This is a genomic window from Bacillus sp. ISO11, from assembly GCF_003458115.1.
Lineage (GTDB): Bacteria > Bacillota > Bacilli > Bacillales > Bacillaceae_G > Bacillus_A > Bacillus_A cereus.
In genome coordinates this window covers 57,672-115,342 of sequence record NZ_QXCO01000018.1, presented here as the reverse complement: position 1 = coordinate 115,342, position 57,671 = coordinate 57,672, and the positions used below count along the sequence as shown (strand labels likewise).

The window sequence follows — 57,671 nt, the reverse complement described above, 5'->3', positions numbered from 1 at the left end:
CAACGACTTGAAAGTTTAATTGATGAGTTATTTGAAATTACACGAATGAACTATGGTGTACAACAAATAGATAAAAAAAACATTAATATAAGTGAATTGCTCGTGCAATTAGATTTGGAATTATATCCATTATTAGAGAAAAATCAATTAGAGGCTAGATTACATGTTGCACCAAATTTAACTATCAACGGTGACGGGAATTTGTTAGCACGAGTATTTGAAAATCTTCTAACAAATGCGGTTCGATATGGAAATAATGGGAAGTTTGTTGATATGAATGGATACATTGAAGATGGAGACGTTGTTGTACAGATTATTAATTATGGAGAAAGTATACCAGAAGAAGAGTTACCTTATCTTTTTGATATGTTTTATACAGGTGATAAAGCAAGAACAGTACAGAAAAATAGTACGGGTCTTGGATTATTTATTGCTAAAAATATTGTTGAGAAACATAATGGGAAGATTTCTGCAGAAAGTAATGTAGTGAGAACAATTTTTGAAGTGAGATTACCAAAAGAAGAGAATTGAAAAATTTAATAAATATTTAATTATTACCCCACTTTTTATTTAATTAATTTCTTCTATCCTATTTATAGGTTAGGCCAAAGAGAAATTACTAATAAAAGGTGGGGCTTTTTATATTGCGAAAAGTATACGCCTAGATTTTTATCACAATTTGATTTTAAAAGAGATATGTTAATACTTTGAAATCTAATTTATATATAATTTCTAAAAATGTTAACTAATTATACAAACGGAAATAATGGTCTCCAAAAATAAAGTACAAGAAATAGTGAGGATAATATGAAGACAGTAAATAAGGTAGTCATTGTTGGTGTATTAACAGTTGGTATAGGAGCTGGGGCTTATATGAATTTTGCCGGAAGTTCTGAACCAGTTATGTCCTATAAAACATCTGAAGTACTAGAAAAACAAATCGAAAATCAGCAAAAGTTTGCTGGTGAAGTGATTCCAAATGGAATGGAGATCATTTCATTTGATCCAACAAAAGGTACGAATGAACTAGCTGTTAAAAAAGGCGATGAAGTAAAGAAAGGACAGCTTCTGTTTAAATACAATGATCCAACTGTTAAACAAGGTGTAACAGAAGTGGAAATGCAAAAGAAAATTGCACAAAAAGAAGTAACATTACAACAAAAACAAATTGATGCAGCAAAACAAAAGCTACAAAAAGATAAAAATGCTGGTCTTCCTGCAGAAGCAGTAAAAGCGTCAGAGATTGAAATTCAACAATTAGAATCACAGCTTGAAATGAAGAAGTTTGAAGTAGAAAAAGCGGATGAAATGATTAAAGTAGCAAAAGAGAAAGTAAACACACTTTCTGTTATGAGTCCTGCTGACGGTGTAATTGATGATATTATTACAGCTTCTAATGAAAGAAACGGTATGAGCGGAATTACACTTCGCCATGCAGGTCCATTTAAAGTAGCAGGTCAAATGTCTGAATTTGAACTTGCTAATGTAAAAATTGGACAAGAAATAACAGTTTCATCAAAAACTGTAGCGGGTAAAACATGGACAGGAAAAGTAACAGAAATTGGTTCTACACCATTAAAAAGTATGGATGAAAACAAAACAGTTTCTAGTTATCCATTTACTGTGACGTTAGACAATAGTGAAGGCTTACAAAATGGTTTCCACGTATACGTAGAAACTAAATCAGGCGAAGCAAAGGGTACAGTCATTCCAAAGACCAGTATTTTAAAAAAAGGTGATAAAAACGTTGTCTTTGTTGTAAAAGACGGAAAAGCAAAAGAACAAGTTGTTACGGTTGAATTTGAAACAAGTAATGAAGCAAAAATTTCCGGAGTGAAAAAAGGAGAAAAAATTATCTCTAGACCTACTGTAAATCTAAAAGATGGTATGGAGGTTGCCACGCAATGATTAATTTACAAGGCATTACAAAATCTTTTCAAAATGGTGAAGAATCCATTCAAATATTGCACGGAATTGATGTAACGCTAAATCAGGGAGATTTCACTTCTATCATGGGGCCTTCTGGTTCTGGTAAATCAACATTAATGAATATTATTGGGTGTTTAGATAAGCCTACGACAGGTTCCTATGAATTAGCTGGACAAAATATTTCAAACATGTCTGAAACCGAGCTTGCGCATGTTCGTAATAAAGAGATTGGATTCGTATTTCAAAACTTCATGTTACTGCCACGACTTACAGCGTTGCAAAACATTGAATTACCACTTATTTATGCGGGAGTCGATAAAAAGGAAAGACAAGAGCGTTCATTAGCAGCCTTAACAAAAGTTGGTTTAGCTGATCGCGCTACCCACTTTCCAAATGAATTGTCAGGTGGACAAAAACAACGCGTTGCAGTTGCACGCGCAATTGTAAATAACCCGAAATTTATTTTGGCAGATGAACCAACAGGTGCACTAGATACGAAAACAAGTGAACAAATTGTAAATCTATTTTATGAATTAAACAAGCAAGGTTCAACGATTATTATGATTACTCACGATCGTGAAATCGGGGAAGCCGCAGCACGTCAAATCGTTATTCGTGACGGAAACATTGTTCAGGATTGGAGAGAATAAAATTGAATATACATGAAAATATACGTATGGCTATCTCTTCTATCTTTGCCCATAAAATGAGATCTATTTTAACGATGCTGGGAATTATTATTGGAATCAGTGCGATTATTACAATTCTCGCAACGGGGGATGGAAATACTGCAAAGATGCAAAAAGAGATTGAAGAGAGCCGCCATATGGATGAAATTAATATAGAGTATATCAACCCAGATTTTCCGCTGGAAATAGCGAAGATTACACCAGATATGGTAAAGCAATTAGAAGTAATACCAGGTGTAAAGGATGTGTACCCACATGTGAATATGGACGTAAAAGCATATGTAGGTTCAAAAGAAGCTTCTCTTAATTTAAATGTGGGAACAGGTAATTTTATGCAGGATCACAAACTACGAATGATACATGGGCGTGAGTTAACAGAGACTGAGCTGGAAAAACCAATTCCTGTTTTGATTATCAGTGAAGCTCTATTTAAAAAACTATATGATACATGGGAAAATGATTTATATATAGATATAAAAGGAAAACCATATAATATTGTCGGGGTGTACAAATATGATAATATATGGCAATCAAATGTGTATGCAGGATATACCTCGGTTGACAATGCACCGTTGATCTCAGGTGTTGAGGAATATAATGCAGTGACCATTAAGTTATCTTCTTCTAGCGAGCGAGAAATTGTAGGGAAACAAGCTGTATCTGTATTAAATGGATTGAAACCACCAGAATTTGAGCATCTATTTACAGTAGAGGATGAGACAAAAAACGATTTGGTCGTAGAAGAATCATTAGATACGATGAAAATGGTATTCACTGGTGTTGCTGGAATCTCTTTAATCGTAGGTGGTATTGGTGTGATGAATATCATGCTTGTATCTGTTACAGAGCGTACACGTGAAATAGGTGTTCGAAAAGCACTTGGTGCAACGAGAAGGGAAATATTAATGCAATTTCTTATTGAAGCTTGTATTTTAACAGCATTAGGTGGAGCAATTGGTTTTGTGTTAGGTATTTTCTTTGCTTGGGTATCGGCAATCGTAGGTGGATGGCCACTTGTTATTTCAGTAAATCTAGGTCTACTATCTGTTGGAATATCTATATTGATTGGCATTGTCTCTGGTATACTTCCAGCAAATAAAGCAGCTAAACTAGACCCAATTGATTGTCTACGATATGAATAATAGTTGTAGGTGAAAGATAAGATATTTTAGAAAAGAGTAAATACCCCTATGAGTATTTACTCTTTTTAAAAATAAGGATTTTCATGATATAAGCAAAAATTTAAACAATCTTAATTCTAATTTTATATAGATTTCTTGGCTGTAAATACTAAGAGGAGAGAGGAATATAAAATGAAAACAGTGCTAGAAGCAAAAAATATTAAAAAAGTATATGACACGGGTGGAAATACATTTGAAGCGTTGAAAGGGATTAACTTACAAGTAAAAGAAGGAGAATTTGTTGGAATTATGGGCCCTTCTGGTTCAGGTAAGACAACCCTTTTAAATGTTCTTTCGACAATTGATTATGTGACGAGTGGTGAGATTTTAATAGATGGAAAAGATATTGTAAAAATGAGTGATGATACGTTGGCATTATTTCGGCGCAATCATTTAGGCTTTATTTTTCAAGATTATAACTTATTAGATACGTTAACGGTCAAAGAAAATATCGCATTGCCTCTCGCTTTATCAAAGGTGAAGGTTAGTGAAATTGATCGGCTTGTTCTTGAAATCTCTAAGAAGTTTGGCATGGATCATATCTTAAGTCAATACCCATATCAAGTATCTGGGGGACAGAAACAACGCTGCGCAGCATCACGTGCCATGGTTACGAATCCGAGTATGATTTTTGGGGATGAGCCAACTGGGGCGCTTGACTCTAAATCAGCAACGGATTTATTAGAAAGTATGAAGTCATTAAATGAATATGATAACTCAACCATATTAATGGTAACGCATGATGCGTTTGCGGCAAGTTATTGTAAACGAGTGATTATGATTAAAGATGGTGAATTATATAAAGAATTACACCGTGGAGAATTAACACGTAAGCAATTCTTCCAACAAGTCATTGATGTAATGTCTTTCATTTCTGAAGATAAGGCTGATGATCTTATCTAATATGGCCATTTATAACATAATGTGCGATTAAAACAATGTATATTTTGTAGAAATAGTTTTTAGGAGGTTAAAATAAATGACTTTAATTGAAATCGTTCAACGAAATATAAGGCGAAATTTTAAGGAGTATATACTTTATTTTGTATCTTTAGCTTCGAGTATGCTGATTTATTTTATATTTGCGTCACTTCGATATAGTACGCAAATAAAAAAAGAAATGCTTAATAATGTAATGATTAATAGTGTTCTTCAGTCTTCAAAAGTGATAATCATTATTTTTATAGCCATATTTATTATTTACTCTACTAATTTTTTTATAAGAAAACGTAAAAAAGAGATAGGGTTATATTCTTTACTAGGTATTACTAAAAAACAAATTGGTACGATGTTATTTTGTGAAACATTAATAATGGGGGGTGTAGCTTTAATAGTTGGGATATTGATTGGCAGTATAAGTTTTAAGTTATTTTTAGAACTTCTAATGAGTTTGATGAAATTAAATGTGCCAATTACGTTCGAGTTATCTATAAAGGCCATAATAGACACAATTATTGTTTTTTTATCGATTCTATTATATACAGCTTGGAAAAACTCGCGCTTAATTTATCAATTTCCATTAATTGAAATGTTCCAAGCGAATCATAAAGGAGAGAGTATGCCAAAAGGATCTAAATATTTGGCATATATAGGTCTTATTTTAATTGGCTTTGGTTATGTTTTAGCATTCTTTTTTCGCGAAGTCGTAAAATTTGTGCAGAACCCTGAGGACCCTATGCGTCCGCTAATGGATCCTAAAATAATCCCGTTATGTATTTTGATTGCGATTGTTCTTGCAACCTACTGTCTATTCACGTCTTATACAGTTATTGTATTAAAGAAAATTAAAAGTAAGAGCAATATCTATTTTAACGGTATGAATATACTAAATATTTCACAGTTGTTATATCGAGTAAAAGGAAATGCCAAATTACTTGCGACTATTGCTATCTTAAGTGCCACAGCTTTAACGGCAGTTAGTACAGTTGTATCAGGATATTATGTAGGGCAATCTGAAACAAATGAAGATTTTATGCAACTGTATGGAGTTACATTATTTATTGGAAGCTTTTTAGGAATTATATTTGTACTAGCAACTGGTTCTATTATTTATTATAAACAACTATCTGAAGCACATGCTAATCAGAAATACTATGAGGTTCTTCGTAAGATAGGTGTTACGAAAAAAGAAGTAAGAAAGTCAATTTCTAACCAAGTTAGCTTTAGTTTTATTTCACCTATAATAGTCGGACTTACTCATAGCTTATTTGCTTTACCAATAATAAACAACATGCCTATATACAGTATTATGATTCCTATTTCCATTAGTTCTATTGCATATTGCATAATCTATTTTGGATATTATATATTAACTGTTAATTCGTATTTTAGAATTGTGTATAAATAATAAATTCTTTTGATATTGCGTAATAAAATTAGGAAATACAACCTATCAAGTTCTAAAGAATAATGAAATGAACAAAAGCCGATACCCTTAACGTGTAGGGAATCGGTTTTTTCTATATGGGGTACCGCCACATCGCTATCAAGCTAAGAAAACAAAATTCCTCCTAAAATGAAAAAATAAGCTATTCTTTCTGTAGAATCGTAGGAAAGGATGGCGTTTTTTAATTTTTATAGATACTTTGTGGTAACCTCAAGTAGGAGGATTTAGCACAGTCAAATAATAATATCTTTTGTCTAGAAAGGAGAATGTTTTTTGAAATATAAATTAAGAAAAAAATTAAGCGTATTTTTTATAGGATTACTAGTACTAATCGCTTCTATTTTCGTTTATTATAAGTTTTTAACACCTTCAGCAGATATTCAACAATACAAGGCATATTATGCTCCAAAAACAACACAAAAAGTATTGAATCACGGTGAGGTAAAGGTCACATTCTTAGGAACATCATCTTTACTATTTGATGATGGAAATACGCAATTAATGATTGATGGTTTTATTTCTAGGCCATCCTTACCAAAAATATTGTTCAGCAATATAAAAACAGATGAAGATACTGTGGATAAAATTTTTAATCAAATAGGGGCTGATAATAATAAACTTAAGGGATTATTTATTGCACATACACATTATGATCATGCGTTTGATTTAGCTTATATAGCTAAACGAACTGGAACACATGTATATGGTTCAGAGTCAGCAATTAACATAGGTATTGGTGGTGATATAAATAAGAACCAGATGTCTGTATATGAAGTAAATAGGGCTATGAAGTTTGGTGATTTTACTGTTACTGTCCTTCCATCGAAACATTCACCAACCTTTGATGAAGGAGAAAAAATAAAAAAGCCACTTAAACAACCAGCTAAAGCACTAGACTATCATGAAGACTCTTCATATGATTACTTGATTACGTATAATAATAATACTTTCCTTGTTAAACCAAGTGCTAACTATATAGAAGGTGTATTAGATGATATTCGAGCTGATGTCCTGTTTTTAGGAATAGGGGGATTAGGAAAGCAGGAAAGTGCTTTCCTAAATATGTATTACGAGCAAACTGTACGAAAAGTACAACCGAAGCTTGTTATTCCAATACATTGGGACGATTTCACCAAACCATTGACAGATACTCTTGAAGCAATGCCTAAATATGCGGACAATACTAAAAATGGATTAGATTTTATAATTCAAAGGACAAAAGCAGATAAAATTGATTTTCAAATACTACAAGGTGTTAGAAGTATTTACTTCTAAAAAAGGATCCACCACACCTCTATCAAGTTAAGAAACATAAAAAAACGATAATAATGAAATTCCGTGCTAAAAAAGCTACAAAATTTTCGTTTAGGGGCAATCTGTTCTGTTAGCTTGATGGCGATGTGTCTGTACCCCTATATCATCTTTCAGATCTTCCGTTCGTTGTAATGAGCGATAAAATATGGAACGGGGTAATTCTAATACGTTACGCAATTCTTTTACTGTTATTTTTGTTTGTACATTTTTCCATAAAGTAACTACAGTTTCTGATTTCAGCCCCTTTCGATTTCCAGATACTTTCCCCATACAAGTAATTTTGTTTTAGGTGTTTATTTTCTATACGTAGCTATTCTAATTCACTGAGCTCTTTTGGTCTTTTTCCATAAGAATATTGTTTTCCTACAGGTTGTGGAAACCGATACGTTTGATCTGTACGATACCATTTCATTTCATCTATGTCTTAATTTGGGAAACATTTTTAATTCCGAGTTTCTCCATAATGGTCCGATTGGAATACCCATCCTTTTTCATTTCAATCACTTTCCACTTTACTTCTTCTGGGTAATGAACTCTTATTTTTTTCATGTACCACTATTCGGGTTCACTTCAACGGTAAGTTTTTTTTGTTTTATAAGCTTAACCCAAACCGTTTTAATTCAATAAAAATCCCCTCTAATTGCTTTCCTTTATCCGTTAATGTGTACTCCACACGAGGCGGAACTTCTGGATATACTTTTCTCGTTATAATGCCTTGAGACTCTAATTCTTTTAGTCGAAGTGATAATGTTTTTGGACTAATACCATCCATTGATTTTTGTAAATCACTAAAGCGTAATGTTCCTTCGATAAGAAGATCACGAATGATTAAAAACGTCCATTTTGTACTAATTACATCAAGCGTTTTAGCGATAGGACAAGGTATGCCCGGTAAACCTTTCGTTAATTCAACTGGATTTATATCGTTCATGGAACTAGCCTCCATAAAATTTTTTTGGATGAATTTGCTTTATAGTATCACAAAACTATACTTTTGGTAACTATATGAAAAAAATATCACTACTTCCATAAAGGAAGTTAGTGCATATACAATAGCAATACGAAACAAAAAGGATTTATATAAGGAAGTGGTGATTTCCATGGGGATAAAAAAGTTATTTGGATTTCTTAGTTTGTTTGTTATTTGTATTGTGCTTGTAGCATGTGGTGTGGAACAAAAAGCTGAAGTTCAGTTATTAAAAGAAATGCCAAAGCCAAAAGCAATGACAATTGATCCCTCACTAAGTAAAAAAGAAGCGACAGAAATGGTTCATGCGGCGCAGCGTTTTTATGCATTTTGGGATACAGGTAAGGAGGAACTTATTCCGCAGACTGTTACTAAAGATTTCTTCGATAATACATTGCCGAAAGGGCGACCACAAGGCATTGAAGGATTAAAGTTTGCAGCGCAAAATTTTCGTAAAGTTGTGCCTGATATACATTGCGAGATTGAAGACTTATTAGTTGTTGGTGATAAAGTAACAGCCCGTCTTTCTTTTACAGGAACAAATAATGGTAAGAAAATTAATTTTTTTGCAATTGATATTTTACATGTGAAAGACGGAAAGATAACGGAAGATTGGCATTTAGAAGATAATCTTACACTACAGCAGCAACTCGGCTTAATAGCTGAAGAGTAGATCATATAGGGGAGAGAAAAACGATGAAAAATATATTTATTATAAATGGACATGAAAAATACGGTACAAAGGAAGGACGATTAAATAAAACGTTAGTAGATTATATGGTTACTGTATTAGGCGAGAATCATCATGTGAAAACAACAACGATTCAAGATGGTTACAATATGAAAGAAGAACAAGATAAGTTTTTATGGGCCGATGTTGTGATTTATCAAACACCAATTTACTGGTTTAGTGTTCCAGGCTTATTTAAAACGTATATGGATGAAGTATATGAATACGGTTTGTTCTTTAAAGGTGCAGATGAATATGGAACAGGTGGTTTATTAAAAGAGAAAGAGTATATGTTCTCTACAACTTGGAATGCACCTGAAAAAGCATTTGGAGATAAGACAAAGTTCTTTGAAGGAGAAAGTTTAGAATCAGTGCTTAGTCATTTACATCGCGTGCAAAAGTTTCTCGGTATGAGTCCGTTAAAGAGTTTTGCTTGTTATGATGTGGTGAAGAATCCGGATATAGAGAAGTATTTATTGAACTTGAAAGATCACTTAGATGGAGTAATTAAATAATAGTTTATATTTGTATGTGAAGAAGGTACTACTAAGGATGTAGTACCTTCTCTTTCATGAAATACGTTGAAAATCTTTACTTATACAGGACTGTTTTAGTTTTTTTGATTGGATTAAATGTTTCATATCAGAGATGTTATCGTATGAAAGCTGAGTATGATAATAGTTAATGTACTCAAGTAATGCAAACATATAAATAAATAGAGTAAATGATAGCCCGCCTAAAGGTAAGTAGGGATACCAAATTACAAAATCAATAGTAAACGTAATAAATCCCGTGATAATGAATGCTATATTTATCTTTTTAAGTATTTTTAAATATTGAATCATCCTAATGGGCGTAACAGATGTTTTCTCTTTTTTTAGTCGTTTCCACTTTACGTACCAGTAAATTACTCCTTGTAATAAGATAAACTCTAAAAGAAGAAATGAGATCCAAAAAGAATATAGGGAATATAAATGTAAAGTAGGATAAACATAATTAAGTAAGTAACTTGTGAAAATAAAAGTAATGACTGAAAATAATTCACCTGTGTATAGATAGGAAAGTCTTTTTTCTAGGGTGCGTTTCATGGTTTCTCTCCTTTTATAATGACTCACATTTTAAGACATGGATGGCTGTATCCATAACTTTGCAAAATTTGCCCAACCAAATGAATCAATTGTTACATTTTTTAAAGAAGAAGGGTATGTTTTTCTTTTTAGAACGTGATAGTTAAATAAAATGATGTGTTCTGCTTGTAAAAACTCTTCAATCTCATACATGAGTTCATAACGCTTTTCTTTATTTTCTTCTAGTAAAAATGTATCTAGTAAACAGTTAATTTGTTTTTCGTAGTGCGGGTCCATGAACCGATTTACGAAGCAACTTTTATTTTTAAATACATTTAAGAATGCAATTTCATGATTGGCAGCAAAGACTTCTCCCATGAAAATAATATCAGCATGTTTATCAATAGAGCGATTCATATAATCTGAAACGGGAAATGGGTGAAGCTCTACTTGTATACCTAAACTTTCACATCGTTCTTTTAAGAAATATGCATCATTTGCACTATCTTTAAATGCGAAGAAGTAAATATGTATCGTTTCTCCATTATATGTACTCTTTTTCAAATACTCTTTTGCCTTTTCTAAAGAGTAGGATCTTCTTGTTGCAAGGTGGCTTCTATCAGGGAAAAAGCTTGATGCAGCAATTGTCCGTCTACCCTCTATGTTACGAAGTATCATTTCAACATCATATAGTTCTCTCCAAGCTTTTCGAAAGTAAATGTCGTGATGAGGACCAGGTTTTTTAAAGTTGAAGCTAGCATAAATACAACCTATTTCTTCTATTTGTATATCATGCCTTTCATTTTCCTCTTCGTTTGGTATTTCATAATCAGCATCTATTTGCACATGGTCAGGAATAGCCCAAAATTCAATACGGTCTAATAACGCGCGCTCTTTAAAATAATGGGTGAACGCTTCGAGTATGATATTATCTTCAGAGTAATGAGCAAGTTTGAAAGGTCCAGTACCTATATAATGATGATTTTGAATACTCGTATCACGCGGTAAAATTGCGAGCTGCATTGAACTTACATAGTGTAAGAAAAATAAATTTGGTTTCGCTAAATGGAATCGAATTTGTAGTGGTGATGGCGTTTCAATTTGAACGATTTCTTCTGTTAACCATTCGAAAGGAGAGTGAACTTCTTTTAGTCTTTCAAATGAAAATTGTACATCTTTAGAAGTTAAAACTGTCTCGTTATGAAAATATACATCCTTTCGTAAATAAAAAGTCCACGTAAGCCCGTCTTCACTTAATTCCCACGTATGCGCAATGTGAGGCTCCATTTTTTCAGTAACATCGTTATAGACGACTAATGTATCAAAAATTTGACTCGTAAGATGGCTCTCTGTAGTTACAGCCACAAAAGCCGGATCTAATGGGAATATCTTTCTCGATATAGGAATCTTTAATACGTCGTACATATCATTTGAAGGTTCGTATCCAAAATGATGATGTAGTTTATTTTCTATCTTTTTTTGAAGTGCGAGGGGGAGGGGTTCTTTTAAAAGAAGAAAGATATCTTTTAATTTTTCTTGCGCTAACAGTTCATCTGTATAGGACTCAATCGCTTCTACGAAATTATGTATAAATAGAATTTCCGTTTTATTTCCGCGGCCTCGCCCTGGAGTCCAGCTAATTAATTGCTCCTCGCTCATTTTCTTTAATAAAATCTTTACGTTTTTCGTACTGCAATATAAAACATCCGCTAATTCTTGTAAGCTATTTCGCATATGTTGTTGATCTTGTGCATGTAGTCTTAGTCTAATGTAATAGTCCATAATTTTCATATATACACTTCCTTCTATCATAAAAGGGGAAACTCTTTAGAATATTCTAACCTTTTTCTTCCTTTTTTTCAAAGTAAAATAAGTAAGCATAAGGAGGGGAAACAATGGGATTTTGGAGTATGCATCGAAATATAAAAATTAGAATTATAACATCGTTTTTAACACGTACTGTGTCCACGATGATTTTTCCATTTATGGCGATTTATTTTTCCATAAAGTTAGGTAGTGCGATTGCTGGTGCGTTACTACTTATTAATGTCATAGCTTCATTAGTAATTGGTTTATACGGTGGATATGTTGGAGACCGGCTTGGGCGTAAAAAGGTTATGATTATCGGTCAAAGTATACAAGTCATTTCCATTGTTTGTATGGGAGTTGCGAATTCGGATTACGTTGACTCACCGTGGTTAACATTTATCTTTATGCTAGTGAATAGTTTAGGATCGGGACTTATGAATCCTGCGACAGAAGCGATGTTAATTGATGTGAGTACACCTGAAAATCGAAAAGTGATGTACAGCATTAATTACTGGGCTATTAATTTATCGATTGCGATTGGAGCGATATTTGGAGGATTACTATTTGAAAACTATAGACTACAATTGTTTATCGTATTAACGCTTGTTGCCATTATGACTTTATATGTGATGGCTGTGTATATGGAAGAAGTGTATGTAGCACGAAAAACGATGGAGAAGAAAAATGTATTAAAAGATATGGCGGATAGTTATAAAGTTGTAATGAAAGATAGAGCTTTTTTAATTTTTTGTGCAGCGAGTATATGTACATTATCGTTAGAGTTTCAAATTAATAATTATTTAGGTGTTCGCTTGCAGAAGGAATTTGAAACGGTGCACTTTTTATTCGGGAATGGTTTTACGTTTGATTTAACAGGGATTCGCATGTTGAGCTGGATTTCTGCAGAGAATACAATTTTAGTTGTGTTATGTTCAGCACTTCTTATTAAAATGCTGAAAAGCTTCAACGATTTGGAAATCTTATATGTAGGCTTATTTATTTACACGATTGGATTTGCAATACTCGGAACGAGCAATACCTTATGGATTTTATTAATTGCAGGGCTTTTCCAAACGGTAGGCGAGATGATGTATGTGCCAGTGCGTCAATCTATTATGGCAGATATGGTGCCAAATGAGGCGAGAGGTTCATATATGGCGATTAACGGAATGGTCTTTCAAGTTGCAAAAATGAACGGGGCATTAGGTGTTATGCTAGGTTCATTTATTGCATCTTGGGGCATGAGTGCTCTGTACTTTATCGTTGGTATGAGCAGTATTTTACTATTTATGAAGGCGATAGGGAGAGAGAAGTATGAGGGGGAGGTTTCTCAGATTGGATAAAACGATATGAAAAGCGATGCTAGAAATCGCTTTTCATATGGCTTTTAAAACGGATCAACTTCAGCTAAATCAGGATTGCTATTTGGGTTTGTTAATAAGACTTTCAGCTCACCTACTTCAGAGAGCGCAACGAGGATATAACCACTAATAAGGACGACGAGTCCGATGACCCTTAATGTTTGCAGCGTAATATCACGGCTATTGTTTTCGGAGTTGTCTTGGGGCGTTGAAGGTGGATTGTTATTCATAAATAGGGCTCCCATCTTTTGTATTTATATATGTGCGAAATCATTATTTAACTTATGGATAGGAATTATATAGTCATTTTCACTATATGAGAAATGCCTATGAAAAGTGATAAGGAATTTTTGGGCGAGAAAAGGGGGGAATCCAAAAGATTATTAAAACTGAACTTTTGGATTCCCCTCTTTTTATTTATCTTGCTATTTGTGGTGGTCGGATTTCCTGTAAACGACCAGTTGATGAGGGCTAATGAATCAGTGGGGGATGAATAAAACCCCACTGATTCATTATTTTCATGTAAATACAAGGTTAGTTATCCTAATATACGCAACGATTCTTCAATAAACGCTGGGATGTCCTCAGGCTGTCTACTTGTTACTAGCTGATTTTGACATACGACAACCTCTTTGTCATGAAAGTTCCCGCCGGCATTTTTCAAATCGACTTCAATAGATTTATATCCAGTTACATCGCGTCCTTCAAGTGTTTGTGCAGTGATGAGTAGCTGAGGTCCGTGACAAATAGCGAAAACAGGTTTTTCCGCATCCATAAATGCTTTACTAAAGCGAACAAAACGTTCATCGGCACGAAGTATATCTGGAGAAAATCCACCCGGTATGAAGAGGGCATCAAAGTTCTCTGGAGAAACATCATCAATACTTTTATCAATCACGACTTCACTTTTTCCTTGCTTACCGTGTACCGTTTTCCCTTTTTCCATTTCAATAGTTGTGAATTCATATCCCTTTTGTTTAAAAGCTTCTACTGGCTCTGTGTATTCTGTATCCTCGAAATAATCCGTTATTAAAATAGCAATTTTTTTACTCATTCTAATCCGCTCCTTATATTATATTATCGGCTCCAGAATCTTCCTTGGGCAATGCCTTCTATAAATGATTCAATTGAAGTATTTGTTAAGTTGTAAACTCCTGCTCCATCCAGTTTAATCTTACTATGGTCCAAAGCATGAGGATTACTAAGGACATGAGCTATCGGTTTAAAATGTTTAAAAGTAGTTTCTGCAAATTCTAAAACAGGGGGTTGAATGACAGACTCACTACTAAACACTAATACTGCATCAAAAAGGGAGGAGTCTGTTGTTGTATAAGTATCAGTTACTTTAATGGAATCATTGAACTGATAAATTTTATTATCTATGATGCTATAGTTAATTCGGTGTTGTACAAAAGCTTGAATCCATTCGGACAGAAGTGAGACGCTTGGGTCACCATTTAATAGAATTGCAACATTTTTGGAATCAGATTTAAAAATAGTATTGGACATACTTAGTGCAGGTGATTTTGCATCTGAATTTACTTCGTGATTTTCCTTAGGTAAAGGAGCTCCAATAATGTTAGCGACTTCTTGTGCTAATTGACGATCGACGTGGTTTAGAAGAGCAATTACATTTGCCTTCACCATGTCTGATTTACACTTCCCAACTTCAAAGCAAAAAGCTTCTTTTATGTGCTGCTTTTCAATAGGGCTCATACTATTGTAGAAAAGTTTAGCCTGAGAATAGAAGTTAAGAAAGCTTTTACTGCGACCTCTAATTTTATGCCCATCAATCTTTTCTTGATAATGTTCATATCCTCCTTGTTCGGCTTGGACGGTTGCAGGTTGATTGTTATTTAATCCATTAGGATGATAGCTTGTTTGACCGCGATGAATCTGCATTTGATGCATACCATCACGTTGATTATTATGAAAAGGACATACGGGCTGATTGATAGGGATTTGATGGAAATTAGGGCCCCCTAAACGAGATAATTGTGTATCTGTATAGGAGAATAATCTTCCTTGCAGAAGAGGGTCATTTGAAAAATCAATACCTGGTACGACATGACCAGGGTGAAAAGCTACCTGCTCTGTTTCAGCAAAGAAGTTATCAACATTTTTGTTCAGTGTCATTTTACCGACTAATTTTACGGGAACTTCTTCTTCTGGCCATAATTTCGTTGGGTCTAAAATATCAAAATCAAATTTATGTTCATCTTCTTCTGGAATTAATTGTAATCCAAGCTCCCATTCAGGATAATCCCTTTTTTCAATTGCTTCGTATAAATCTTGACGATGAAAATCGGGATTTTTCCCAGCAATCTTTTGAGCTTCATCCCATACTAATGAATGAACTCCGAGGGTAGGTTTCCAGTGAAACTTTACGAAGTAGGCTTTTCCTTCTTTATTAATGAGTCGAAATGTATGGACTCCAAAACCTTCCATCATCCGTAAACTACGCGGAATTGCGCGATCACTCATCTGCCACATCACCATATGAGTAGACTCGGGATTATGCGCAACAAAATCCCAAAATGTATCATGAGCACTAGCTCCCTGAGGAATATCATTATGTGGTTCTGGTTTAACTGCATGGACAAAATCAGGAAATTTAATAGCATCTTGGATAAAGAATACTGGCATATTATTACCTACTAAATCATAGTTTCCTTCATCTGTATAAAATTTTGTGGCGAATCCGCGTACATCTCTTACTGTGTCGTTGGATCCTTTAGAACCTTGAACGGTTGAGAACCGTACAAATACAGGTGTTTTCTTTGAAGGATTAGTAAGAAAATCTGCTTTCGTATATGTTTCTAAAGATTCATAAAGCTGAAAATAACCATGAGCGCCAACCCCGCGTGCATGAACAATCCTTTCGGGAATTCGTTCGTGATCAAAATGGGTCATTTTCTCACGAAAGTGAAAATCCTCCATTAAGGTTGGGCCTCTTAAGCCCATCTTTAAAGAAAATTCATCTTCAGCTATTTTTACCCCTTGATTTGTTGTTAAAGCATGTTTGCATTGATTGTCAGTAACGTGATGCTTCAATTGTTCCGTTTTTTTATTCACAATATAGGCCCCTCCTTTACTCTGTTAATTAATAGATACCCTTTTTATTAGGTCGTAAACATGTATTATCGTTTTTGTATGTAAAAATCATAAATATCGGTTGTTTCAGTGATTCTTGTTTGAGGAAGCAAAATAAAAAAGCCAAGGATAATTTATTTTCTCCTTGGCGTTTAAGATATTTCTTTTCGTTAAAACGAAGAAACGCGTTGCTTCGTTTTTGGTACAATAATAAATTTGATCCAGAGTAACCCGACAATCATAATGATAAGGCTATGTAAAAATTGACCTGTAGCAATGAGTATAACACTCGAAAATACAATGAGTTGAATACTTAGCAATATAAAGATTAAGCTAAGAAATTGTTTCATTCTTTCTTCAGTATGGATTGGATATAATGCTGCAATAATATTTCCCGAAAAATATTTCCATAGTGAACGAAGCTGCATAGAGATCATATATAGAACGATGTAAGTGATAGCACCTTTTACGTATATATTTGGTATGAAATATAAGGCGAAAGCACCGATCAATCCTAAGCGAATATATATACCGAAATAATCATTTCCACGTAAAAATGCTAGTGTATGTAAGTAGAAGAAAGTTGCTCGTTTTTTATGTAATAAAGGTTCAATCCAATTTGTAAGCCATTTTCTTTTATTTACTTTTTTATTCAGTTGCGGAACATCGGTGAAAATGCTAGCAAATTGATAAAAACGAACGTTCATTTTTTCTTCTTGCTCGATTATGTAATCCCACGGTATTCGTTTTGTAGGCTGTTTTTTCGTATATAGAAGTAGGAAAGCAAGTAGTAAGAGTAGTCCGCCCAATATGAGAACATTTGCGGAATAAAACAGCATGTAAATGATTAGGGCGTTACAAGTAATACGAATGATCAGCCATATATTTTTTTCGTGACTATCACGCCACATCCAATGTATGTACATGTTCCAGGCTTTCATAATCATTAACACGATAAAGATTGTACATAAGAAAGGTACCGTTAATTGCAATGATTGCATAGCAAGTGGTACGAGAATAAGGAACGTAAATAATAATGGGAAAAGCTGAATGATGTAATTGTATAGAAGAGATTTTTTGAAATAAGAAGTTAATTTCTCTTCTAGTGCTAGTAAATAGACAGCGTCAGGTTTCTGAATAAATGTACGGATAGGGCATCTCGTTATAATGAACGTAAGTACAATCGTTATAATCATTAAAGATATTCCTTTAGAAGGAGATGCTTTTAGAAACTGAGCATAATAATATGCACCAACGCATGAAATAAAGATAAAGCTATATAGTAAACCGTTAATCATACGTGCAAAGTATGTAATGATATTTTGAATATGTTGTTGGAAGCGACTGCTCCATAGCGATTCGATTGACATGTTTTTCACCTCTTTGTTCTATTATATATGTTTTACAAAAGAAAAAACGAGCAAATTGCGTTATGCAACTTGCCCGTTTTTCTTTTCGTTATTTTTTTTCTGATCACGATTCATTAATGGATAGAAAGCAAATCCAATTACAAATAAACCAATTCCGAGAAGGAACGTTTTTATATCGGATGCGCCGGTTTTAATAACCCACAGTGCGTAGCAAAGTGCGATAACTGCGACTATGCCATCTGTAATTCTTGCCCGCATTTCATTTTTATATGTTTCACCAGTAGCGACTAGTTTTAACTGGAAGATTGGTGAAACGAGATATGGAATGAGGTAGGCCAGTGTCGATACGGTAATAACGAATGTATAAGCTTCCGCAATGGTTCCTGATAATGTTGAGAATAGGAATACTTGCGACATAATGTTTGTTAATCGTAATGAGTAAATTGGACTTCCTTTTTTATTTGTTTTCGTGAAGAAGGAAGGGAAGAAACCTTCTTTTGCTGCTTGATAAGGTACTTCTGAGCTTAATAAAATCCAGCCTAAGATAGAACCGAACAGGGAAGTAAGAGCAAGTAATGCCATCAGTTTCCCGCCGCCATGACCCATTGCAGCGTTTAGTGCATCTGCTAATGGACGTTCAGAAGCTTGTAATTTATCAACGTGAAGTACACCCATTGTTAAAATTGTAATTCCTAAGTAAATCGCAACTGTAATAAGTAATCCCGCAACTGTTGCACGTTTTACCGTTTTTGGAGAAACAGCACGGTTTGATAAAAGAACGGCTGATTCAATTCCGATAAACGCCCAAAGCGTTGTAAGAGCAGCTAAATTTACTTGTGAAAGAAGACCATGTGATGCACCTGATTTATCAATCATCGGTGTGTACCATTGTCCAAACTTAGAAGCTTCGAATGCAAATAACGTAACGACGATGAATAAAAGGAATCCAGTTACTTTCGTTGTTGTTGCTAAGAAGTTTAGCTTTCCAGCTCCGCTTACACCGTTTGTTAATATAATATGAGTTCCCCAAAGTAAGATGGAACAAATCGTAAATGTAATTAGTTTTCCGACTTCTACGTTAAACGAGCCGATTGAAAATAGTAGTCGCGTATCTTTCATAATTGGGAAGAAGAGTGATAAATATCCCGCAAATGATGTAATGATGGCAACGTTACTTGCCCAGTTTGCAACCCAATATCCCCATACCATACTGAAGCCAGCCATTTTTTTCTTTTTTGGTGTTGAGAATAAAGCATATGCATGACTTTGTGGCCCTGTCGTTAAATCAGGACGACGAATTGCTAAATTACCGAAAACAAGAGCTAGCATTAAAACACCAAACCCTGTAGTTAACCAAGCTAAAGTGACACCGAGTGGGCTTGCTGTTTGTGCCAACGTACTTGGTACCATGAAAATACCAGCGCCAACCATGTTACCGACAACGAAAGCTGTTAGTACCCAAAAGCCCCATTTTTTTTGTTGCATAGAAAAATACCTCCAAAGTTAGTATAACCAAGTCAAGCGAGGAGATATGTATGTCTTCCTGAGTCAGGAAGAGAAGTCCCAAACAAAACAAAAAAAGCACGTAATCTGCCGCTACATGCTTTCTATCTTATAAGAAACCCACGACATACCTCTCGATAGCTCTCCACAAACGAAACGTTTGTGACAGTTCTGCACTTATTAAATGCAGACCCAGCAAGCGTGCATGGTGGACACGACTTACTTCGGCAACCATTCCTTTCTCATTCCTTCATCAATGCCACTACATCTCCTGAAATGATACTCTTAATGATTGCAACCTCTACCTCACCGAGATACGAATGAGGATTTAAATATTAAATTAACGTCTTTAAGAGTAACAAATGAATTTTTATACGTCAATGGATATAGTAATAATCAGATTATAGAGAAGAGTTTGTGATTAAAAGTGAGTTAGGAGAGGCTGTAACGATTATTAGTTCTGCAGAAGAAACAGCGATAGAGTTAAGTACCATTTTACAGCACAAAGGAATTTTGTCTGACAATCTGAATCCGAAGCATCGCTTTTTTACAACGGGATCTGTTTTATCATTTGAACATATTGCTGAGCGATGGCTAGGGTATCAAATTTCTGTAGAATGTGTACATTTGCCTATGAAAAATGCGTGTATACATAATTAAGATTTAGTAAATTACTTTTTTAAATAAATGAGGTTCGTTTCATAAGAAGGAAAGAATAAGCTTTTAATTGAAGTGTTTAAGGGCAGTTCAATTAAAGGGGAGATTGGATTATGGAATTATTAAGATCTCAATTATTTGCTTTAGAGTATATTTCAAAATATGCAGAGAACGAAAAACGTGGGGCTAAAGCAACGATTAATCATATACTTAAAATGTCTAATATTACAGATGAAATATTTGAAGAAGCTGTCGCTAATTTAAAATCTCATGCAAGGATTGCTTTACACTTTCATCCAGACAGACTAGATTCGAATATGAAAAGTGTTGCTGAAGCACTGTTTGAGCAAGGAGTATATAAAAGTCAGTTTGAAACATTGCTATCTAATGGAAGCGTATCTGCTTACCCTGGTGGTGAACGTGACCTTTGGGAAAAGAGAATATTTGGAGGAGCATATCAATTAGAAGGCGTAACAAATGATCAACGGCCAAAATATGGAGCGCTAAATTTAATGTTACATCCAGATGGGCCGGCTCCGCGTTTTGGTTCATGTTATTTTCTCTTATCTCCAAAAGTTTCTTCGCGCTCTACATATACGTATTTAGATTCGCATCAAGATCCGAAAGAAAAGGGGACTTATGAGGAGTTTGATATGATTTTAGCTGCTCTTTTGGAAGAGACATTTGTAAGAGATTTTGCAATTGGTGAAGGAAATTTGACTCCAACAATATTAATTAATCATTTACTGGCTAACCTGAAAAGGCCGTTTATAGATTTAGTAAGCAAAGAGCCAGCCCGTAATCTTAATCATTATATCGAAGCGCAAATTCATGGAGAGATTTCTCTTAAAGAAGACGTAGAGGTGCTTGTTGCAGATCCTTCATTTAAGGGTACGGATGTAGGAAGAGTTTTAGAAGAAATTTGCCTGAAGTATGCGATTGATTTGTATTGGCACATCGGTTTTGTACTTATGGTAGACGAAGTTCCGATGGATTTTAGAGGTTCAAAAATGCCATCTTTAGCAAGACGCATTGCACGGAATCATTGCATCGATGCAAATATAATTGGCTCTGCTGTAGTGGATTTGAAACGCAATCCATTATCTTGGAGTGATCGTGGAACTTATGAAGAAGTGCTTCAGGAATTAAAATTATTATGGCATGTTTTAGTTCGATTTGGAAAACCAAATCGGAAGTAGAACGAAATACTCCGTTTTTCGGAAGTATTTATATAGAAAAGAAGCTGATCTAAAAATAGATCAGCTTCTTTTTATAAGATTAAACTAAGTTTAATACAGTTACTTTTTCACGTGTCATAGACTCAAGGCTCTTACGAATACCTTGTGCGCCCATACCTGAACCTTTTACACCGATGAATGGGAAGTGGTCAGGGCCGCGCTCTGTGCGTCCGTTAATTTGTACAGAACCAGTTTCGATTTTGTTAGCAATTGCAAATGCTTTGTTAATGTCTTTAGTGAAGACACTTGCTTGCAGACCGAACTCTGATTTGTTAGCAATTTCAATTGCTTGTTCATCTGAAGAAACACGGATGATTGGAAGGATTGGGCCGAATGGCTCTTCCCAAGCAACTTTCATCTCTTCTGTTACGTGATCGATTAATGTTGGGTAAATTAAGTTACGCTCACGTTTGTTACCGATAACGATTGTAGCACCTTTTTCTACAGCGTCGTCAACTAAACCTTGAACGAAGTCAGCAGACTTGTCGTCAATTAATGGAACGATTGTGCTGTCTTGTTCTGGAGATCCAACTGATAGTTCAGCTACTTGCGCTTTTAATAAGCTAACAAGCTCGTCCGCTACGTTTTCGTGTACAAGTACACGTTTAATAGCTGTACAACGTTGACCAGAGTAAGAGAATGCACCGCTTACGATATGGTTTGCAGCATCTTGTAAGTCAGCATCTTCACGAACGATACCAGGATCTTTACCACCAAGTTCTAATACAAGTGGAATCATTGAAGCTTTTTTCGCTAAATGTTTACCTGTGTTTGTACCACCTGTGAACGATACCATATTGATGCCTTCGTGCTCTACTAAGTAGTCACCAATTACAGAACCGCGTCCTGTAGCTACGTTTACAAGACCTTTTGGAAGGCCAGCTTTGTGAAGTGCTTCAACCATTTTAATACCACTAATTGCACCTTGAGTTGCTGGTTTGAAAATAACAGCGTTACCCATAATTAATGCTGGTGCAAGTTTTGCAGCAGATAAGTTTACTGGGTAGTTAAATGGTGCGATTGCTAATACAACACCAAGTGGTGCGCGTTGGATAATCGCAAGTTTAGATTTTGTACCGCCCGGGAAGCTATCGCCCATCATGCTTTCTCCGTGCATATGTAAAGCTTCTTCGATCGTGTAACGAATGAAGTCAGCTGTACGAACAACTTCTTTCTTCGCATCTTTATATCCTTTACCGACTTCTTTCATAATGATATCGGCAATTTCATCCTGCATATTTACGAGCTCATCAGCCCATTTATATAAGTATTTTGCGCGATCTTGTAGGGAAGCTTCAGCCCATGATTTTTGAGCTTCTTTTGCAGATGCAATTGCTTCATCCACTTCTCCGCGAGTAATTGCTTGTACTTGTCCAATTACTTCGTGTAAGTATGGAGATGGAATTTCGATTGTTTCTCCTGAAGAGCTTTCTCTCCATTCTCCGTTTAAATAAAATTTGTACGTATTGCTAGTTGTCATGATTAGTCCTCCTAAAATAGCAACTTGTAAGAGTGAGTATAAGGTGATTGTAGGGGGTTTGATAACATTTTTCAAATGAAATGTTTGTGAAAACGATTTCTTATTCTTTTTTTATTTTGTATGCCCTTTCTTACAGAACATTCCCTTATTTCAAAATGGTGTATCATATATTTTTATTTGAAGTGTGAAAAAATAATTGACGGAATACTCAATAAAGTTGTAAGATTATAAATGGAAAATAAATGAAGGGGGTGTGCGTAATGATTGTAATCGTAAATGTAATGGGCTTAGCTCTGTTAAATGGCAGAAAACATTCATATCATTACGCAACCCGTACGGATATATAGGGCATCTTTGTCTTATAAAAAGCGTACGTTGCGTATATCGTAACGTACGCTTTTTATGCATTCCTGTGCATATCGTCAAGCGGCGGTATGCTTTTTTTTGTTTATTTTCCCTTGTTTGGTTTCGATAAAAAACTTTGGAAGGTGGAAAAATGTGATGAGATTGTATGGGTTACGAAATGTAAATGTGATGGGTCTGGATAGTGGATAAAGAAATGAGAGGTAAACGAGAACGAGAAGGGAGAGGTTACATTGTTATCAGTATTACTAAAGTTAAAATGGTTTTTTAGGGAGCACTGGAAGAGATATAGTATTGCCATTGGAGCTCTTTTAATTGTGAATATAGTTGAAGTTATTCCCCCGAAAGTGTTAGGGGTTACGATAGATAATATAAAAACAGGAACGTTATCGAACGAAGCAATTATGCAATCTATTCTTATTTTAATAGGGGTTACAATCGTTGGGTATGGTCTTACTTTCGTATGGCAACATCAATTGTTTGGAGGTGCATTTGTACTTGAGAAAACGATGCGCTCTAAATTTATGGGGCATTTACTTAAGATGACGCCGACTTTTTATCAAAAAAATCGTACTGGCGACTTAATGGCGAGGGCAACGAATGATTTAAAAGCAATCGCTATGACAGCTGGTTTTGGTATATTAACGCTTGTGGATTCTAGTTTATACATGCTTACGATCGTTTTTATGATGGGATTTACAATTAGTTGGGAGCTTACATTTGCAGCGCTTATTCCGCTTCCAATTATGGCGTATGCGATGAATATATATGGAAAGAAATTGCATGAAAGATTTACCGTTGCGCAAGATGCGTTTGGTGATATGAACGATAAAGTGCTTGAATCAATCGCTGGTGTGCGCGTTATTCGTGCATACGTACAAGAGAATGCAGACGAGGAAAGATTTCATAACTTAGGAGATGACGTCTACGAAAAAAATATGAAAGTAGCGAGAATTGACGCATTATTCCAACCAACTGTGAAAATGCTTGTTGGCCTTAGTTATTTAATCGGTTTAGTGTACGGGGCATATCTTGTATTTCAATCAAAGGTAACACTTGGTGAACTTGTTTCATTTAACGTGTATTTAGGGATGATGATTTGGCCGATGTTTGCAATTGGTGAATTAATTAATGTTATGCAAAGAGGAAATGCTTCGCTTGACCGTGTGAATGAAACGTTAGCGTATGAACCAGATGTAAAGGATCCGAAACATCCAAAGCTTGTGCAAGAGCCGGATTATATTCAGTTTGATGACGTTACCTTTTCATATCCTTCATCAACTGAAACAAATTTAAAAAAGGTTTCGTTTACCTTAAAACAAGGGGAGACGCTTGGGGTTGTCGGAAAAACAGGAAGCGGGAAAACGACGCTTGTACGTCAGCTTCTTCGTCAATATCCACTTGGAGATGGAGATATTGCAGTTTCTGATGTGACATTAGATAAAATGACGAATGAAAATGTACTCGGCTGGATTGGTTATGTACCGCAGGAGCATATTTTATTCTCAAAAACAGCGCGAGAAAATATTTTATTCGGAAATAGGGAAGCGACTGAAGAAGAACTAGAGAAAGCAATTGAAATTGCTGCGTTTAAAAAGGATTTAGAGTTTTTGCCAGAAGGGTTAGAAACGCTCGTTGGAGAGAAAGGTGTTTCTTTATCAGGAGGGCAAAAACAAAGGATCTCGATTGCACGAGCTGTTATTCAAAATCCAGAAATTTTAATTTTGGATGATTCTTTATCAGCTGTAGATGCTCGTACGGAAGCAGCGATCATTGAAAATATAAGAACGGAAAGAAGCGGAAAGACGACGATTATTACGACGCATCGTTTATCTGCAGTGCAACATGCGGATTGGATTCTCGTTATGGATGAAGGCGCAGTTATAGAAGAAGGTACGCATGCTCAGCTTATCCAAAAGGGAGGATGGTATGCTGAACAGTTTGAAAGACAACAAGGTGAAAGTGAAAGTGCAGATAGAGGGGTGAAAATATGAGCGTTTCAAAACGATTGTTTCAATACGCGATGAAAGTGAAAGGGACGATTTTTGCTGCGATGTTAATGTTATTTATTTTCGTCATCGCAGAGCTTGCTGGTCCTTTCGTCGCTAAAACGATGATTGACGATCATATCGTCGGGATAGAGAAACCTTGGTATGAAACAGTACAGAGTGAAGATGCTGTTTCGTATAATGGGGCTTTTTATAAGCGAAGTGATCGCTTTGCACAAGGCGAGACAAAAGGTAAAGAAGTACGCGTGATGCAAGTCGGTTTTCAATATTATTTTGTACCGAATAAAGTAAATGCGGAAGGGTCACGGACTGTAAAAGGTGATATGATTACCGTTCAAAATGGTAAGGCGGTGCAAGTGTATAAAGCGAAAGCATTGACGAAAGAAGAAGTGTTTGCGTTTTATAAACCAGAAATAAACCGTTTACTCCTACTTGGTGGTGGCTATTTTGCTTTATTAGTAGTCGTTTCATTATTTGCATACGGAAAGCAATTTTTCTTACAGAAGGCAGCGAACAAAATTATTCAAATTATGAGGGAAGATGTCTTTTCTCATATTCAAACGTTGCCAATTCGTTATTTCGATCATTTACCAGCAGGGAAAATTGTGTCGCGTGTAACGAATGATACGGAAGCCATTCGTGATCTATACGTAACGGTACTTGCGACATTCGTTTCAAGTATCATCTATATTATTGGGATATTCGCTGCGCTATTTTTACTTGATGTAAAATTGGCGACGTTATGTTTACTCATTATCCCGATTTTAATCGTTTGGGCAATTCTTTATAGAAAGTACGCGTCTGTATACAATCATAAAATGCGTTCGCGTTTATCTGATATTAACGGAACAGTAAATGAATCCATTCAAGGGATGCCAATTATTCAAGCGTTCCGTCAAGAGCGTGAAACGAAAAAAGAGTTTGAAGAATTAAATGGCGATTATTTTAAGTATCAAAATAAAATTTTGAATTTAAATGCAGCAACTTCTCATAATTTAGTATCCGTATTAAGAAATATCGCTTTCACAGGTGTGATTTGGTATTTCGGTGGAGCTTCATTAAGTGCTACAGGCGTCATTTCTCTAGGGATACTGTATGCGTTCGTTGATTATTTAACACGATTGTTCTCACCGATTACAAATATGGTGAATCAGCTTGCTAACTTAGAACAATCGCGTGTTGCATCAGAGCGTGTTTTTGAATTGTTAGAGGAAAAAGGAGAAGCAGTAGAAGAAGAGCGTATGCCTCGCTTACAAGGAAATGTGAAGTTTGATAATGTATCGTTTTCTTATAATGGGAAAGATGAAGTGCTAAAAAATATTTCTTTTGAAGCGAAACAAGGCGAGACCGTGGCACTTGTCGGTCATACTGGATCAGGAAAAAGTTCTATTATGAACGTACTCTTTCAGTTTTACGAGTTTGAAAAAGGAAAGCTTACGATTGATGGTCATGATGTAAAAGAGATGCCGAAACAAGCAACTCGTGAACATATGGGAATTGTACTGCAAGATCCGTTTTTATTTAGCGGAACAGTAGCATCTAATGTAAGTTTAGAAAATGAAAAAATTTCAAAAGAGCGCATCGTAAAAGCATTGCGTGATGTTGGTGCTGAAAGATTTGCGAACAATATAAATGAAGAAATTACGGAGAAAGGAAGTACTCTTTCAACCGGAGAACGTCAGCTTATATCGTTTGCTAGGGCGCTCGCTTTTGACCCAGCCATTTTAATTTTAGATGAAGCGACATCTAGTATCGATACAGAAACAGAGGCGATGATTCAACAAGCGCTAGAAGTTGTGAAAAAAGGAAGAACGACATTTATTATCGCTCACCGACTTTCAACAATTAAAAGCGCAGATCAAATTATTGTGCTTGATAGAGGAACCATTTTAGAAAAAGGGTCTCATGATGAGCTAATGAAAAAGCGCGGGCGTTATTATGATATGTACAAAACGCAAATGGAAGGGAACCAGAGCGCTTAATAGGTATGGGAGAGAACTTGTGATTTTCACAAGTTCTTTTTTTAGTGAATCAGGGCAGTTAAATAAGAAGTATTATTTTACCTTTCGTACAATAAATGCTATATTAAAAAATGTTACTTATTTTTTGTATGTAGCATTATTTTTCCCTTTTGTTTGATTATGAAGAAAAAGGATAAACTAAATAAGAACATTTTCATTGAAAAATTGTTCAAGATTGCATACAATCAATATAGTTTTTAAATTCCTATCAGAATACTTGGAGGATTACTATCATGAAGAAATTATTTTCAGTGCTTGCAGTAACTACATTAGCGATCGGGATTGTAGCCGGCTGCGGTAAAGAAGAGAAAAAAGATACAGCTAGTCAAGACGCGTTACAAAAGATAAAACAAAGCGGTGAACTTGTAATTGGAACAGAAGGTACATACGCACCGTTCACATTCCATGATTCAAGCAATAAATTAACTGGATTTGACGTTGAACTATCAGAAGAAGTTGCAAAACGTTTAGGTGTAAAACCTGTATTTAAAGAAACACAATGGGATAGCTTACTTGCTGGTTTAGATGCAAAACGTTTCGATATGGTTGCAAACGAAGTTGGTATTCGTGAAGATCGTCAAAAGAAATACGATTTCTCTAAACCATACATTTCATCTTCAGCGGCATTAGTTATTGCAAAAGATAAAGATAAGCCTGCTACATTTGCTGATGTAAAAGGTTTAAAAGGAGCACAATCTTTAACGAGTAACTATGCAGATATTGCTAAGAAAAACGGTGCGGAAATTATTGGGGTAGAAGGATTTAGCCAAGCGGCAGAATTATTAGCTTCAGGACGCGTTGATTTTACAATTAATGATAAGTTATCAGTATTAAATTATTTAGAAACGAAAAAAGATGCAAAAATTAAAATTGTAGATACTGAAAAAGAAGCTTCAGAAAGTGGATTCTTATTCCGTAAAGGTAGCACTAAGCTTGTACAAGAAGTAGATAAAGCGTTAGAAGATATGAAAAAAGACGGTACGTATGACAAAATAACGAAAAAATGGTTCGGTGAAAATGTATCTAAGTAGTGCATTGGTTTCAGATCGATTGTCTACTTGGATAGATATTATGCAGACTTCCTTCATGCCTATGCTGAAGGAAGCTGTTTTTACAACAATTCCATTAACGCTTATTACATTTATTATCGGGATTATATTGGCAACGTTAACAGCGCTCGCACGTATTTCTGGTAGTCGTATTTTACAATGGATTGCTCGTATCTATGTATCTATCATTCGCGGAACGCCACTTCTTGTACAGCTATTTATTATTTTCTATGGTCTTCCAACTCTTAATATTGAAGTTGAGCCATATACAGCAGCAGTTGTTGGATTTTCATTAAATGTCGGTGCATATGCATCTGAAATTATTCGTGCTTCTATCCTTTCCATTCCGAAAGGGCAGTGGGAAGCAGCTTATACAATTGGGATGACATATCCACAAGCATTAAAACGTGTTATTTTACCACAAGCAACGCGCGTATCAATCCCGCCGCTTTCGAATACATTTATTAGCTTAGTGAAAGATACTTCGTTAGCATCGTTAATTTTAGTAACAGAAATGTTCCGAAAAGCGCAGGAAATTGCGGCGATGAACTACGAGTTTTTAATTGTTTATTTTGAAGCAGGTCTTATTTATTGGGTTATTTGTTTCTTATTATCAATCGTACAACAGATGTTAGAAAAGCGTTCAGAACGCTACACATTAAAATAATCCTTTTACAAAAGGAGTTTTTGTTTTTATGATTTCAATTCAGCACTTACAAAAAAGTTTCGGAGATAATACCGTACTAAAGCATATAGATTTAACAGTTGAGAAGGGCGAGGTTGTTGTTATTATTGGGCCGTCTGGATCTGGTAAAACGACATTCTTACGTTGTCTCAATGTATTAGAAACGCCAAACGCTGGTAATATTCGTATCGGTAATAAAGAGCTTAACTTCTCTCAAAAAGTAACGAAGAAAGATATTGTTAATCTTCGTACGCAAACAGGTATGGTATTCCAGCACCATAATTTATTCCCGCATTTAACAGCACTTCAAAATGTAATGGAAGGGCTCGTTACAGTGAAAAAGATGGGGAAAGAAGAAGCGAAGAAAAAAGCAAACTATTTCCTTGAAAAAGTTGGTTTAGCAGATAAAGTGGATTTATATCCGTTCCAATTATCAGGCGGACAACAACAGCGCGTTGGAATTGCGCGCGCGCTTGCGATGGAGCCGGAAGTGTTACTATTTGATGAGCCGACGTCAGCGCTTGATCCTGAACTCGTTCAAGAAGTTCTGAAAGTAATGAAAGAACTTGCTAAAGAAGGCATGACGATGGTTATTGTAACGCACGAAATGCGTTTTGCACATCAAATTGCGAACCGTGTTATTTTCATGGATGGTGGTGTCGTTGTCGAACAAGGTACACCAGAAGAAGTATTTACAAATCCAAAAGAAGAACGTACGAAGAAGTTTTTACAAATGTTGCAATAAATTAAGGAAGGTCTCAAGGCATATGCCTTGAGACCTTTTTGCCATATATATTTATTTGTGGAATCCGCCAAGGCTTTGCTCAGCCATTGCAACTAGACGTTTTGTGATTTCTCCACCAACTGAACCGTTAGCGCGAGCCGTAGAATCTGCTCCTAATTGTACACCAAATTCTTGAGCGATTTCGTACTTCATTTGATCGATTGCAGCTGTTGCACCTGGTACTACTAATTGATTTGAAGAATTTTGGTTTGCCATAGGAATATATCCTCCTTAGAGTTATAAAAGTTTTTTTGGTTGGACTAGCTGGAGTTGAACCAGATTATCGCCCCGGTTGGCGCTAATCCATCGGTAATTAAGTTTGTACTCATAGTATGGATGTTACCTAGAAAGATATACAAAATAATAATTTGTAAATTTTGTCAAAAAAACTTATTGATTTCGTAAATTATGAAATAAGAGTAATCGTTGTATTTTTAAGAAAACAGGCCAAACTAAGGAGGATATTAAATATAATTTTCTCATTGTAGCCTGCTACTTGTAGGCTAATTATTAGCTTCTTATATAGGATTTATTGAAATAAAAATGAAATCGGTAGCAACTTTATAGTTCTATTTTTAAGTAGGGATGGAGTGGGCACTCCTATGTCTGGATAGGTTGCTCTCTTCACTCTAAAAAAGAGAGGCTTTAAACGATAAAGTATGGAGGAATCATAATGGGGATTTGCCCGCTTTGCAACGCATTAGAATCACAAACATATTCTTGTCAAAATTGCCAAAGTATACTCCAAGATTATGGGAAGTCTGTAGATTATATAGACAATTATAGTGCCTATATGGATCAAGAATTATTAAGTGCAGTAGATGGTTTAACGCATAATAATTCAAATGAATATTGCAATCATATTTTTTATTGCGGAGTATGTAATGTGGAAACTGAGGTTGTAGTAAAACTTGTGTAAATAGAAAACTTCCACCTTATTATCTAGGTGGAAGTTTTTGTTTTTGCATTTGTGAGTGAATCATAGGAGAAGGGATACATTCGGTGTTTGATGAAGTCCCGGATTTTATTTGGGACATTTTTTCTTTTGTATCACGTAAAGAATGTTCAGTTAAGTAGATGGCATATTCGTAAAATAACTGGCGTGTCAGTTCACTTTGTTCTTTTAATTTGGCATCTTGGAATACAGTTCGCCCAGGTTTAGAGTTGGCTTCAAATAACCACGGATTTTCCTTTGTGTCTAAACCGATATCGAAACCAATCTCACCGATGTTTCCAGTTACTTGCTCGTCGAGTGCATAACTTATTTGCAGAGCTGTTTGTTTTAATTTATTTTCAATTTGAACTTGCTTCGTTGAATCTGGAAAAAGCTCTTGTAGCAATTTTGTATTACCGCCGCTATTTACATGCGTTGTTAAACTGCCTTTGCCGGCGATTTTGGCGACGATTGCACTAACTATCCAATTACCGAAATGATTTTTATTTGTATGAATGCGGAAATCAACAGGTTGACCATCAAAGCGAAGTAACGAAATACCTTGCTGTACGATAAACTTTTTTAAATCATGCCCTTTTAATACGTGGTTTAGAAGAGTTTCTAATGATTGATACTTTCTTAGTTTATTTTCTTCATTTTCGCGATAACGACAGTAGTAGCAATTCTCTGTTTGAGAATAAAATATTTGATGAATATTTCTACCGAAGCTCCCGTGTATTGGTTTCATGTACACAGATTTATACGTGCCAAGAAACCGTTCTACTTGTTCAAAATGCTGAAATGCTTCTGTGTTTGGTAATAAGGGTCTAATTGATTCGTCTTTCATAAGAAGTTGATGAACTTCCCATTTGTTGAAAAAACCTGGGTTAAACCATGGAATGGAGTAGTCTTGTTCTAATTTTCTTTTTGCTCTGACAATTGGTTTGTAATTTTCCGCTTGTCGATTCGGTAGTCGATCGTAAATGACGTTTGGTAAAGGAACCTTTTTCTTTATCCATTGTTTCTCTCGAAAGAAATATCCTTCAATTGTTTCTTCTTCCCAGTTTATATGTTGAACGCCAAAGACGAATACGAACGGTCGTAATGAGAATGGTGGTGTTAACAACTCACTGAGAGCAATTGAACGATTTCCTAAAGGATTAGAAGAATCATCGTTAAAGCCAGTTGTGAAAATGCCGATCAATGGTCCGAAAATAATCGTTTGGTTTTGTGTGAATGCATGAATAGTAGTTGATTGAGGCAGTAAAAGTTTTTCGGCAATATGCTTTCCGATAATAATTTCGCGAGTAAAGGAATAATGAATTTTTACTTCTTCACTTGCTATATGACGTATGCCGAAGGAGAGGGATGTAATAGGTGGTGTAATAGAAAAAACGTAAGGTAAAGTAATGCTATTTGGATGTTCATCTGAAATATTTAATGTATATATATGTTCTTTCAAAATAGGTTTACCTCCTTTCATTATGGTGTAAAGCGACTGAATTTAAGTGGTCCGTGAAATATCTTTTCAGCTAATGAATCACTATGACGAATGTATTGTTCGTAAGGAGGGATCGTGTTGACATACATAAGCCAGATTGCACCTTTTTGATCCATAATTGTGGAAAGTTCTAGTTCAAATAACGAAGAATAAGACTGATCTAGTGTTTGGAATACTTCATTTATAATGTCGTGTAAAGCGTCGTGCAATAGTTGCACACCTGTACTAGATAGTACGTATTTAATTTTTGAAAATGAATGCAATGAATCATCGTCCGTTGCTGAGGGTAAAAGCTGATTAGGAAATGAGCTTTTTTGTATAAATTGACCGATAACATTCCAAGTTTGTTCTTTGTTTTTTTGCAAAATAGTTCGAATGTGCAGTGGATATGTTAATTGATTTGGTGGTTGTAGCATAGTGTGCGCTATGTAACGTGATGAACGTATGTTAGATTTACACCAAGATATAAATTCGTCTGTGCGTTTGATTGGAATAGAAGTATGGTATTTTTCATTTACTGTATCGATATGAAACCTTTTATTTTTGTAAGCGACTCGATATAAGTTATCTTTAGAATGTATATTAGTGGGGCGTATAATAATATCTTTAGTTTTTAACAACAGTTTGAAAATGTTTTGTATCGTCGCAATTTCAAATTTTGGTATATAAGGAGACAGTTTTTTATTAGTGAGAAATAAATCATGTAGTTCACTTGAATTAATAAGTGTGTTATTTAAAAAGGTAGTGGAAGGACGATTGTGCAAAGAGTGAATAATTGATTTTGTTTTTTCAAAGTCTGTTTCCTCGTGAAAAGAATAACGATCATATATATAAGAAGGAATAGGGAATGTTTGCCTTTTCCATTTTCCTGTATCTGTATCGTAAATAAGACCAGAAACAAGGTCTGTTTTAGGATCAATACAAAATGGCGTAAACTGGGCAACGACATTATGATAAAGCCGAGCGCGTTTAGCGATTTCGGTGTAATACGTTTGCTCATAATGAAGTTTAGAAGTTAAAAGGCCGAGAACCAACGAAATCACTCCTTTACTACTATTTGCATAATAGGCGAAGCTATATATTGCAAATACGTTTTTATACCATTATACTTTTGTCCGTATGATGATATGCTATAGTTTTGGAGAAGTGAAAGGTTGATTGTAATGAATATATGGTTAAATATGTTAACGACGACAGGGCTCGGAGCAATTATTGGAGGATATACGAATCATCTAGCGATAAAAATGTTATTTCGTCCTCATCGTCCTATTTATATCGGAAAGTTTCAAGTTCTATTTACACCAGGGTTAATTCCGAAGCGGCGTGATGAACTTGCTGTTCAATTAGGAAAAATGGTTGTAGAACATTTGTTAACACCAGAAGGAATCGGAAAAAAGCTAACAAATGAAGAGTTTCAAAAAGGTTTAATTCACTGGGCGCAAGTGGAAGTGGATAAAGTAATTACGAATGAACAATCACTGCGATATATGTTAGGAAAATGGAATGTAGCACATGTAGAAGAAGAAGCGACTCGAAAAATCGAACATGTGATTACAGAAAAAATTCATGCATTTTTAGCAGAGTATTATACATATACATGGGAACAGGCTTTACCTCATTCTGTACATGAAAAGATAGAGAATGCGATTCCGAATGCCTCGGCGTTTATTTTAGAGCGAGGAATTAGCTTTTTTGAAAGTGAAGAAGGGAAAGCGCGTCTTTCAAAAATGATTGATGATTTCTTTGCTTCTCGTGGAACGCTACTTAACTTAGTTGGGATGTTTTTAGGAAATGTAAGTGTTGTGGATCGTGTGCAGCCAGAAGTTATTAAGTTTTTAGGGCAAGATGCTACAAAGCAGCTTTTAACTGACGTACTGCAAAAAGAGTGGGAAAAGTTAAAAGGAAGAGATGTAAAAGAATTAGAAGCATTTGTAGAGAAAGAAATGATTGTAAGCTCCGTGCTGCCAGCAGTTAAAGTAGAGGAAACAGTGAGTAAGTTTTTAAATCAATCTGTTCAGCAAGTATGTGAACCAGTTCGAGAAACAATTATTGAAAAAGTGGTTCCAAGTGCAGTAACGAAAGGCTTAAAGTGGGGAACAGAAAACGTAGAGAGTATACTAAACAATCTACACCTTGCGGAAATTGTCCAGCAAGAAGTGTCTACATTCTCAACAGAAAGATTAGAAGACTTAGTTCTGTCTATTACGAAAAACGAATTGAAAATGATTACGTATTTAGGAGCGTTATTAGGCGGAATGATCGGGCTCGTACAAGGATTGTTACTATTGTTTCTTAGATAATAAGGTGAGTACATAGAAATAAAAGTGAAATTTCTTCACATCTCTTGCATAGTTTGATATGGTAAGAAGAGGTGCGTATGTAAATGCACTGAAAAGGCAGTGCGTATGAAAAGCGCTAGCCTTCTAAAGGAGGAAAAATAAAATGACAAAGAACATTCATGATGTTGCATATGAATTACAAAAAGCAATCGCTGAAAACGATGACTTCAAAACTTTAAAAGAGAGCTACGCAGCAGTTCAAGCTGACACAGCTTCAAAGAACTTATTCGATGAGTTCCGTACAATGCAACTTAGCCTACAACAAAAAATGATGCAAGGCCAAGAAATCACTGAAGAAGACAACCAACAAGCACAAGAAGTTGTAGCTCGCATTCAACAAGATGCTAAAATTACAAAATTAATGGAAACTGAGCAACGCCTAAACGTTGTAATCGGTGACGTTAACAAAATTATCATGAAGCCACTTGAAGAATTATATAGCGCGCAACAACAAGCGTAATAGTGGAAGACGCTCCTAGCGGAGCGTCTTTTTTGTTTAGGGAATTTAATAGTTATATCACAAAAACTCCGTTTCAAAATAGCCATTTCTTATTGATTATTTTGAAAGGGATATGTAACACATCGGTTAATTTTTTTTATTGCTGTTAATTGAAGTTTTAATATTTTTTTCGTTCAAAAACTTTTCAATTTCTTTTTGTTTCCTCCCATTTATTTTCTCAAGGCGTTTCGTAAAAGAAAAATTGGCATTGAATAAGTTACCATCTTGGGCGAGTTTGTCTAATTCTTGATCTAGCTCTACGAAAATATCCGTAGATGATGACATAAATTCATAGATTTCTTTTGAAGGTTTTTTATAATCATTAGGTAAATTATTATTACTAATAAACTCATGGAAATTCATATCGTTTTGTTTCGCTAAATCAATTAGTTTTTGTAATTTTTCTCGGTCAGATTCAGTGAAATTCTTATCAGAATTTGTTGAAGCGAGAGGGATTATATTTTCAGATAACTTCCAACTATAATCTATATAATTTTTTATATTTTGTTTCATTTCGTCTTCACTAATAGTTTGATTTTTCTTTGAGGAACTAAATATATTTTCTGGAACTTTAATAGCAACATCTTTGATAGATTGTACATCATTTTTTTCCTTAGGCTGTACACTGTTTGAACAAGCTGATAGAAATAACATTGTAAGTAACATGAGTGGATATAAAATATATTTTTTCATAGTAATCTCCTTTTACATTCATTAGTATCTTTGTAAAATAGCTAAATTCCATTTTAAATACTTAACTAAAAGTGAGTATATATGTTTTATCATTTGATAAGATATGACGGATATTAGTAAGCCGATGCAAAAAGCTATGAATACATTGTAAACATCAGAATAACTGATTTGATGAAACCCTTTAAAGAATCCTAACCCTATTAATAATATAGGTGAAATAATTAATAACGGTGTAGCAATTATAAGTGCTAGAAGAAGTGGTAATAGAAAGAGTAATACGAAAAAGGCGATAATGATACAGATAAAGTTTAAAACACTTAAGCTCATAACAGAAAACAGTGCTGTCATAATGTTTTTTAGGCTGCGCCTATTGTCAGCGTTGCTTATTGCATATGAAACGTTAAGTTCTTTAGCGATAGTTTTAGGGTTTCCTAGTTTTTTAGAAATTTCCTCTTCAGATATTCCATCTTGTTTACCACTAATAAAATGAGTTTCGTACTCCGAGATAATATCCTTCTTTTCTGAATTAGGCATATTCTGCAGAGAGGAACTAAGTTGTTCCAAAAATCCACTTTTGTTCATAACAATCACTTTCCTTTATAAAATGATAAATTACAGCTGAGAGTCCTATCTTCTTTCTAAACAGCACAATCTGTATCTACCTTTTGAAGGGTGTATATTAATCGTAAATGGAATTACAAATAATGGTTATTCCATTATTTACAAATATATCATTTGCTATTGTTCTTTGCAAGGTACTATAAATTTGTTAATAATGTGAATAGGTGGAAGTATTTTTGTACATTTTTAGAAGAGATATAAAAATGTTATTTTAAGATAAACAAAAGGTTGTAAGCGCATTCTTTAAATCTTGTCAAAATAATATCGAATTCATATTGTTGGAAAAATAATGCATTTGTAATATAATGATAAATGATACTTCACCACATTAATTAACTAGGTGAAATTAAAAATCTTTATTACACAAATTATGAAACAAAGGAATGATTAGTTTGAGTACAGGTGTAAAAGTAAACGACGTGAAGACAAAAACAAAAGGAGCAGATCTTGTTGTTGATTGTTTAATTAAACAAGGTGTTACACATGTTTTCGGTATTCCAGGAGCAAAGATTGACTCTGTATTTGATGTATTGCAAGAAAGAGGACCAGAGTTAATCGTTTGTCGTCATGAACAAAATGCAGCATTTATGGCAGCTGCTATTGGTAGATTAACAGGGAAACCGGGCGTATGTCTTGTAACTTCAGGGCCAGGGACATCAAATTTAGCGACAGGTCTTGTTACTGCGAATGCGGAGAGTGATCCCGTTGTTGCTTTAGCTGGTGCAGTACCGCGTACGGATCGATTAAAACGTACGCATCAATCTATGGATAATGCTGCACTATTCGAACCAATCACAAAATATAGCGTAGAAGTAGAGCATCCTGATAATGTGCCAGAAGCACTTAGTAATGCATTTCGAAGTGCGACTTCCACAAATCCGGGAGCTACTTTAGTAAGTCTTCCGCAAGACGTTATGACTGCGGAAACAACTGTAGAGTCTATCGGTGCGCTTTCTAAGCCACAGCTTGGAATCGCTCCCACAAATGATATTACATATGTAGTAGAAAAAATAAAATCAGCGAAATTACCAGTTATTTTACTCGGTATGAGAGCGAGCACAAATGAAGTGACGAAAGCTGTTCGTAAATTAATTGCGGATACAGAACTTCCTGTCGTTGAAACATATCAAGCAGCTGGTGCGATTTCACGTGAGTTAGAAGATCATTTCTTCGGCCGCGTTGGATTATTCCGTAACCAACCAGGTGATATTTTACTAGAAGAAGCAGACCTTGTTATTTCTATCGGTTATGATCCAATCGAGTATGATCCAAAGTTCTGGAATAAACTTGGCGACAGAACGATTATTCATCTTGACGACCATCAAGCAGATATCGACCATGATTACCAGCCAGAGCGTGAATTAATTGGTGATATTGCCTTAACGGTAAATAGCATCGCGGAGAAATTACCGAAACTTGTATTAAGTACGAAATCAGAAGCGGTATTAGAACGATTACGCGCAAAATTATCAGAACAAGCAGAAGTTCCAAATCGTCCTTCAGAAGGTGTTACGCATCCACTTCAAGTGATTCGTACACTTCGTTCTTTAATTAGTGACGATACAACCGTTACATGTGACATCGGTTCCCATTCTATTTGGATGGCGAGATGTTTCCGTTCTTATGAACCACGTAGATTATTATTTAGTAACGGTATGCAAACGTTAGGTGTTGCACTTCCTTGGGCAATCGCAGCGACTTTAGTAGAACCAGGTAAAAAAGTAGTTTCCGTATCAGGTGACGGTGGTTTCTTATTCTCAGCGATGGAGTTAGAAACGGCAGTACGTTTAAATTCTCCAATCGTCCATCTTGTTTGGAGAGACGGCACATATGATATGGTTGCATTCCAACAAATGATGAAATATGGCAGAACATCCGCTACAGAGTTTGGCGATGTTGATCTTGTGAAATATGCGGAAAGTTTCGGGGCGTTAGGTCTTCGTGTTAACACGCCTGATGAATTAGAAGGGGTATTAAAAGAAGCATTAGCAGCAGACGGCCCTGTCATTATTGATATTCCAATTGACTATCGTGACAACATTAAATTAAGCGAAAAATTATTACCAAACCAATTAAACTAATGGAGGCAGATTTGAGATGACTGTTGCGCAATTAATTGATATTGATGCAAAAAAAACGAAAACGAGTAATGAAGTATATCAAACATCTACAATGCTTGCGCTATTAGATGGTATATATGATGGTGTAATTAGCTTTGAAGATTTGAAAAAACATGGTGACTTCGGCATCGGCACATTTGATCAATTAGATGGTGAAATGATTGCATTTGATAATGAATTTTATCATTTACGTTCAGACGGTTCAGCGGAAAAAGTAGAGCCAGAAGAAACAACACCGTTTGCGACTGTAACGTTTTTTGAAAAAGAAATGAGTTATACGGTAGAGCGTCCGATGAATCGTGAAGAAGTTGAAGCGTTATTACATGAATTAATGCCAAGTAAAAACTTATTTTACGCTATTCGAATGGACGGTACGTTCCGTGAAGTAAGAACGAGAACTGTTCCAAGACAAGAAAAACCGTATACACCACTCGTTGAAGTGACGAAATCGCAACCAATCTTTTCGTTTGAAAATACAGAAGGTACGCTTGCTGGATTTTGGACACCAGATTACGCACAAGGTATTGGGGTAGCTGGATTCCACTTACATTACATTGATGATGAAAGAAGCGGAGGCGGACATGTTTTCGACTATGTTGTAGAAAACTGCACGATCCAAATTTGTCAAAAAGCTCATATGCATTTAGCACTTCCAGAAACAGCAGATTTTATGGCGGCTGAATTATCAAGAGAAAATTTAGAGGATAATATTGCAACTGCGGAAGGTGCAGAGTAAGAGGGAAAGACTGTTCCATTTTGGAACAGTCTTCTTTTATTCGTAATGTTATTATTTGTCGATAAATCGATATTTCTTGTCGAACCGTTGATATATTGTAAGTTACGATAGATATATTTGAAAAATCGTTGATATCGCTTATTTCTTTGAAACAAACGGATGCCCCTCATAATAAAAACGCCACGGATAATGTACAGCTTCTTCTGCATAGTCGATATTAATACGAGGTCCTGCTGTTATTTTATATTGTGATGATATGTGTTCTTCTTTTGGAACTAATTCAATATGTAACGTATCACTTTGTAACGATACGCCGCGTTCTTTTAAAGTGATGCCAAGTGCACGGCATAGTTTGCCAGGACCGTTCGTTAAATTTTTGTACTGCGCTTTTGTAATTTCGGTCTTATTGTAGCGCGCTAGTTTTATTTCTTCTATTCCATCTACTGGCTCAAGAGCTCGAATGAGAACACCTTGCGGGGTGCCCACTGGCGCTGTAATAACGTTAAAGCAATGATACATACCGTAAATTAAATATACGTAAGCATGCCCTGGTGCACCAAACATAACTTCTGTGCGATCTGTTCGTCTGCCTCCGTAACTATGTGCGGCCTTATCATCTGGGCCTTTATATGCTTCTACTTCTACAATGATTCCGCTTCGCTTTATTCCGTCTACAATATGAACAAGTTTTTGCCCGAGTAATTTTTTTGCGACTTCTAACGTATCGCCTTCATAAAAGGAAGGAGGTGCCTGCATTGTACTATCTCCTTTACTAAGTGTATATGTATATAGTAAACCAAATTTTCAGTAGTAATTCTAACTCGTTCTATTTATCGGGTTTATTTCATAAATTATGGATAGAGTACAACAGCGAAGAGGGGGAGTGCGACATGATTTATCGCTTACTAGCTCTTAATATAGATGGGACACTACTATACAACAATGGAAAAATTGCAAAAGGATTAAGAGAAACAATTGAATTTGTAAAAAGAAAAGATGTATACGTTACGTTATTTACGAGTCGTAATTTTCAATCCGCTCATAAAGTAGCAAAGGCGTTAAAATTAGATTCTATATTAGTGACACATGGTGGTGCTTTCGTTTCAGCAACGTTAGATAAGCCGTACGTTCAAAGAAGATTGTCTGAAGAGAAGACTTTTAACATTGTGCAAGTGTTAGAGCACTTTGATTGTAACGTACGTATTTCTCATGAACGGTTTTCGATAGGAAATCGTGAGAGAAATACACCAAACTTAATTGCGCGCACTGTATTATCAAGCGCAGATCCGTTATTTTATCCAGTTCAATTTGTAGATTCGTTAGGTGATGCGCTTCGGGACCATCCGGTAGCGGCGCCAAAAATTGATGTTCTTTTCCAAAGTAAAGGTGAAAAAGAAAGAGGACTGAACACATTAAGAAAAGCATTCCAAGATGTAGAGTATGTTGAATGTGATTCAAAACGAATAGAAATTTTACCGCAAAATGTATCAAAGTTACGTGGATTACAATTGCTTGGAGAGCATTTAAATATTTCGCTAAATGAAATGGTTGCGATTGGAGATAGTATGGAAGATTTAGAGGTTATTGAAAACGTGGGACTTGGGGTAGCGATGGGGAACGCGCCTGTAGAATTAAAGCAAGCAGCAGATTGGATCACACGTACAAATAGTGAAAACGGTGTAGAGTATATGATTAAAGAGCATTTCCGTAAGCAATTCCCGCTTCCGTTTTTGAAGAATCATAAAAATACACCGAAACGATGAAAGAAAAACGTAGCTTTTTGGCTACGTTTTTTTGTTTATCTTATTAAAAACAGTGAAAGCGTTTTAAAATATGAATTGTGTATGAAATCTATACAATTCACTTGAATCCTTTAGAAAACTAATGTAAAGTGGATGATGTTGCCAAAACAGTTACACCACATGAAATATTCTTCAGATTAATTTTATTGGGCTCCCATACGTAAAAGTATTTCCGCATGACAGTTTAGTTCACGTATTATTTCAAAAATGAATTGTAGCAATCTTATTAAGTAGTTGTAGTGTTTCTTTGTTTTATTTAAATGGATTATTTTAAGTTAATGTGAGTAAGGTTTGGTACATATGATATGTACTTCTTTTTGTGGTTTTAGGAAGTTTAAAAGGGGGAATGAATTTCTTGAGGAAATCATTTAATCAAAAAATTAAAAAGTTAAGTAGTAGTTTAATAGTTGTATTACTAATATGTATGAATTTTTTAATCCATTTACCATTTAAAGCAGAGGCAGCTACAACAGAATTAAAAGGTTTAGGTGATGTATCTTATTACAACGCCATCATTTTTGGAGATCATAGTGCAACGAGTGCGGATATTGAAGGTGCGATGGCTGTTCAGAAAAATATGAACGCATCAAGTTATACAGTCGTAGCGGCTGCAACTGGAGCAAATAACTTAGCTGGAGCAACTTGGGTAGATGAAGGATATCCATCATTATTACTAGGCGGTCAATTTACGAAAGCGGGAGCAGGACAAGTAATTATTCAAGATGGAACAGTGGCGATGACAAAAGACGGTGACCCAGATGGCGCAATGAAAACATCATATGACCGTATCTCTTATAAAGAGCAAGCGGAGATTGATGCTAAGTTTAAAGAATTTAGAAAAGACGTTGATGGTGTAATCGGGGATGCAAGTAAACTACAGACTGATAAGCCAAAACCTAATATGAGCTTTGGCATCGGTGAAGATGTAAATAACCCTAATATTTATGTCTCTTCAGGATTAGAAGGGCAAGAACCATTCAATGTAAAGGATGTTTATCTTCCAAATGTAAGTAACAAAGATTTTATTGTTATTCATTCAGATGCAGAAGAAGTTAATTTTGGTGGCGGTGCAATCCTGTATGATACGACAGATAAGGGCGGGTTCACATTAGTTAATACCTCTCAAGCATATGACCCTAATTCCTTCTTCACTGAGTTAGCTAGTAAAGTCATTTGGGTGTTCCCTAATGCTAAAAAGATAACAACTAAAGGTTATGGTGTAGTAGGTAGTGTGTTTGCACCTAATGCAGTTGTAGAAACAAAAGGTGGTTCTATTAATGGACAAGCCTATGTTGGAGGATTACACCAAAGAGATGGTTTTGAGGTTCATAACTTTAAATTTAACTGGCCAAAGTGGAATAAGCCAGCAACTGAAAAAGGACATTTACAAATTAAAAAAGTTGATGAAAACGATGAAAACATTGTTTTAAAAGACGCAAAATTTGATGTTATAGACAAAGATAATAACGTTGTGGCTACTGTTACAACAAACGAAAAGGGTATTGCGGAAGTTAAAGATTTACCACTTGGTGACTATTTTGTAAAAGAAATAAATGCACCAGAAGGATATATAAAAGTTGATACACCAGTCAAAGTAACAATTGATAATACAAACGTAATTGAACTTGTTATGAAGAATACGAGAAAAGTAGAGAATGGCCAATTTAAATTATTGAAAAAAGATAGTGAATCTGGTCAACTTCTACCAGGTGCAAAATTTGATGTTATCGATAAAGATGGGAAAGTTGTGGAAACAATTGTTACAGATGATAAAGGTGAAGCCTTATCGAAACAACTTCCAGTTGGAAGCTATACATTAAAAGAAGTAGAAGCACCGAAAGGATATGAATTATCATCTAGTTCAGTTTCTGTTGATGTAGAGGCTAATAAAGTAGTGACTGTAGATGTGGTGAATAAAAAGATCCCCGAAAAAGTAACAGGTCAATTTGAAATCGTGAAAGTAGATGCGGAAGATAAAACGAAAGTATTATCAGATGCAGAATTCGAAGTGTATAAAGATGGTAAAAAAGTAGATACGTTACGAACAGATAAAACTGGTAAAGTAGTTTCACAGAAATTAGAACCAGGAAAGTATACATTAAAAGAAACGAAAGCACCACAAGGATATAAATTGTTAAAAGAAGAAATTGAAGTCGTTGTGGAAGCAAACAAGTTAGTAGAAGTACAAATAGAAAATGCGAAAGAACTAGGAAGCTTACAAGTAATCAAAAAGGATGCAGAGAGTGGAACAGTTCTAGCAGGTGCAGAATTTAAATTAAAGAACGAAGCTGGTCAAGTAGTTGGAGAAGCGAAAACAACGAATAAAGAAGGTGTTGTGAAATTCGAAAACTTAGTGCCAGGAAAGTACACGTTAGAGGAAACAAAAGCGCCAGAAGGTTATAAGGCGTTAGAAGTAACAGTAGAAGTAAACGTTGTAGCAAATGAAGTAGTAAAACAAGAAGTTATGAATGAAAAAGTGAAAGAAGAAATTACAGGTCAATTAGAAATTACAAAGGTAGATGCCAATAATACAAATAAAACTTTAGCAGGCGCAGTGTTTGAAATTTGGAAAGACGGAACAAAAATCGACACATTAACAACAAACAAGAGCGGTAAAGCGACTTCTAAGAAGTTAGAACCAGGAGATTACACTTTAAAAGAAATCCAAGCGCCAGAAGGATATACTTTATCCGATAAGGAAATGAAATTTACGATTTCTAATGAAAAAATTGAAGTTGTAAAGCTTCAAATTACAAATGAAAAAGATACAGAAAAAGGTCCGGAAAAACCAGGTGAAGGAACAGAAAAGCCAGGCGAAGGAACAGAAAAGCCAGGTGAAGGAACAGAAAAGCCGGGTGAAGGAACAGAGAAGCCGGGTGAAGGAACAGAAAAACCAGGTGAGGGAGTAGAAAAACCTAATTTACCAGAAAAAGGACAAGGTTCTTCTAATAATCAACAACTTCCAGCTACAGGACACAATACGAATTACGTTCCATTCATCGGTTTTATGCTTCTGCTATTAGGAATACGTTTAAGATTCATGGCTAAAAATAGCTAAAAGATGTATAAAAGGCATCAGAGATATATAATCTCTGATGCCTTTTAAGTGAATACAGATAAAATGAAAATATCTATATGGAATGATAAATATGTTAAGCTTCAATTACGCTAAGCATTCTGTTTATAAATGCAGCTGCGTGTGCACGTTGTGATGGTCCTTTTGGTACGAATTGATTAAATTCATTACCTTTTACAATTCCATATCCATACACTCTTTGTACTTCTTCTTTAGCGTAAATTAAGTTTTGGTCTACGAATGGTAGTTCAACTTGTTTTGCAAAAATACCAGCGTGTTTTAGAGAACGATCGATCATAATAACAGCTTCTTCGCGTGTAATTGTAGTATTTGGATCAAATGTATTATCACCACGTCCGCGGATTATACCTGCGCTTGCTGCACGATTAATACCGTCTCTTAACGATGGGTGTACTTGTTCTAAGTCTGTGAAATTAGCATTTCCACTTGGTAATTGTAAAGCACGAGTAATTAGTGTAGCAAATTCAGCACGCGTTACAAGACGTTCTGGGAAGTACTTGCCGTTCCCTTCTCCTTGCATAATGCCTCTAGCTGCTAATTGACGAATGTCTTGTTCATACCATCCACCTGTAATGTCATCAGTTACGGGATTTTTTTGATTTTCCTTATAGTATGTTTCAGTTCCTTTTAAGAAAGCATCCCATTGTCCGCGTTGAATCATAAACGCAGGGCAGTTTTTTCCTGACCAAAATTGGTGTTTTTGGACCTTATCTAGAGAAATATTTAAGTCGTTCATTAAATAAGCTGCCAATTTACGGGCATTTTCTACCGCTTTTTCATAGTTTCCATCTTGATTAACGGCAATTTCAATTCCGATAGATTCATAGTTTCCAGTTTTATTTCCAGCATGCCATCCAACTTCATTTACTGGAAGATGTTGGTAAATTTCTTTATCATCTACTGTGAAATGCCAAGATGCGGCGCGATCAGCTGTTCCGCGTGCTTGATTATCTAAGAATTTTGCATGATTTAGAGCATTGGCCCCCTTCGCTGTATTAGCTGTTTCGTGAATCGTAATATATTTAGGTACCATCGGGTAGCCAGGGCGAATATCGTCATTTCCTTTTGGGACAATCATTTCTTTAAATGTAACGCCATAAATATTGTTTGTTTGTAGAGCTTCTGGCGATCTCAATAAACTATTTTTAGCAGTACGACTGTTTTTTAATAATGAAGCTTTTGTACCTTCAAATGTAGCAGAAGGTGCATAAATCCATTTTGCTGTTTCATTTATTTGGACTTTAAACCAATTTCCAGCTTGTTCAGTAGGAGTTATGACTTGTGGCTGTAGTTTCCCTTCTTCTTTAAATGATTGGAACGGAAGGGCATGTATGGAAGCTTCTTCTTTTACGATTAATTTTTGATTAGATAGTTTATGAATCTCTTGAACTTCTAAGCTATTATCATTGTTATCTATCCATCCAGCGCCAGTTGGCGTCGTTATGTAATAAGCATTTCCTTTTTTCTTTGTCGCCGTTACGACTTGTTCTGTAATCTCGATATTCGATTTGTTTTTTAAATCATTCGCGGTATATAATGAATGTTTTTTTGAAGTGTATAGTAGGAATTGGCTAGTAACCTCGATATCTTCTTCATGAGTACTATGCTCATTAACATGCTCTTTAATACTTTTAAAAACTTGATCTTCCGTGTATACTTCAGCGGATTTTTCAGCACTCTCTGCAAATGAATAAGTAGGTGCAAGAACAGTTTGTAATGCAAGAGAGAGAGTTAAAACACTATAAAATTTCTTTTTCATATTTTTTTTAACACATTAGATTATGGAATCTAGTGTTAACATTCCTCCTTTTTATATTGTATTTTCACTATGTATCGATTTTAGTACTAATAAATTTTAACAAGAGAAAATGATGATGTCTATATACATGAGCGATATTCATAAAAAGAATTATTTGAAAAAATGTAAGAGAAACAGGTAAAACCTTCTGTATTGACCTGTAAACGCCCTTCAAGTAAACTAAAGAGAGTTTGCAAATGAAAAGGTGATAATGTTGTTAATTTCAATTAAAACGTTACAAGATGATCGTTTTTTACGTCCGCTACAAAATATTGGCGGCTTATTTTTTGAAGATAGTACGATTGGATTTGAACAAGAGGAAGCAAATCTTATCGTTGATATACACATTGAGGATAATGTGAAAGCATCCGCTCGATTAACGGATGTTAGCACAGGAAATGTGTATGAAGAAACATTCTCGAAAGATTTATCTGCTTTCACAGATGAAAAAGAGCGTATGAAGCAAGTGAAGCACGTTGTTTCTTATGTATATCTTTCTGTTCTTCAGCAGTTAACTGGTATTGAACAAAGCTGGGGTATTTTAACGGGAGTACGTCCGACGAAACTTCTTCATAAAATGCTTCAAAATGGTATGTCAAAAGAAGAAGCGCATCAAGAGCTTCGTGAAAGTTATTTAATTCATGAAGAGAAAATTGAACTTCTTCAGCGCATTGTTGATTGCCAATTAGCAGTTGTTCCGGATTTATACCGTTTGAAAGAAGAAGTAAGTATTTATATCGGTATTCCGTTCTGCCCAACGAAATGTGCATATTGTACATTCCCGGCTTATGCGATTAATGGACGCCAAGGCTCTGTTGATTCGTTCTTAGGTGGTTTACATTATGAAGTTCGTGAAATTGGTAAGTTTTTAAAAGAAAAAGGTGTAAAAGTTACGACGATTTATTACGGCGGCGGTACACCTACAAGTATTACAGCAGAAGAGATGGATATGCTGTATGAAGAAATGTATGAAGCGTTCCCAGATGTGAAAAATGTGCGTGAAGTAACAGTTGAGGCAGGTCGCCCAGATACGATCACGCCAGCAAAGCTAGAAGTGTTAAATAAATGGAATATTGACCGTATTAGTATTAATCCGCAGTCATACCATCAAGAGACACTAAAAGCAATTGGACGTCATCATACTGTAGAAGAAACAATTGAGAAATACCATTTAGCTCGTGAAATGGGAATGAACAATATTAATATGGACTTAATTATTGGTCTTCCTGGTGAAGGGTTAGATATCTTCAAACATACGTTAGATGAAACAGAAAAGTTAATGCCAGAATCATTAACAGTTCATACGTTATCATTTAAACGTGCTTCTGAAATGACGCAAAACAAACGTAAATATAAAGTAGCAGGTCGCGAAGAAATTACAGCGATGATGCACGAAGCAGAAGAGTGGACGCAAAAGCATAATTACGTACCATATTACCTATATCGTCAAAAGAATATTTTAGGTAACTTAGAGAACGTTGGTTATGCAATGCCGACGCAAGAAAGTATTTACAACATTGTCATTATGGAAGAAGTACAATCAATTATCGGACTTGGCTGTGGTGCATCAAGTAAATTTGTTCATCCGAAGACGGGAGCAATTACTCACTTCGCAAATCCGAAAGATCCAAAATCATATAACGATGGCTTTGTGAAATATACAGAAGATAAACTGAAAATTTTAGAAGAGCTATTTGCATAAGAAGAAAGAGGTTGCTCCGAGTCGGAACAACCTCTTTTTTATCCTGCAGTAACGGGCGGTCCGATTATATCTTGTCAGTTTTTGTCGGTAAGTCGATATATTCGAAAAATCGCTGATATAATTCGAGTTGCGCTGATATATTTTGAAAATCGCTGATATATTTCAAGTTACGGTCGATATACCTGGAAAATCGCTGATATAATTTCATTTACCGTCTAGCGGTATCGTATGTAAAACTATGTCGATAATAATCAGAAAAATTAGTCAAATCATTAAAGGACAATGTCTACTTATGGACGAAATGATAGATTTATGAAAGAGAAAAGGGGGAAATTGTTGGCATGTACATGACGATAGGGAGAATTTTTGATTTATCAGTTGGTAAGTATCCGAATAAAGAGGCGTTAGTGGAACCTGAAAAGAATATTCGCTGGACGTATAAACAGTGGGATGAACAAATAAATAAAACAGCGCACGCTCTATTAGAAGACGGAGTAAGAAAGGGAGATACTGTATCTGTTTACTTATATAATTGCCGTGAATTTGTAAACGTTTACTTAGCCTGTGCGAAAATCGGAGCGATCTTTAACCCGATTAATTTCCGCTTAAAGGCGAAAGAAGTATCTTATATTCTTCAGGACGCATCCTCGAAAGTCGTTGTCTTTGAAAAAGCAGTTGAGTCAACTGTTGCTATAATTGAAAGAGATTTTCCAAATACATCTTTTTGGTCTATAGAAAACGATAAACCTTCCTATGCAAGTTCCTACCATGAAAAAGTGAATGCAGCATCTTCTGAGAAAGTAAATATCGAAATTGATGAAATGGATTATTGTTCAATGCTTTATACGAGCGGTACGACAGGTCATCCGAAAGGCGTATTACATCGTCATCGCGAAATGACTGAGCATAGTATGATTTGTACGTATTTCCTTAAATATAATAGAGATAGTGTAGGGCTTGTTGTGGCGCCTTTATATCACTGTGGTGAATTAAATGCCGGAATCATACCACGCATTCAAGTTGGCGGAAAGAATGTTATTTTGCATCATTTTGATACAGAAACAGTATTACATACGATTCAAGAAGAAAAGATTACGACGTTCTTTGCAGCGCCGACGATGTGGAATATGTTGTTGCAAAAAGATTTAGCTCAGTATGATTTAACGTCAATGAAAATCGGTATATATGGTGGAGCAGCAATGGCACCGGCGTTAGTGAAAGAATGTAAAGAACGTCTTTATATTGATCTTGTTCAAATATACGGAATGACAGAAATGGGGCCAGTTGTTGCGTTTCTTGTAGAGGAGGATCAAATTACGAAAGCTGGTTCAGCAGGCACGCCATGCTTTAGCCATGAAGTTCGTATTGTGAAACCGAACGAGGAGGCACCGGCAGAACCAGAGGATGTATTACCTCCTTATGAAGTGGGAGAAATTATTTTGCGCGGCCCAACTATGATGGCTGGCTATCATAATCGTGAAGAAGCGAATAAAAAATCGATGTATAAAGGATGGTATCATTCGGGTGATCTAGGCTATTTTGATAAAGACGGTTATTTATTCGTTGCTGATCGCGTTGATGATATGGTAATTAGCGGTGGCGTAAATATTTATCCTCGTGAAATTGAAGATTTCCTTCATAGTCATCCAGGTATATTAGATGTGGCGGTACTTGGTGAGCCAGATGAATTATGGGGAGAGCGTGTTGTGGCGGTTATTGTGAAGAAAGATGAAACGATAACAGAAGCTGATTTAGAAACGTATTGCAAAGAAAGTGATGAACTAGCAGATTATAAACGTCCGCGTCATTATTTATTTGTAGATGAACTCCCTCGTAATGCGAGCGGGAAGTTGCAGAAATTTGTGCTGAGGGAGTCATTGAAAGGTGCGAAAAAATAAAAAATGAAGGATACCCCATATCTATGGGGTACCCTTCATTTTTCTATATTAAACAGAAGAAACAATATCTTTGTTAATTCTCATTTCTTCTTGTTGAAGGTTAATTAGCGCATTTGAAATAAGGTGGAAAAACAAAATGGATGTAATGTCCAAAAAGAAAAGACACCTTAAGGTGCCTCTCTCCGACTTGAACCATTTCATTTCATACGAATCTATCCGTATTACCATTACCCCTTTGTTATGAGTGTAAACACATACTATAAAGCAGAATCGTCTATATACACTAGATTGTTAGTTCACAAAAGACAAGAGATTTGAGATCAATATTGAAGTGACGCCACATCCCCTATAATAATTGATATGTTACGCCTTTTAAAAGAATCTGCTTTATAGAACGTGCCCACAAGTTATATTTTACTACATGTAATATTCATTTAGTGTATTTTTTGATGAATATGTATAATTACATAAACTGTATGAAAAAAAGAGAGTATACTCTGATGTTGTGTAATAAAGATAAAGCCCGCCTACGGAATAGGGGGCTTTTCTTACTTTTTATAAATATTTATTCCAATTATATTATCAGATGAGTCTAAACGAATATAAACGTCAGCTGATAAAAGGTGTGCATTATATATTCTTTGTTTATATGTTGATATCTCGAAGCGTTTTCCATTTAATTCACATTCTAGAATAATCATATCGCCATGTTCTTTCCAATTTATTAATTTAGCAGTTGTATTCATATAAACCTCCTCTGAATCATTTTATGAAAATTAGTAGAGATAGTGTGAGAAAGGAGTTTATATAACAAAAAAAGACACCTTAAGTGTCTTCTTTGATTACTATAAAAGTCGTTGAATGAAATAGGTTTCTATTTTTATTTGCGTGAAAAGCCTTCTTCATCAAGGTATTCCGCAGCTTCTGGATAAGAGTTGAATGTACCGTCTAAGTTTACACCAGCGTACACGTTCCACATGTCATCCTCTGAAATAAGAGTAAGAATATGACCATCTTCGTTCTGCCATTCTTCTTCTTTCGCAGGTTCTACAGGTGCTACTACCTCTTCTTGTGATAGAAGGTCAATTGATTTCTCAATTACTGAACGTAACTCCTCTGCTGAAAACTCACGGATGTTAACCATGCCTTTATCATCTGTTTTATAACCTTTAATACCGCTTGCATATACAAATCCATTTCCATTTGGGTGTAAATGAAATACAACGTTCTTTTTATCTAAACGACTTTCTTCAAAGTGGAAGTTTACACGTTTTAATGATACGTTCTTTCTTTCTAGTTCTGGGAAAGATTCAATAATCGATAATTTTTCTTCAAAAGTTAGCATAGTGCCTCCAAGTATATAGTAAAAGATTTAATTTGTTCATTATAGCATAGTTGCAATTGTTTCCAAAGATAAGGGGAAAACTTTTCGTTGAATACGTTTACGTCACGAGAATGTAAAAAGTGAGCTAACGAATGTATCTTTTTAGGTGTACAATGGAACATGGACTTTATACAAAGGTGGTTTTTTTATGTTTCAAAAAATAGCAAAGGAATGTTTAGCAGGATTTACTGTTGCGATTGTTGCGTTACCACTTGCGATTGCATTTGGTATTGCCGCGACAGGAACGTCTGAGGGAGCGCTTGTTGGATTGTATGGTGCGATTTTTGCAGGTTTATTCGCAGCGTTATTTGGCGGGACACCTGGGCAAGTAACAGGGCCAACTGGACCAATTACCGTTATTGCAACAGGAGTTATTGCGACGCACGGGTTAGAGGCAAGTTTTATTGCCTTTATGATGGCAGGGTTATTTCAAATTTTATTCGGTGTATGTAAGCTCGGTTCTTACGTTCGATATATTCCGTATCCTGTCGTTTCAGGATTTATGAATGGTATTGCATTAATCATTATTTTAGGCGAAATAAAGCACGTACAAAATAGTTTTTTACTTGTTGTGTTAACGATTATTGTAATGATTGTTTCTGGCAAATGGATTAAGGCGATTCCGTCTAGTTTAGTAGCACTAGTCGGTGTGACAGCTTTGCTTCCTTTATTTTCTTCTCTACTCGAAGGACTTACAGTAAAGTTACCGATTATCGGAAATCTTTCACTAAATAAAGTAATTGAAAAGATTGGAACCATTCCAGAAGCGATACCTACGCTTCATATTCCATCTTTAAGTGGAACAGGAATAGCAGCACTTATTTTACCAGCGCTTAGTATTGCTTTATTAGGATCGATTGACTCGTTGTTAACATCGGTCGTAATGGATAATGTGACAGGTACACGTCATAAAAGTAATAAAGAGCTCGTTGGACAAGGTATCGGTAATATGATGAGCGGATTGTTTGGCGGATTAGCAGGTGCAGGTGCGACTGTAAGGTCTATCGTGAATATAAGAAGTGGCGGTAAAACGGCACTTTCGGCATGTATGCATAGTGTTATCTTATTTATTTTTATTATGGGTCTTGGTTCGGTCGTACAATATATTCCACTTGCTGTATTATCAGGTATTTTAATTTTAACTGGTATTGGAATGTTCGATTGGGGAAGCATGAAAAAGATGCATGTCGCTCCTAAAGGTGATGTCGTTGTTATGCTCGTAACGATGATTGTAACGGTGAAGTTTGATTTAATGATTGCTGTTGCATTCGGTATTATTCTTTCGTTCATCATATATATGGTGAAATGTAAAGAACGTAAAACTTCTATCGTAAAAGAAAAAGAAGAAACGTACACAATTCAAGGACCGCTCTCTTTCCTATCAGTAGATCGTATTTTCTCTACTTTACAAGATGTGAAGTCACCGGTTGTTTTACGTATGAAAGATGTGCGTTATATGGATGTATCAGGAGCTATGGCATTATTAAATTTTGTTGAGCAATCAAATAAAGTAGGAGCAAGTGTAAAGCTTGAGCAAGTACATCCGAGTATTGAAAAAACAATCGCAGTAATGGCAAGCGATGAACAGAAAGAGCAATTGAAAATCTTAAGTGTTTAGATAGTAATTAGAATATCTCACAATTTTACATAAATTATAATGTAGAGTTGTGGGATGTTTTTATAATGTTTTTAGTAATATGTATCGCAGTGACAGAGAGGAAGGGCTCTTTTGGCGTAACAGAAATGGTTATAGTGTGTACATATATAATGGAAGGAATTAGAAAAATATTGTGAAGAGACAGGCTTAAATGGGTTCGCTTTTCTATTTTGAAAAAAAAACCAAGTATTCAACCTATAATAAATTTGTTATGATAACCAATGGGATAAAGTGAATTCCTATCGTTTGAAACAATATGTTTGAGAGTATATGTATAAAAGAAAAGAGAAAAAATATGAATAAAACATTTGTAAAAGGAGCAGCAATTTTAACCATTACAACTTTTTTGTCGAAATTGCTTGGTAGTTTTTTTCAAATTCCATTACAAAATATTGCAGGAGATGAAGTGCTCGGTATTTTCCGCCTTGTTTTTCCTGTATATATGATTGCTCTTACATTATCGGTAGCCGGAGTTCCACTTGCAATTTCGAAACTAATTGCAGAGTTGAACGAAAAAAATAAGCAAAAGGAAATTGCGAAATTATTTAAATCAGCGTCAATTATTGGGATAGCATTTGGCGTTTTCGGCTGTTTAGTCATTGTATTATTTTCTATTGAAATTGCAAATATGCTTGGTGGACAAGAAACTAGAATGCCGTTGCTTATTACTTCATTAGCATTACTCATTGCGCCATACATGGCGGTGTATAGAGGGTATTTTCAAGGTTTCGGTGATATGAAACCAACAGGGGTATCACAGGTCATTGAGCAATTTGTACGTGTGTTTTTTATGTTAATAATTGCTTACATACTAGTATTATGGGATAAGAGTAATACTGTTATTACTAGTGGTGCGATGGTTGGCTCTTTTCTTGGAGTCATTAGTTCGCTTATATATTTGCGTATAAAATATAATAGAAGTCCATACTACAATAAAAGCAATTCCTATTCGCTCCGAGATTTAAGAGAAAACGGCAAAAAGATATTGCGGGTATCGATCCCAATCGCTATCGGAGCTTTATCAATGCCACTTTTAAATTTAGTAGACTCGCTTACAATACCGCATGTATTACAAGGATCATCAACAGAAATTCAAGAACAATTTGGAATATACAGTCGCGGTTTTGCATTCACGCAAATAATTGTTATTTTTGCAAGTGCAATTGTATTTCCGTTAATACCACTCTTAACTTCCGCATTGGCCAAAAGAGATATAAATTTGGCGAAAATAACAATTCAAAATACAAATCGACTAGCGCATGTTTTGACAGCACCGTTAACAATATGGTTGATGGCATTAACCGTACCGTTAAATGTCGGATTGTTCACAGACGTAAAAGGCAGTAGTATGTTAACAGTTATGATTGGCAGTTCGTATTTTACTGCGGTTATGGTATTATCAATAGGTGTTTTACAGGGCATTAACCGTTCTGCACAAGCTGCATGGATTGTTATTGGTGCGAGTTGTGTGAAAGTCATGTTAAACATGATGTTCGTGCAGAAGTTTGGCATAGATGGAGCGGCGTATAGTACATTAATTACTTACGTATTGATTTGTATTGTAAATCATTTGTATATTCGAAGCTATATTGCCTATTCTATTCATTTAAAAAGCTTTTTGGGTGTGCTAGCAATAGCATGTATTTTGGGACTAGGATTGTATGAATTATGTAATGTGATAGATGTTACAACTTCAAGAATTATGACGTTATTATTCAGTGGTATAGCATTAAGTATTACAACCATTTTGTATGGTGTATGTGCTTTGAAATTAAAATGGATATCAATAAATAAAATACCATTTTTGAAAAGATAAATATAGAAATTTAATTTTTTATTATAATTCATATGAACTGATAAAGAGGAAACTATGTAGGGTATCAAGTGTTTAGGTAAGGAATGGGTACTAGTTTATGTTAGATGAAATAAACGGTTACCTAGTTTTGGAGGAGATTTAGGGTGCGTTTAGTCTTATCAGGATATTATGGTTTTTATAATGTTGGAGACGAGGCGATTCTACAATCAATTATTGAATCGTTAAGTAAAGAGAACCCGGATATAGAACTAGTAGTACTATCAAATGATTCTAAATATACAAAGGAAATGTATGGTGTAGAATCGGTAGATCGCTGGGATATAAAAGCTGTTTATCATGCGATAAAAAACAGTGATGGAGTTATTAGTGGTGGCGGGAGCCTTCTTCAAGATCAGACAAGTACGAAGAGTATTCTATATTATACGGGTATTATGGGACTCGCTCGATTATTAAAAAAGCCGTATTACATTTATTCACAAGGAATAGGTCCAATTACAAAAGGATATAATCGTTTATTAGTAAAATGGAACTTGTCAAAAGCTTCCTATGTATCAGTTCGAGATGAGGATTCGTTTTTATATTTAAAAGAACTTGGCATAAAAAACGATATTGAAATTGTTCCAGACCCTGTTTTAACATGGAAACGGACAAAACAATCGGATTGGTTGCAAAAGCATTCGATACATGGAAAAGTAATTGCGGTTAGTGTGCGTTATTGGAATGCAAAAGAAGATTATATAAAAAAATTAGCTGCGGCATTAAAAAAATTAAAGCAAGAAGGATACCAAATTTTATTTGTTCCAATGCATGAGCCATTTGATCAAAAAGCTTCGTGTGAAGTAGTAGACTTAATGGGAGAAGAGACGTATATGCTTCCATATAAAATGGATATCGACGAGAAAATATTCATTTTATCACAATGTTCATTACTAATTGGTATGCGTCTTCATGCACTTGTTTTTTCTGCCGTAGCCAAAACTCCAATGGTCGGGATTTCATACGATCCGAAAATTGATTCGTTTTTAAGTCAAGTGAATCAGCCAGTTATAGGAAGTGTGGATGGCGAATGGAGTGCTGAGTATTTATATGAAATTGCGAAAAAGCAATTAATGCAACAAGGAACTGTGCAGCAAGAGTTACAATTGACAATAGATGAGCTTCGGTTGCAAGGCAAACAGGCAACAAAGAAACTCATTGATCATATGGAAAAAGGCACTTTATTAAAAAAGTAAAGTGTCTTTTATTTTGTTTTGAATTTAATGAAAATTCTAATTAAAAAACGTTTTATTTTAATTCCTATTTATTATGCTAAAATGATTGTGATTATTATATAATCAAATTTGTGATAATAAATTCGTAGATTACGAGGAGGATAACCTTGAAGACTTTTTCAAAAGGTATAACAGCAGTGGCATTAACGGGATCATTACTTTTAACTCCTATTTCAAGTTATGCGGCAAATGATGATATTACAGGACATATGTTTGAGACGAATATGCGCTCACTTATTACTAAAGGAGTTTTAATGGGGTATGGAGACAATGTATATGCGCCTGATAAATTAGTAACAAGAGCAGAGTTTGCTACATTCATAGCAAGGGCTTTAAATTTACCGAAAGCTGATTCGAATTTCGAGGATGTGCCGAAGACTTACGGTTTATATGATGGTGTAAGTAGAGCATATGGAGCGAAAATTATTAATGGTCGTACGAACGAGACATTCTCACCAAATGATGTGATTACACGTGAAGAAATGTCGATAATGGTAAAGCGAGCGTTAGACTATAAAAATATTAAAGTAGCTGTAAGTCCGCTTACCTTTACTGATAAAGATAGTATTAACTATAAAGAGCATGTACAAGTTATGGTGGCTACTCAAATTATTAAAGGGTATCCAGAAGATAATACATTTAGACCACATTTATCAGCTACAAGAGGGATGGCTTCAGCTATGTTGGATCGCATGCTTCAGACGATTGAAAAAAACGGAAATAGCAATCCTGTAGAAACTAAGAAATATGTTGTGACAAATGTAAGAGAAAATGGAACAGAGCAAGAAGTAGAGCGGTATAATACGTATAAAGAAGCGGTTACGGCTGCTCAAAATAAAGGTATGAATGCGGTAAAATACGAGAACGAATTTTTATGGATTAAAGATGGTTTTGCAAGTGCGAAAAGAATAACTGGGCAAAACATCATTAATATTTATGATGAGAATTTGTCAACAGTATATACGTATATTCAGTATGGAACAGAATTGAAAGTGTTAGAAGTTGGCGAAGATCGTGTGAAAGTTCAACTTTCTGGTTTGACAGGTTATGTGAAGAAGAATGAAATCACTTTAATTCCTACAAATGAAATGAAACAGTCGTCTTATTATGTGAAATCGGATGGATATTTATACCATAAATATTATACATATAATACAAGTTCACCTGGATATACAGAATTTAGATATGGTGTGGCACCTTCTTTCATGAAGCAAGGACAGCAAATGTATAGTGTAGATGGAAAGACATTTGGAGACGAAACTTTCTATCAATATTTCAATTATTTATCATTACGTTCGAAAACAGATTATACAGCTGAACAACTAGATAGTTATGTGAAATCGATTAAACCAGACTCTCCATTAATTGGTTTAGGAAAGAAATTTAAAGAAGTAGAAAGCAAGTATAATGTAAATGCATTATTCTTATATTCATTAGCAATTCATGAAAGTTATTATGGAACAAGCGCTCTTGCAAAAGACAAAAATAATTTATTTGGTTTAAAAGCAACAGACGATAGTCCGTATGGTAACGGAGAAGCATTCAATTCAAAAGAAGATTGTATTGAACATGCAGCAAAATTATACATGAATGAAGGATATTTAAATCCAGGACATTGGCGTTATACAGCAACATATACAGGTGATAAAGCTGCTGGTTTAAATGCGAAATATGCATCTGATGCGAACTGGGGTAAAAAAGTAGCGGGGCATATGAACCGTTTTGATTCTTATTTAGGTAAAAAAGAATACAACAAGTACAAACTTGCACGTGTGATGAATAACGTGGAAGTGAAAAAGAATCCTAGTATATCAAATGAGCGACTGTATCGTTTAAATACAAATGTAGTTGTCACAGTTACTGGTGAAGAGATAATAAATGGAAAAGCGTGGGTTAAAGTTATTTCAGATAATCCTACTGTAACAGAAGCGTATATTGCAAAAGAAAGTTTAGAATACGTAAAACATTAATTAAATAAAAAAGAAGGTGCTACTAATATTTCGTAGCACCTTCTTTTTATTCAATTTCAAAATCAACAATGATATAAGCGAGTATAACAACGAAGAAAATACTAACGGCTGGCGCTGTTAATACGTGGCCAGACATAAAGCCAATGCC

The 57,671-nt window shown here is 35.2% G+C and carries 49 protein-coding genes, 2 pseudogenes and 1 riboswitch (2 of these 52 cut by a window edge); of the genes and pseudogenes, 31 read left to right on the top strand and 20 right to left on the bottom strand.

Annotated elements, in window-relative coordinates:
- The 7 genes from D1166_RS19215 to D1166_RS19185 form a co-directional block, all read left to right on the top strand.
- Positions 1 to 531: the final stretch of a HAMP domain-containing sensor histidine kinase gene (locus D1166_RS19215; protein WP_001074332.1), read on the top strand. It extends 555 nt beyond the left edge of the window; only the last 531 of its 1,086 coding nucleotides appear in the window; its start codon lies beyond the left edge, outside the window; its stop codon occupies positions 529 to 531.
- A gap of 276 nt (positions 532 to 807) precedes the next feature.
- Entirely contained in the window at positions 808 to 1,908 is a 1,101-nt protein-coding gene (locus D1166_RS19210) for an efflux RND transporter periplasmic adaptor subunit (RefSeq protein ID WP_097856616.1), read from the top strand.
- Positions 1,905 to 2,579, top strand: coding sequence for an ABC transporter ATP-binding protein (locus tag D1166_RS19205; RefSeq protein WP_000609180.1), 675 nt, complete (start codon positions 1,905 to 1,907; stop codon positions 2,577 to 2,579). Before D1166_RS19210 ends, D1166_RS19205 begins: the two co-directional genes overlap by 4 nt.
- Positions 2,580 to 2,581: 2 nt before the next feature.
- Positions 2,582 to 3,760: an ABC transporter permease gene (locus D1166_RS19200; RefSeq protein WP_097856615.1), complete on the top strand. Its 1,179-nt coding sequence runs from the start codon at positions 2,582 to 2,584 to the stop codon at positions 3,758 to 3,760.
- Between the two features lie 171 nt (positions 3,761 to 3,931).
- Positions 3,932 to 4,702 (top strand): ABC transporter ATP-binding protein, encoded by a 771-nt coding sequence (locus D1166_RS19195; protein WP_097856614.1) that lies wholly within the window; start codon positions 3,932 to 3,934, stop codon positions 4,700 to 4,702.
- 76 nt (positions 4,703 to 4,778) lie between these two features.
- Entirely contained in the window at positions 4,779 to 6,146 is a 1,368-nt protein-coding gene (locus D1166_RS19190) for an FtsX-like permease family protein (protein WP_097856613.1), read from the top strand.
- 312 nt (positions 6,147 to 6,458) lie between these two features.
- The gene (locus tag D1166_RS19185) at positions 6,459 to 7,460 is read left to right on the top strand and encodes an MBL fold metallo-hydrolase (RefSeq protein WP_097856612.1); all 1,002 of its coding nucleotides are present in this window, start codon (positions 6,459 to 6,461) and stop codon (positions 7,458 to 7,460) included.
- 138 nt (positions 7,461 to 7,598) lie between these two features.
- On the opposite strand, the pseudogene D1166_RS19180 reads toward D1166_RS19185, so the two are convergent.
- Positions 7,599 to 8,048: pseudogene (locus tag D1166_RS19180) on the bottom strand (IS3-like element ISBt2 family transposase); the annotation flags it as partial.
- A 43-nt stretch (positions 8,049 to 8,091) separates the two neighbouring features.
- Positions 8,092 to 8,430 (bottom strand): winged helix-turn-helix transcriptional regulator, encoded by a 339-nt coding sequence (locus D1166_RS19175; RefSeq protein WP_000997917.1) that lies wholly within the window; start codon positions 8,428 to 8,430, stop codon positions 8,092 to 8,094.
- Between the two features lie 169 nt (positions 8,431 to 8,599).
- Here D1166_RS19175 and D1166_RS19170 point away from each other — a divergent pair, with 169 nt between their 5' ends.
- Together D1166_RS19170 and D1166_RS19165 are read left to right on the top strand one after the other, a co-directional pair.
- Positions 8,600 to 9,139, top strand: coding sequence for an ester cyclase (locus tag D1166_RS19170; protein ID WP_097856611.1), 540 nt, complete (start codon positions 8,600 to 8,602; stop codon positions 9,137 to 9,139).
- Between the two features lie 23 nt (positions 9,140 to 9,162).
- Positions 9,163 to 9,711, top strand: a complete 549-nt coding sequence (locus D1166_RS19165; RefSeq protein WP_097856610.1) for an NAD(P)H-dependent oxidoreductase — start codon at positions 9,163 to 9,165, stop codon at positions 9,709 to 9,711.
- 54 nt (positions 9,712 to 9,765) lie between these two features.
- Here D1166_RS19165 and D1166_RS19160 read toward each other — a convergent pair whose 3' ends face one another.
- Together D1166_RS19160 and D1166_RS19155 are read right to left on the bottom strand one after the other, a co-directional pair.
- Positions 9,766 to 10,284 (bottom strand): general stress protein, encoded by a 519-nt coding sequence (locus tag D1166_RS19160; RefSeq protein WP_097856609.1) that lies wholly within the window; start codon positions 10,282 to 10,284, stop codon positions 9,766 to 9,768.
- 30 nt (positions 10,285 to 10,314) lie between these two features.
- On the bottom strand, positions 10,315 to 12,075 hold the full coding sequence (locus D1166_RS19155) for an SgrR family transcriptional regulator (RefSeq protein ID WP_118043380.1): 1,761 nt from the start codon (positions 12,073 to 12,075) through the stop codon (positions 10,315 to 10,317).
- A gap of 83 nt (positions 12,076 to 12,158) precedes the next feature.
- On the opposite strand from D1166_RS19155, the gene D1166_RS19150 reads away from it, so the two are divergent.
- Complete coding sequence (locus D1166_RS19150) at positions 12,159 to 13,415, top strand: MDR family MFS transporter (RefSeq protein ID WP_118043379.1); 1,257 nt, start codon at positions 12,159 to 12,161, stop codon at positions 13,413 to 13,415.
- Between the two features lie 44 nt (positions 13,416 to 13,459).
- Here D1166_RS19150 and D1166_RS19145 read toward each other — a convergent pair whose 3' ends face one another.
- Entirely contained in the window at positions 13,460 to 13,663 is a 204-nt protein-coding gene (locus D1166_RS19145; RefSeq protein WP_001063872.1) for a hypothetical protein, read from the bottom strand.
- A 99-nt stretch (positions 13,664 to 13,762) separates the two neighbouring features.
- Between D1166_RS19145 and D1166_RS31330 the strand changes: the two genes are divergently transcribed.
- Entirely contained in the window at positions 13,763 to 13,930 is a 168-nt protein-coding gene (locus tag D1166_RS31330; RefSeq protein WP_015382203.1) for a hypothetical protein, read from the top strand.
- Between the two features lie 41 nt (positions 13,931 to 13,971).
- Here the strand turns inward: D1166_RS31330 and D1166_RS19140 are convergent, their stop codons facing one another.
- From D1166_RS19140 to D1166_RS19125, 4 genes are all read right to left on the bottom strand, one after another.
- Complete coding sequence (locus tag D1166_RS19140) at positions 13,972 to 14,487, bottom strand: type 1 glutamine amidotransferase domain-containing protein (protein WP_000037532.1); 516 nt, start codon at positions 14,485 to 14,487, stop codon at positions 13,972 to 13,974.
- Positions 14,488 to 14,510: 23 nt separating this feature from the next.
- The gene (locus D1166_RS19135; RefSeq protein ID WP_097861970.1) at positions 14,511 to 16,508 is read right to left on the bottom strand and encodes a catalase; all 1,998 of its coding nucleotides are present in this window, start codon (positions 16,506 to 16,508) and stop codon (positions 14,511 to 14,513) included.
- A 188-nt stretch (positions 16,509 to 16,696) separates the two neighbouring features.
- Complete coding sequence (locus D1166_RS19130; protein WP_097856606.1) at positions 16,697 to 17,896, bottom strand: ABC transporter permease; 1,200 nt, start codon at positions 17,894 to 17,896, stop codon at positions 16,697 to 16,699.
- A gap of 60 nt (positions 17,897 to 17,956) precedes the next feature.
- Positions 17,957 to 19,381, bottom strand: coding sequence for an amino acid permease (locus D1166_RS19125; protein ID WP_001186301.1), 1,425 nt, complete (start codon positions 19,379 to 19,381; stop codon positions 17,957 to 17,959).
- Between the two features lie 148 nt (positions 19,382 to 19,529).
- Positions 19,530 to 19,711, bottom strand: a riboswitch (Lysine riboswitch).
- 99 nt (positions 19,712 to 19,810) lie between these two features.
- On the opposite strand from D1166_RS19125, the pseudogene D1166_RS19120 reads away from it, so the two are divergent.
- Both D1166_RS19120 and D1166_RS19115 read left to right on the top strand, forming a co-directional pair.
- Positions 19,811 to 20,059, top strand: a pseudogene (locus D1166_RS19120) (glutamate racemase); the annotation flags it as partial.
- A 110-nt stretch (positions 20,060 to 20,169) separates the two neighbouring features.
- On the top strand, positions 20,170 to 21,255 hold the full coding sequence (locus D1166_RS19115; protein WP_097842363.1) for a DUF3626 domain-containing protein: 1,086 nt from the start codon (positions 20,170 to 20,172) through the stop codon (positions 21,253 to 21,255).
- A gap of 79 nt (positions 21,256 to 21,334) precedes the next feature.
- Here D1166_RS19115 and gapN read toward each other — a convergent pair whose 3' ends face one another.
- Positions 21,335 to 22,774 carry an NADP-dependent glyceraldehyde-3-phosphate dehydrogenase gene (gene gapN, locus D1166_RS19110; protein WP_000213634.1) on the bottom strand — a complete coding sequence of 480 codons (1,440 nt, stop codon included), beginning with the start codon at positions 22,772 to 22,774 and terminating at the stop codon, positions 21,335 to 21,337.
- 596 nt (positions 22,775 to 23,370) lie between these two features.
- Here gapN and D1166_RS19095 point away from each other — a divergent pair.
- From D1166_RS19095 to D1166_RS19070, 5 genes are all read left to right on the top strand, one after another.
- Positions 23,371 to 25,131, top strand: coding sequence for an ABC transporter ATP-binding protein (locus D1166_RS19095; RefSeq protein WP_097856515.1), 1,761 nt, complete (start codon positions 23,371 to 23,373; stop codon positions 25,129 to 25,131).
- Positions 25,128 to 27,128: an ABC transporter ATP-binding protein gene (locus tag D1166_RS19090; protein ID WP_097856514.1), complete on the top strand. Its 2,001-nt coding sequence runs from the start codon at positions 25,128 to 25,130 to the stop codon at positions 27,126 to 27,128. Before D1166_RS19095 ends, D1166_RS19090 begins: the two co-directional genes overlap by 4 nt.
- Positions 27,129 to 27,400: 272 nt before the next feature.
- A complete protein-coding gene (locus tag D1166_RS19080) occupies positions 27,401 to 28,198 on the top strand; it encodes an amino acid ABC transporter substrate-binding protein (RefSeq protein WP_070757333.1) in 798 nt (265 codons plus the stop codon).
- Entirely contained in the window at positions 28,185 to 28,883 is a 699-nt protein-coding gene (locus D1166_RS19075; protein WP_000281499.1) for an amino acid ABC transporter permease, read from the top strand. The genes D1166_RS19080 and D1166_RS19075 overlap by 14 nt, the downstream gene beginning before the upstream one ends.
- Before the next feature lie 28 nt (positions 28,884 to 28,911).
- A complete protein-coding gene (locus tag D1166_RS19070; protein ID WP_000623610.1) occupies positions 28,912 to 29,646 on the top strand; it encodes an amino acid ABC transporter ATP-binding protein in 735 nt (244 codons plus the stop codon).
- Positions 29,647 to 29,697: 51 nt separating this feature from the next.
- Here the strand turns inward: D1166_RS19070 and sasP are convergent, their stop codons facing one another.
- Complete coding sequence (sasP, locus tag D1166_RS19065) at positions 29,698 to 29,901, bottom strand: small acid-soluble spore protein, SasP family (protein ID WP_000013338.1); 204 nt, start codon at positions 29,899 to 29,901, stop codon at positions 29,698 to 29,700.
- A 457-nt stretch (positions 29,902 to 30,358) separates the two neighbouring features.
- Here sasP and D1166_RS19060 point away from each other — a divergent pair, with 457 nt between their 5' ends.
- On the top strand, positions 30,359 to 30,604 hold the full coding sequence (locus tag D1166_RS19060; RefSeq protein WP_097856513.1) for a hypothetical protein: 246 nt from the start codon (positions 30,359 to 30,361) through the stop codon (positions 30,602 to 30,604).
- A 19-nt stretch (positions 30,605 to 30,623) separates the two neighbouring features.
- On the opposite strand, the gene D1166_RS19055 is transcribed toward D1166_RS19060, so the two are convergent.
- Positions 30,624 to 32,081, bottom strand: a complete 1,458-nt coding sequence (locus D1166_RS19055) for a YheC/YheD family endospore coat-associated protein (RefSeq protein ID WP_097856512.1) — start codon at positions 32,079 to 32,081, stop codon at positions 30,624 to 30,626.
- A 20-nt stretch (positions 32,082 to 32,101) separates the two neighbouring features.
- Positions 32,102 to 33,154, bottom strand: coding sequence for a YheC/YheD family endospore coat-associated protein (locus tag D1166_RS19050; protein ID WP_097856511.1), 1,053 nt, complete (start codon positions 33,152 to 33,154; stop codon positions 32,102 to 32,104).
- Between the two features lie 129 nt (positions 33,155 to 33,283).
- On the opposite strand from D1166_RS19050, the gene D1166_RS19045 reads away from it, so the two are divergent.
- Together D1166_RS19045 and D1166_RS19040 are read left to right on the top strand one after the other, a co-directional pair.
- Positions 33,284 to 34,420, top strand: coding sequence for a DUF445 domain-containing protein (locus D1166_RS19045; protein ID WP_118043384.1), 1,137 nt, complete (start codon positions 33,284 to 33,286; stop codon positions 34,418 to 34,420).
- 142 nt (positions 34,421 to 34,562) lie between these two features.
- Positions 34,563 to 34,919 carry a YlbF/YmcA family competence regulator gene (locus tag D1166_RS19040; protein WP_000164610.1) on the top strand — a complete coding sequence of 119 codons (357 nt, stop codon included), beginning with the start codon at positions 34,563 to 34,565 and terminating at the stop codon, positions 34,917 to 34,919.
- Between the two features lie 126 nt (positions 34,920 to 35,045).
- On the opposite strand, the gene D1166_RS19035 is transcribed toward D1166_RS19040, so the two are convergent.
- Both D1166_RS19035 and D1166_RS19030 read right to left on the bottom strand, forming a co-directional pair.
- Positions 35,046 to 35,651: an NDxxF motif lipoprotein gene (locus tag D1166_RS19035; protein ID WP_097856509.1), complete on the bottom strand. Its 606-nt coding sequence runs from the start codon at positions 35,649 to 35,651 to the stop codon at positions 35,046 to 35,048.
- A gap of 21 nt (positions 35,652 to 35,672) precedes the next feature.
- On the bottom strand, positions 35,673 to 36,233 hold the full coding sequence (locus D1166_RS19030; protein ID WP_001043093.1) for an HAAS signaling domain-containing protein: 561 nt from the start codon (positions 36,231 to 36,233) through the stop codon (positions 35,673 to 35,675).
- A gap of 431 nt (positions 36,234 to 36,664) precedes the next feature.
- On the opposite strand from D1166_RS19030, the gene alsS reads away from it, so the two are divergent.
- Together alsS and alsD are read left to right on the top strand one after the other, a co-directional pair.
- Entirely contained in the window at positions 36,665 to 38,353 is a 1,689-nt protein-coding gene (gene alsS, locus D1166_RS19025) for an acetolactate synthase AlsS (protein ID WP_097856508.1), read from the top strand.
- 16 nt (positions 38,354 to 38,369) lie between these two features.
- Positions 38,370 to 39,128 (top strand): alpha-acetolactate decarboxylase, encoded by a 759-nt coding sequence (alsD, locus tag D1166_RS19020; RefSeq protein ID WP_000215020.1) that lies wholly within the window; start codon positions 38,370 to 38,372, stop codon positions 39,126 to 39,128.
- Between the two features lie 138 nt (positions 39,129 to 39,266).
- Here alsD and D1166_RS19010 read toward each other — a convergent pair whose 3' ends face one another.
- Complete coding sequence (locus D1166_RS19010; RefSeq protein WP_001148797.1) at positions 39,267 to 39,884, bottom strand: DNA-3-methyladenine glycosylase; 618 nt, start codon at positions 39,882 to 39,884, stop codon at positions 39,267 to 39,269.
- Between the two features lie 134 nt (positions 39,885 to 40,018).
- Here D1166_RS19010 and D1166_RS19005 point away from each other — a divergent pair, with 134 nt between their 5' ends.
- On the top strand, positions 40,019 to 40,891 hold the full coding sequence (locus D1166_RS19005) for a Cof-type HAD-IIB family hydrolase (protein WP_118043378.1): 873 nt from the start codon (positions 40,019 to 40,021) through the stop codon (positions 40,889 to 40,891).
- 394 nt (positions 40,892 to 41,285) lie between these two features.
- Positions 41,286 to 43,988: an MSCRAMM family protein gene (locus D1166_RS19000; RefSeq protein WP_118043377.1), complete on the top strand. Its 2,703-nt coding sequence runs from the start codon at positions 41,286 to 41,288 to the stop codon at positions 43,986 to 43,988.
- A 94-nt stretch (positions 43,989 to 44,082) separates the two neighbouring features.
- Here D1166_RS19000 and D1166_RS18995 read toward each other — a convergent pair whose 3' ends face one another.
- Positions 44,083 to 45,786 carry an S-layer homology domain-containing protein gene (locus D1166_RS18995; protein ID WP_000726535.1) on the bottom strand — a complete coding sequence of 568 codons (1,704 nt, stop codon included), beginning with the start codon at positions 45,784 to 45,786 and terminating at the stop codon, positions 44,083 to 44,085.
- Between the two features lie 250 nt (positions 45,787 to 46,036).
- Between D1166_RS18995 and D1166_RS18990 the strand changes: the two genes are divergently transcribed.
- Together D1166_RS18990 and D1166_RS18985 are read left to right on the top strand one after the other, a co-directional pair.
- On the top strand, positions 46,037 to 47,527 hold the full coding sequence (locus D1166_RS18990; RefSeq protein ID WP_001999181.1) for a coproporphyrinogen III oxidase: 1,491 nt from the start codon (positions 46,037 to 46,039) through the stop codon (positions 47,525 to 47,527).
- 341 nt (positions 47,528 to 47,868) lie between these two features.
- Positions 47,869 to 49,425 (top strand): fatty acid--CoA ligase, encoded by a 1,557-nt coding sequence (locus D1166_RS18985; protein WP_084065411.1) that lies wholly within the window; start codon positions 47,869 to 47,871, stop codon positions 49,423 to 49,425.
- 548 nt (positions 49,426 to 49,973) lie between these two features.
- Here the strand turns inward: D1166_RS18985 and D1166_RS18980 are convergent.
- Both D1166_RS18980 and D1166_RS18975 read right to left on the bottom strand, forming a co-directional pair.
- Entirely contained in the window at positions 49,974 to 50,171 is a 198-nt protein-coding gene (locus D1166_RS18980; protein ID WP_001098258.1) for a hypothetical protein, read from the bottom strand.
- A 134-nt stretch (positions 50,172 to 50,305) separates the two neighbouring features.
- Positions 50,306 to 50,770: a hypothetical protein gene (locus D1166_RS18975; RefSeq protein ID WP_000954998.1), complete on the bottom strand. Its 465-nt coding sequence runs from the start codon at positions 50,768 to 50,770 to the stop codon at positions 50,306 to 50,308.
- Between the two features lie 187 nt (positions 50,771 to 50,957).
- Here D1166_RS18975 and D1166_RS18970 point away from each other — a divergent pair, with 187 nt between their 5' ends.
- The 4 genes from D1166_RS18970 (at position 50,958) to D1166_RS18955 (ending at position 57,523) form a co-directional block, all read left to right on the top strand.
- The gene (locus D1166_RS18970) at positions 50,958 to 52,427 is read left to right on the top strand and encodes a SulP family inorganic anion transporter (protein ID WP_000486650.1); all 1,470 of its coding nucleotides are present in this window, start codon (positions 50,958 to 50,960) and stop codon (positions 52,425 to 52,427) included.
- Positions 52,428 to 52,761: 334 nt separating this feature from the next.
- Entirely contained in the window at positions 52,762 to 54,282 is a 1,521-nt protein-coding gene (locus D1166_RS18965) for a putative polysaccharide biosynthesis protein (RefSeq protein WP_097856506.1), read from the top strand.
- A 143-nt stretch (positions 54,283 to 54,425) separates the two neighbouring features.
- Complete coding sequence (gene csaB / locus D1166_RS18960) at positions 54,426 to 55,514, top strand: polysaccharide pyruvyl transferase CsaB (protein ID WP_087966295.1); 1,089 nt, start codon at positions 54,426 to 54,428, stop codon at positions 55,512 to 55,514.
- A gap of 146 nt (positions 55,515 to 55,660) precedes the next feature.
- Positions 55,661 to 57,523 carry an S-layer homology domain-containing protein gene (locus D1166_RS18955; protein ID WP_000847506.1) on the top strand — a complete coding sequence of 621 codons (1,863 nt, stop codon included), beginning with the start codon at positions 55,661 to 55,663 and terminating at the stop codon, positions 57,521 to 57,523.
- 46 nt (positions 57,524 to 57,569) lie between these two features.
- On the opposite strand, the gene D1166_RS18950 is transcribed toward D1166_RS18955, so the two are convergent.
- A protein-coding gene (locus D1166_RS18950) for an O-antigen ligase family protein (RefSeq protein WP_016117271.1) crosses the window boundary here: on the bottom strand, positions 57,570 to 57,671 show its end. It continues 1,293 nt past the right edge of the window; 102 of the gene's 1,395 nt are visible here — the last part of the coding sequence; its start codon lies beyond the right edge, outside the window; the stop codon is at positions 57,570 to 57,572.

Coding starts and splice junctions, on each gene's coding strand:
- D1166_RS19075 (WP_000281499.1), top strand. CDS start 28,185: ATGTATCTAAGTAGTGCATTGGTTTCAGATCGATTGTCTACTTGGATA.
- D1166_RS19130 (WP_097856606.1), bottom strand. CDS start 17,896: ATGTCAATCGAATCGCTATGGAGCAGTCGCTTCCAACAACATATTCAA.
- D1166_RS19070 (WP_000623610.1), top strand. CDS start 28,912: ATGATTTCAATTCAGCACTTACAAAAAAGTTTCGGAGATAATACCGTA.
- sasP (WP_000013338.1), bottom strand. CDS start 29,901: ATGGCAAACCAAAATTCTTCAAATCAATTAGTAGTACCAGGTGCAACA.
- D1166_RS31330 (WP_015382203.1), top strand. CDS start 13,763: ATGAAAAGTGATAAGGAATTTTTGGGCGAGAAAAGGGGGGAATCCAAA.
- D1166_RS19195 (WP_097856614.1), top strand. CDS start 3,932: ATGAAAACAGTGCTAGAAGCAAAAAATATTAAAAAAGTATATGACACG.
- D1166_RS19035 (WP_097856509.1), bottom strand. CDS start 35,651: ATGAAAAAATATATTTTATATCCACTCATGTTACTTACAATGTTATTT.
- D1166_RS19165 (WP_097856610.1), top strand. CDS start 9,163: ATGAAAAATATATTTATTATAAATGGACATGAAAAATACGGTACAAAG.
- D1166_RS18965 (WP_097856506.1), top strand. CDS start 52,762: ATGAATAAAACATTTGTAAAAGGAGCAGCAATTTTAACCATTACAACT.
- D1166_RS19115 (WP_097842363.1), top strand. CDS start 20,170: ATGGAATTATTAAGATCTCAATTATTTGCTTTAGAGTATATTTCAAAA.
- D1166_RS19090 (WP_097856514.1), top strand. CDS start 25,128: ATGAGCGTTTCAAAACGATTGTTTCAATACGCGATGAAAGTGAAAGGG.
- D1166_RS19170 (WP_097856611.1), top strand. CDS start 8,600: ATGGGGATAAAAAAGTTATTTGGATTTCTTAGTTTGTTTGTTATTTGT.
- D1166_RS19005 (WP_118043378.1), top strand. CDS start 40,019: ATGATTTATCGCTTACTAGCTCTTAATATAGATGGGACACTACTATAC.
- alsD (WP_000215020.1), top strand. CDS start 38,370: ATGACTGTTGCGCAATTAATTGATATTGATGCAAAAAAAACGAAAACG.
- D1166_RS18985 (WP_084065411.1), top strand. CDS start 47,869: ATGTACATGACGATAGGGAGAATTTTTGATTTATCAGTTGGTAAGTAT.
- D1166_RS19175 (WP_000997917.1), bottom strand. CDS start 8,430: ATGAACGATATAAATCCAGTTGAATTAACGAAAGGTTTACCGGGCATA.
- gapN (WP_000213634.1), bottom strand. CDS start 22,774: ATGACAACTAGCAATACGTACAAATTTTATTTAAACGGAGAATGGAGA.
- D1166_RS19150 (WP_118043379.1), top strand. CDS start 12,159: ATGGGATTTTGGAGTATGCATCGAAATATAAAAATTAGAATTATAACA.
- D1166_RS19030 (WP_001043093.1), bottom strand. CDS start 36,233: ATGAACAAAAGTGGATTTTTGGAACAACTTAGTTCCTCTCTGCAGAAT.
- D1166_RS18980 (WP_001098258.1), bottom strand. CDS start 50,171: ATGAATACAACTGCTAAATTAATAAATTGGAAAGAACATGGCGATATG.
- D1166_RS18995 (WP_000726535.1), bottom strand. CDS start 45,786: ATGAAAAAGAAATTTTATAGTGTTTTAACTCTCTCTCTTGCATTACAA.
- D1166_RS19060 (WP_097856513.1), top strand. CDS start 30,359: ATGGGGATTTGCCCGCTTTGCAACGCATTAGAATCACAAACATATTCT.
- D1166_RS19045 (WP_118043384.1), top strand. CDS start 33,284: ATGAATATATGGTTAAATATGTTAACGACGACAGGGCTCGGAGCAATT.
- D1166_RS19010 (WP_001148797.1), bottom strand. CDS start 39,884: ATGCAGGCACCTCCTTCCTTTTATGAAGGCGATACGTTAGAAGTCGCA.
- D1166_RS19145 (WP_001063872.1), bottom strand. CDS start 13,663: ATGAATAACAATCCACCTTCAACGCCCCAAGACAACTCCGAAAACAAT.
- D1166_RS19190 (WP_097856613.1), top strand. CDS start 4,779: ATGACTTTAATTGAAATCGTTCAACGAAATATAAGGCGAAATTTTAAG.
- D1166_RS19040 (WP_000164610.1), top strand. CDS start 34,563: ATGACAAAGAACATTCATGATGTTGCATATGAATTACAAAAAGCAATC.
- D1166_RS19205 (WP_000609180.1), top strand. CDS start 1,905: ATGATTAATTTACAAGGCATTACAAAATCTTTTCAAAATGGTGAAGAA.
- D1166_RS19210 (WP_097856616.1), top strand. CDS start 808: ATGAAGACAGTAAATAAGGTAGTCATTGTTGGTGTATTAACAGTTGGT.
- D1166_RS19160 (WP_097856609.1), bottom strand. CDS start 10,284: ATGAAACGCACCCTAGAAAAAAGACTTTCCTATCTATACACAGGTGAA.
- D1166_RS18990 (WP_001999181.1), top strand. CDS start 46,037: ATGTTGTTAATTTCAATTAAAACGTTACAAGATGATCGTTTTTTACGT.
- D1166_RS19155 (WP_118043380.1), bottom strand. CDS start 12,075: ATGATAGAAGGAAGTGTATATATGAAAATTATGGACTATTACATTAGA.
- D1166_RS18970 (WP_000486650.1), top strand. CDS start 50,958: ATGTTTCAAAAAATAGCAAAGGAATGTTTAGCAGGATTTACTGTTGCG.
- D1166_RS19140 (WP_000037532.1), bottom strand. CDS start 14,487: ATGAGTAAAAAAATTGCTATTTTAATAACGGATTATTTCGAGGATACA.
- D1166_RS19125 (WP_001186301.1), bottom strand. CDS start 19,381: ATGCAACAAAAAAAATGGGGCTTTTGGGTACTAACAGCTTTCGTTGTC.
- D1166_RS19080 (WP_070757333.1), top strand. CDS start 27,401: ATGAAGAAATTATTTTCAGTGCTTGCAGTAACTACATTAGCGATCGGG.
- D1166_RS18975 (WP_000954998.1), bottom strand. CDS start 50,770: ATGCTAACTTTTGAAGAAAAATTATCGATTATTGAATCTTTCCCAGAA.